51 protein-coding genes and 1 pseudogene (1 of these 52 running past the window's edge) are annotated in these 57671 nt (G+C 70.3%); 34 read left to right on the plus strand and 18 right to left on the minus strand.

Translation table 11 applies throughout. The features are described 5' to 3' along the window. Nucleotides 1-158: 158 nt before the first annotated feature. Nucleotides 159-1235, minus strand: coding sequence for a FecCD family ABC transporter permease (locus ABT130_RS22765; RefSeq protein WP_350958181.1), 1077 nt, complete (start codon nt 1233-1235; stop codon nt 159-161). Nucleotides 1236-1353: 118 nt separating this feature from the next. Between ABT130_RS22765 and ABT130_RS22770 the strand changes: the two genes are divergently transcribed. Continuing rightward, entirely contained in the window at nt 1354-2334 is a 981-nt protein-coding gene (locus ABT130_RS22770) for an ABC transporter substrate-binding protein (RefSeq protein ID WP_350958183.1), read from the plus strand. Between the two features lie 168 nt (nt 2335-2502). Here the strand turns inward: ABT130_RS22770 and ABT130_RS22775 are convergent, their stop codons facing one another. After that, the gene (locus ABT130_RS22775) at nt 2503-4899 is read right to left on the minus strand and encodes a helicase-associated domain-containing protein (RefSeq protein ID WP_350915021.1); all 2397 of its coding nucleotides are present in this window, start codon (nt 4897-4899) and stop codon (nt 2503-2505) included. A 282-nt stretch (nt 4900-5181) separates the two neighbouring features. Then, the gene (locus tag ABT130_RS22780; protein ID WP_350915019.1) at nt 5182-5613 is read right to left on the minus strand and encodes an ATP-binding protein; all 432 of its coding nucleotides are present in this window, start codon (nt 5611-5613) and stop codon (nt 5182-5184) included. Between the two features lie 316 nt (nt 5614-5929). Between ABT130_RS22780 and ABT130_RS22785 the strand changes: the two genes are divergently transcribed. From ABT130_RS22785 to ABT130_RS22800, 4 genes are all read left to right on the plus strand, one after another. Continuing rightward, entirely contained in the window at nt 5930-6790 is an 861-nt protein-coding gene (locus tag ABT130_RS22785; protein WP_433381878.1) for a Sco1979 family transcriptional regulator, read from the plus strand. After that, entirely contained in the window at nt 6791-7027 is a 237-nt protein-coding gene (locus ABT130_RS22790; protein ID WP_030921376.1) for a DUF397 domain-containing protein, read from the plus strand. A gap of 123 nt (nt 7028-7150) precedes the next feature. Further along, nucleotides 7151-7408 carry a hypothetical protein gene (locus ABT130_RS22795; RefSeq protein WP_245651823.1) on the plus strand — a complete coding sequence of 86 codons (258 nt, stop codon included), beginning with the start codon at nt 7151-7153 and terminating at the stop codon, nt 7406-7408. An 82-nt stretch (nt 7409-7490) separates the two neighbouring features. After that, nucleotides 7491-8264, plus strand: a complete 774-nt coding sequence (locus ABT130_RS22800) for a hypothetical protein (RefSeq protein WP_350958185.1) — start codon at nt 7491-7493, stop codon at nt 8262-8264. 63 nt (nt 8265-8327) lie between these two features. On the opposite strand, the gene ABT130_RS22805 is transcribed toward ABT130_RS22800, so the two are convergent. Together ABT130_RS22805 and ABT130_RS22810 are read right to left on the minus strand one after the other, a co-directional pair. Then, the gene (locus ABT130_RS22805) at nt 8328-8909 is read right to left on the minus strand and encodes a histidine phosphatase family protein (RefSeq protein WP_350915013.1); all 582 of its coding nucleotides are present in this window, start codon (nt 8907-8909) and stop codon (nt 8328-8330) included. 70 nt (nt 8910-8979) lie between these two features. Continuing rightward, nucleotides 8980-9894 (minus strand): TIGR03621 family F420-dependent LLM class oxidoreductase, encoded by a 915-nt coding sequence (locus ABT130_RS22810; RefSeq protein WP_350958188.1) that lies wholly within the window; start codon nt 9892-9894, stop codon nt 8980-8982. 119 nt (nt 9895-10013) lie between these two features. Between ABT130_RS22810 and ABT130_RS22815 the strand changes: the two genes are divergently transcribed. The 10 genes from ABT130_RS22815 to ABT130_RS22860 all read left to right on the plus strand — a co-directional run bounded on the left by ABT130_RS22815 (nt 10014) and on the right by ABT130_RS22860 (nt 19672). Then, entirely contained in the window at nt 10014-10793 is a 780-nt protein-coding gene (locus ABT130_RS22815) for a phytanoyl-CoA dioxygenase family protein (protein WP_350958191.1), read from the plus strand. Between the two features lie 35 nt (nt 10794-10828). Next, complete coding sequence (locus tag ABT130_RS22820; RefSeq protein ID WP_350915008.1) at nt 10829-11845, plus strand: phosphotriesterase family protein; 1017 nt, start codon at nt 10829-10831, stop codon at nt 11843-11845. Then, entirely contained in the window at nt 11832-13034 is a 1203-nt protein-coding gene (locus ABT130_RS22825) for a cytochrome P450 (RefSeq protein WP_350915006.1), read from the plus strand. Before ABT130_RS22820 ends, ABT130_RS22825 begins: the two co-directional genes overlap by 14 nt. Next, nucleotides 13028-13840 carry an SDR family NAD(P)-dependent oxidoreductase gene (locus ABT130_RS22830; protein WP_350958194.1) on the plus strand — a complete coding sequence of 271 codons (813 nt, stop codon included), beginning with the start codon at nt 13028-13030 and terminating at the stop codon, nt 13838-13840. The genes ABT130_RS22825 and ABT130_RS22830 overlap by 7 nt, the downstream gene beginning before the upstream one ends. Next, a complete protein-coding gene (locus ABT130_RS22835) occupies nt 13837-14691 on the plus strand; it encodes a Gfo/Idh/MocA family protein (protein ID WP_350915002.1) in 855 nt (284 codons plus the stop codon). Before ABT130_RS22830 ends, ABT130_RS22835 begins: the two co-directional genes overlap by 4 nt. 401 nt (nt 14692-15092) lie before the next feature. Next, nucleotides 15093-16046: an ABC transporter substrate-binding protein gene (locus ABT130_RS22840; protein ID WP_350915000.1), complete on the plus strand. Its 954-nt coding sequence runs from the start codon at nt 15093-15095 to the stop codon at nt 16044-16046. Nucleotides 16047-16229: 183 nt separating this feature from the next. Further along, a complete protein-coding gene (locus ABT130_RS22845; RefSeq protein ID WP_451935089.1) occupies nt 16230-17399 on the plus strand; it encodes a FecCD family ABC transporter permease in 1170 nt (389 codons plus the stop codon). A 100-nt stretch (nt 17400-17499) separates the two neighbouring features. After that, a complete protein-coding gene (locus ABT130_RS22850; protein WP_350958197.1) occupies nt 17500-18273 on the plus strand; it encodes an ABC transporter ATP-binding protein in 774 nt (257 codons plus the stop codon). Between the two features lie 98 nt (nt 18274-18371). Beyond that, nucleotides 18372-19019 (plus strand): adenosylcobinamide amidohydrolase, encoded by a 648-nt coding sequence (locus ABT130_RS22855; RefSeq protein WP_350958270.1) that lies wholly within the window; start codon nt 18372-18374, stop codon nt 19017-19019. A gap of 68 nt (nt 19020-19087) precedes the next feature. Further along, nucleotides 19088-19672 carry a Uma2 family endonuclease gene (locus ABT130_RS22860; protein ID WP_350958199.1) on the plus strand — a complete coding sequence of 195 codons (585 nt, stop codon included), beginning with the start codon at nt 19088-19090 and terminating at the stop codon, nt 19670-19672. 69 nt (nt 19673-19741) lie between these two features. Here the strand turns inward: ABT130_RS22860 and ABT130_RS22865 are convergent, their stop codons facing one another. Further along, on the minus strand, nt 19742-21442 hold the full coding sequence (locus tag ABT130_RS22865; RefSeq protein ID WP_350958202.1) for a hydantoinase B/oxoprolinase family protein: 1701 nt from the start codon (nt 21440-21442) through the stop codon (nt 19742-19744). A 77-nt stretch (nt 21443-21519) separates the two neighbouring features. Beyond that, nucleotides 21520-23598, minus strand: a complete 2079-nt coding sequence (locus ABT130_RS22870) for a hydantoinase/oxoprolinase family protein (RefSeq protein WP_350958205.1) — start codon at nt 23596-23598, stop codon at nt 21520-21522. A gap of 639 nt (nt 23599-24237) precedes the next feature. Here ABT130_RS22870 and ABT130_RS22875 point away from each other — a divergent pair. The 4 genes from ABT130_RS22875 to ABT130_RS22890 all read left to right on the plus strand — a co-directional run bounded on the left by ABT130_RS22875 (nt 24238) and on the right by ABT130_RS22890 (nt 29360). Further along, complete coding sequence (locus ABT130_RS22875) at nt 24238-25812, plus strand: hypothetical protein (protein ID WP_350958207.1); 1575 nt, start codon at nt 24238-24240, stop codon at nt 25810-25812. Beyond that, the gene (locus ABT130_RS22880) at nt 25812-27359 is read left to right on the plus strand and encodes a serine/threonine-protein kinase (RefSeq protein ID WP_350958210.1); all 1548 of its coding nucleotides are present in this window, start codon (nt 25812-25814) and stop codon (nt 27357-27359) included. Before ABT130_RS22875 ends, ABT130_RS22880 begins: the two co-directional genes overlap by 1 nt. Nucleotides 27360-27446: 87 nt before the next feature. Continuing rightward, nucleotides 27447-28619 (plus strand): sensor histidine kinase, encoded by a 1173-nt coding sequence (locus ABT130_RS22885; protein WP_350958213.1) that lies wholly within the window; start codon nt 27447-27449, stop codon nt 28617-28619. A 78-nt stretch (nt 28620-28697) separates the two neighbouring features. Continuing rightward, a complete protein-coding gene (locus ABT130_RS22890) occupies nt 28698-29360 on the plus strand; it encodes a response regulator (RefSeq protein WP_350914985.1) in 663 nt (220 codons plus the stop codon). Here the strand turns inward: ABT130_RS22890 and ABT130_RS22895 are convergent. After that, complete coding sequence (locus tag ABT130_RS22895; RefSeq protein WP_350958216.1) at nt 29300-30004, minus strand: hypothetical protein; 705 nt, start codon at nt 30002-30004, stop codon at nt 29300-29302. The genes ABT130_RS22890 and ABT130_RS22895 overlap by 61 nt on opposite strands. A gap of 206 nt (nt 30005-30210) precedes the next feature. Here ABT130_RS22895 and gdhA point away from each other — a divergent pair, with 206 nt between their 5' ends. Further along, nucleotides 30211-31554, plus strand: coding sequence for an NADP-specific glutamate dehydrogenase (gene gdhA, locus ABT130_RS22900; protein WP_350958218.1), 1344 nt, complete (start codon nt 30211-30213; stop codon nt 31552-31554). A gap of 194 nt (nt 31555-31748) precedes the next feature. Here gdhA and ABT130_RS22905 read toward each other — a convergent pair whose 3' ends face one another. Next, a complete protein-coding gene (locus ABT130_RS22905) occupies nt 31749-32642 on the minus strand; it encodes a phosphotransferase family protein (RefSeq protein WP_350958221.1) in 894 nt (297 codons plus the stop codon). Between the two features lie 110 nt (nt 32643-32752). Beyond that, nucleotides 32753-33373, minus strand: coding sequence for a hypothetical protein (locus ABT130_RS22910; protein ID WP_350958224.1), 621 nt, complete (start codon nt 33371-33373; stop codon nt 32753-32755). A gap of 430 nt (nt 33374-33803) precedes the next feature. On the opposite strand from ABT130_RS22910, the gene ABT130_RS22915 reads away from it, so the two are divergent. Further along, on the plus strand, nt 33804-33998 hold the full coding sequence (locus ABT130_RS22915; protein WP_350958227.1) for a DUF5999 family protein: 195 nt from the start codon (nt 33804-33806) through the stop codon (nt 33996-33998). A gap of 133 nt (nt 33999-34131) precedes the next feature. Next, nucleotides 34132-34314: a hypothetical protein gene (locus tag ABT130_RS22920; RefSeq protein ID WP_350958230.1), complete on the plus strand. Its 183-nt coding sequence runs from the start codon at nt 34132-34134 to the stop codon at nt 34312-34314. A gap of 206 nt (nt 34315-34520) precedes the next feature. On the opposite strand, the gene ABT130_RS22925 is transcribed toward ABT130_RS22920, so the two are convergent. Continuing rightward, nucleotides 34521-35201: a hemerythrin domain-containing protein gene (locus tag ABT130_RS22925; RefSeq protein ID WP_350914972.1), complete on the minus strand. Its 681-nt coding sequence runs from the start codon at nt 35199-35201 to the stop codon at nt 34521-34523. A gap of 111 nt (nt 35202-35312) precedes the next feature. Here ABT130_RS22925 and ABT130_RS22930 point away from each other — a divergent pair, with 111 nt between their 5' ends. The 8 genes and pseudogenes from ABT130_RS22930 to trpS all read left to right on the plus strand — a co-directional run bounded on the left by ABT130_RS22930 (nt 35313) and on the right by trpS (nt 42246). Continuing rightward, on the plus strand, nt 35313-35648 hold the full coding sequence (locus ABT130_RS22930; RefSeq protein ID WP_350958233.1) for a hypothetical protein: 336 nt from the start codon (nt 35313-35315) through the stop codon (nt 35646-35648). A 15-nt stretch (nt 35649-35663) separates the two neighbouring features. Beyond that, nucleotides 35664-35804 (plus strand): annotated as a pseudogene (locus ABT130_RS22935) (DUF397 domain-containing protein); the annotation flags it as partial. Between the two features lie 135 nt (nt 35805-35939). Continuing rightward, the gene (locus tag ABT130_RS22940; protein WP_350958236.1) at nt 35940-36125 is read left to right on the plus strand and encodes a hypothetical protein; all 186 of its coding nucleotides are present in this window, start codon (nt 35940-35942) and stop codon (nt 36123-36125) included. Nucleotides 36126-36175: 50 nt separating this feature from the next. Continuing rightward, nucleotides 36176-37102 (plus strand): hypothetical protein, encoded by a 927-nt coding sequence (locus tag ABT130_RS22945; protein ID WP_350958238.1) that lies wholly within the window; start codon nt 36176-36178, stop codon nt 37100-37102. 144 nt (nt 37103-37246) lie between these two features. Continuing rightward, a complete protein-coding gene (locus tag ABT130_RS22950) occupies nt 37247-39319 on the plus strand; it encodes a DUF6421 family protein (RefSeq protein ID WP_350958241.1) in 2073 nt (690 codons plus the stop codon). Continuing rightward, nucleotides 39316-39957, plus strand: a complete 642-nt coding sequence (locus ABT130_RS22955) for an SDR family NAD(P)-dependent oxidoreductase (protein ID WP_350958244.1) — start codon at nt 39316-39318, stop codon at nt 39955-39957. The genes ABT130_RS22950 and ABT130_RS22955 overlap by 4 nt, the downstream gene beginning before the upstream one ends. Before the next feature lie 62 nt (nt 39958-40019). Next, nucleotides 40020-41081 carry a threonine aldolase family protein gene (locus tag ABT130_RS22960; protein WP_350958273.1) on the plus strand — a complete coding sequence of 354 codons (1062 nt, stop codon included), beginning with the start codon at nt 40020-40022 and terminating at the stop codon, nt 41079-41081. Between the two features lie 199 nt (nt 41082-41280). Continuing rightward, nucleotides 41281-42246, plus strand: coding sequence for a tryptophan--tRNA ligase (gene trpS / locus ABT130_RS22965; RefSeq protein ID WP_350958246.1), 966 nt, complete (start codon nt 41281-41283; stop codon nt 42244-42246). Between the two features lie 117 nt (nt 42247-42363). Here the strand turns inward: trpS and ABT130_RS22970 are convergent, their stop codons facing one another. Continuing rightward, complete coding sequence (locus ABT130_RS22970; protein WP_030921269.1) at nt 42364-42663, minus strand: DUF3467 domain-containing protein; 300 nt, start codon at nt 42661-42663, stop codon at nt 42364-42366. 74 nt (nt 42664-42737) lie between these two features. Further along, nucleotides 42738-43376, minus strand: a complete 639-nt coding sequence (locus ABT130_RS22975; protein WP_350914957.1) for a DUF305 domain-containing protein — start codon at nt 43374-43376, stop codon at nt 42738-42740. Nucleotides 43377-43509: 133 nt separating this feature from the next. Between ABT130_RS22975 and ABT130_RS22980 the strand changes: the two genes are divergently transcribed. Then, nucleotides 43510-44226: a thioredoxin-like domain-containing protein gene (locus tag ABT130_RS22980; RefSeq protein WP_350914955.1), complete on the plus strand. Its 717-nt coding sequence runs from the start codon at nt 43510-43512 to the stop codon at nt 44224-44226. Between the two features lie 12 nt (nt 44227-44238). Here ABT130_RS22980 and ald read toward each other — a convergent pair whose 3' ends face one another. Next, nucleotides 44239-45357: an alanine dehydrogenase gene (ald, locus tag ABT130_RS22985; protein ID WP_350958249.1), complete on the minus strand. Its 1119-nt coding sequence runs from the start codon at nt 45355-45357 to the stop codon at nt 44239-44241. Between the two features lie 632 nt (nt 45358-45989). Here ald and ABT130_RS22990 point away from each other — a divergent pair. Continuing rightward, complete coding sequence (locus ABT130_RS22990; protein ID WP_350958252.1) at nt 45990-47078, plus strand: excalibur calcium-binding domain-containing protein; 1089 nt, start codon at nt 45990-45992, stop codon at nt 47076-47078. 27 nt (nt 47079-47105) lie between these two features. Here the strand turns inward: ABT130_RS22990 and ABT130_RS22995 are convergent, their stop codons facing one another. From ABT130_RS22995 to ABT130_RS23010, 4 genes are all read right to left on the minus strand, one after another. Beyond that, nucleotides 47106-48482, minus strand: a complete 1377-nt coding sequence (locus tag ABT130_RS22995; protein ID WP_350958255.1) for an NCS2 family permease — start codon at nt 48480-48482, stop codon at nt 47106-47108. A 36-nt stretch (nt 48483-48518) separates the two neighbouring features. Further along, nucleotides 48519-50750 carry a xanthine dehydrogenase family protein molybdopterin-binding subunit gene (locus ABT130_RS23000; protein ID WP_350958258.1) on the minus strand — a complete coding sequence of 744 codons (2232 nt, stop codon included), beginning with the start codon at nt 50748-50750 and terminating at the stop codon, nt 48519-48521. Nucleotides 50751-50879: 129 nt separating this feature from the next. After that, the gene (locus tag ABT130_RS23005; protein WP_350958262.1) at nt 50880-53843 is read right to left on the minus strand and encodes an AfsR/SARP family transcriptional regulator; all 2964 of its coding nucleotides are present in this window, start codon (nt 53841-53843) and stop codon (nt 50880-50882) included. 94 nt (nt 53844-53937) lie between these two features. Further along, entirely contained in the window at nt 53938-54372 is a 435-nt protein-coding gene (locus ABT130_RS23010) for a helix-turn-helix transcriptional regulator (RefSeq protein WP_350914943.1), read from the minus strand. Nucleotides 54373-55880: 1508 nt separating this feature from the next. On the opposite strand from ABT130_RS23010, the gene ABT130_RS23015 reads away from it, so the two are divergent. Both ABT130_RS23015 and ABT130_RS23020 read left to right on the plus strand, forming a co-directional pair. Beyond that, nucleotides 55881-57173 (plus strand): helix-turn-helix domain-containing protein, encoded by a 1293-nt coding sequence (locus tag ABT130_RS23015; RefSeq protein ID WP_350914941.1) that lies wholly within the window; start codon nt 55881-55883, stop codon nt 57171-57173. An 83-nt stretch (nt 57174-57256) separates the two neighbouring features. After that, on the plus strand, nt 57257-57671 hold the 5' portion of the coding sequence (locus ABT130_RS23020) for a copper resistance CopC family protein (protein ID WP_350958265.1). Its footprint extends 233 nt past the window's final position; the window shows 415 of its 648 coding nt (coding positions 1-415); its start codon is at nt 57257-57259; the stop codon falls past the right edge of the window.

A 57671-nucleotide genomic window follows, 5' to 3' on the forward strand; every position in this document is an offset into this window, starting at 1 on the left:
GTTCGTGCGGCGGGTCTCTGAGGCTCGTGCCGGGAGGGTGGTTTTCTTCATGCAGGGGTTCGTGCGGCGGGTCTCTGAGGCTCGTGCCGGGAGGGGGGTCTTCTTCATGCAGGGGTTCGTGCGGCGGGCTTCTGAGGCCGGTGCCGGGAGGGTGGTCTTCATAGGGCGGCGAGCCTCCGGCGGCGGGCGAGCAGGATGAACACCGGGGCGCCGATGAACGCGCACATGATGCCCACCTGCACCTCGGCGGGGGCGGCGACCACCCGGCCGAGGATGTCGGAGCCGAGCAGCACCACGGGGGCGAGCACGACGGTGTACGGCAGGACCCAGCGCTGGTCGGGTCCGGTGAAGGCGCGTACCGCGTGCGGCACGGCCAGGCCCACGAACCACAACGGCCCGGCGGCGGCGGTGGCGGCCCCGCACAGCAGGGTGACCGTGAGCGCGGTCAGTCCGCGGGTGCGGGCCATGTTCACGCCCAGCGCGCGTCCCGCCTCGTCGCCCAGTGCCATGGCGTTGAGCGGCCTGGCCAGCAGCAGCCCGAGCACCAGGCCGGCCGCGAGGAACGGAGCGAGCCGGATCGCCACGTCGGCGCTGATCCCGGCCAGCGACCCGGTGAGCCAGAACCGCATCCGGTCGAAGGTCACCGTGTCGGCCCGCAGGATCGCCGAGGCCGCGGCGTTGAACACCATGCCCAGCGCGACACCGGCGAGCGTGAGCCGTACCGGACCGCCACCCGAGCGTCCGGCGGAGCCGAGCGCGTAGGCCAGCGTCGCGGCGGCGGCCGCACCGGCGAACGCGAACCAGACGTAGGCGGTGGGGTCGCTCAGGCCCAGCAGCCCGATGGCGACCGTCACGCCGAGCGCCGCGCCCTGGTTGACGCCCAGTAGCCCGGGATCGGCGAGCGGGTTGCGGGTGAGGCTCTGCATCAGCGCGCCGGCCAGGCCGAGTGCCGCGCCCACGCCGATACCGATCAGCGTCCGCGGCACGCGCAGGTCCCTGATGACCGTGTGGTCGGTGGACCCGTCGGGTGCGAGCAGCGCGTCCAGCACCGTGGAGAGCGGGACCGAGCGCGATCCCACCGCGATACTGACCAGCGCCAGCAGCACCAGTATCGCCAGCGCGGCCAGCAGTCCGGCCGCCAGCGCGGCCGCGCGCCGTTTCGGCGACGGCGGTGGCGTGCCGTCCGGTTCCCCGGCCGTCTCGGACGCGGCCGTGGCCACACCGGCCCTGCTCACCGAGCCCCCTCCCTATCGGTATAGCTAAGGTAAGGCTAATCTAATGAAATAGCCATTTAGGTAAGCCTATCCTTCGGAGAGTGAAATGTCGCTACCTGTCCTTCCGCGGCGGGGATTCATGGCTGTCGGCCTCGTGTTCGCCCTGGCCGCGTGCGGGAGCGGCACCGAGACGGCACCCGCGGCCGGTGGCTCTCCGGCCGCCTCCTCGTCGGCGGCGGGTCCGTGGGCCTTCACCGACGACCGCGGAAAGAGGATCGAGCGGCCCGAGCGCCCTGCCCGCGTCGTCGCCCAGGTCGGCGCCGCCGCCGCGCTCTGGGACTTCGGGGTCCGCCCGGTCGCGGTCTTCGGTCCGCACAAGCTCAAGGACGGGACCAGGGACCCCCAGGTCGGCAACGTCGACATCACCAAGGTCGAGTCCATCGGCAACGTGTGGGACGAGTTCAATGTCGAGAAGTACATCTCGCTCCAGCCCGACCTGCTGGTCAGCGGCATGTACACCGGAGACACCCTCTGGTACGTGCCGGAGAAGTCCACCTCCACCATCGAGCAGGTGGCGCCCACCCTCGGCGTCCGCCTGGTCGGCAGGTCGCTGCCCGAGATCATCGGGAAGTACGGCGAGGTGGCCGCCGCCCTCGGCGCAGACCTCAACGCCTCCGAGGTGACCGCGGCCAAGGCGAGGTTCGACGCCGCGGCCAAGGCGCTCGTCACCCCCGAGACCAGGAACCTGAAGATCCTGATCATGTCGGGCGGTCCGGAGGCGATGTGGGTGGTCAATCCCGATGACCACGCGGACGTGCGCTACTTCAAGGAACTGGGCCTGGACGTCGTGGTGCCGGGCAAGGTCGACGAGGCGGGCTTCTGGGAGACGCTGAGCTGGGAGAACGCCGACACCTACGAGGCGGACGTGATCCTGGTGGACGCCCGCACCCAGTCGATGCGGGTCGACGAGATGAAGGGGAAGCCGACCTTCGCCAGGCTGCCCGCGGTCAAGGCCGGGCAGGTCTACGCCTGGCACGCCGAGGAGCGCTACAGCTACCAGGGCTACGCCGACGTGCTGGAGAAGCTCCTGGCCGACCTGGTCAAGGCCAAGAAGCTCTAGTCCGGTGACCGGGCACGTCCGCCGGGTTCGGTGGCTTCGACGGTGGCTTCGGCAAGACGACGACCGGAAACCCGGCCACACTTCATGTCCACCGCATCAGCCGGACCGCGGTCGCGGATCTGGGAGGCACCGGTCCACGCGCTCGGCTCCGCGGGGCGGCCGGCGGGGTCAGGCGTAGGCGCCGCGGACCTCGATGATGTCGGCCAGCGGGAACTCCAGATAGTCGCCCGCCTCCTCGCACCACGCGTCGAGCACGCCGCTGCGCAGCTCGCCGTGGCTGATGGTGGCGGTCAGGCCGTCGGCCAGTGTGATCGCCGCCCGCACACCCCGATCGACGACGAAGCCGAGCAGCGACTGCTGGGCGGTCGGCAGGCGGGAGGCCATGCGGCCGATGACCGCCCACGTCCTGCCACCGGACTGGGTGGCCTGGCCCTCGGCGACGAGCAGGCGCTGGGCGTGCTCGCGGGGGTCCGGCGGTGGCTCCACCAGCGGGTACGGGGGCTGTTCGAACTCGGCCACCCTGCCCCCGGGCAGCAGGATCAGCCGCCCGTTCCGCGGTTCCTCGACACGGGCCCTGCGGATGGTGATCTCCCCGGTGTCCTCGATGGGCACCGGCGCGTAGCCGTTCTCCCGCAGTGCCGCCAGGGTCCTGTCGGCGGGCATCGCGCTGGCCAGCACGGTCGGGGCGAGCAGCCGCAGGCCCAGCCTGCCCAGCCGCCGGTGCCCGGCGATCTCGGCCAGCAGCACCGGGTCGGAGGCCTGCACGATGCAGGCGACGGTGGTCACCGTGACCTCGCCGTGCCGCCTGGCCACGTCGTGAATCAGGTACTCGAGGGGCTGCGGCACCCTGCCCACCTCGGCGAGGTCCGTCAGCAGACCCTCGGCGGTGTAGCCGGCGTCCATGGCCCGGCGCACGCTGGCCGGGGTGAACCGCCAGACCGAGGCCGCGCCGCGCGACTCGCGCTCGGCGGCCCGGTCGAGCAGCTCGGCGAGCTCGCCGGCGGGCGGGCCGGTCACCACCGCGGTGAGGTCGGCGCCGAAGAGCGCGCTCCGCCGCACGCTGGCCAGCGCCCTGGTGGAGCACTCGACCAGCACGGGGTCGTTCTCCACCAGGGGCGCGGAGTCGTCGATCTCGTCGCCGGGGAAGGCGTCCAGCCCGGCCATCGCGCGGCCGAGGTCGGTGATCGTGTCGAGGGCGACCAGCCCGAGCATCCGGGCCTCCTCCAGCACGGCGGGAGCGCACTCGGCCAGCAGCGACCGGTCCAGCAGCGGGGCGTGCCAGTACGCGGACTCGACCAGCCCGGCCAGGTCGACGCACGCGGTGCTGGCGGGCAGGCGGGCCAGCACGCCGAGCACCGCCCGCCGGGCGCGGGCGACCATGGCCCCGGCGGGATCGTCGCCGAGCACCGTGCCGTACTTGCCGTCGACCTTCCGGAGCGACGAGCGCTCCATCCGCCACCACGCCGACAGCAGCACCCTGAGCCTGGCGGCCGCGTCGTCCAGCCGCCAGCGGTCGAACTTCTCGGTGGGCACCAGCCCGCCGGCGGAGTCGTCCCAGGCCAGCAGCCGGGCCACCGCGCAGACCTCCAGCAGCAGCCGGGTCTCGTCCTCGTCGCAGCCGGTGTCCTTGGCCACCCGCCGGACCTCGCGCACACCCACCCCACCCGCCTTGAGCAGCGGCAGCGGGAACTTCGCGGTGTTCTCCAGCATGGCGGCGCAGCGCTCCACCACGTGTGGCGCGGCCAGGGTCATCAGGTGGTCGACGGCCTCGGGGTCGACGGGGAGCGTGGCGAGGTCGGGCGGGACGGGGGTGAAGGGCGGGTGGTAGTCGGGGCCGCGCAGCGCGAGCGCCACCTCACGGGGCATCTCGGCCACATTCCAGCTGGGGCGGAAGAGCAGCCCGTGATCGGCGGCCCACTTCTCGGGAGACCCCGGCACCACGAACTCGCCGCCGTCCACGTCGCGGACAGGACCGTCCCAGGCGAACTCCTCAAGCAGCCGCCCCGTGCCCTCGGGAGCCTTCTCCAGCAGCGCGGTCACCCGGTGGGGGTCGGAGAGGATCTCGGTGACCCTGGCGACCGTACGCCGCTTCGGGCCGTGCGGCAGGCCCAGGGTCCTGGCCAGCGCGCGCAGCGCGTCGGCGCTGACCGTCCAGGAGTTCAGGTAGTTGGGGAGCGGTTCACCGAGCCCGCAGGGGGCGGTCCACCACCGGGCGAGCCCCTCGGCCACCCGGATGCGGCCCTCGCTGTCCGGCCACGCCAGGGCGTGGTCGAACAGCAGGTCGAGCCAGGGCGCCACCTCGGCCTCGGGCACGCCCATGAACCGGGCCACCGTCTCCGGCCCGGCCTGCTCGCCGAGGGTCAGTGCGGCCTGCGCCACCTCCAGGGAGGGCAGCGGCAGGCCGCGCATGACCTCCATCACCGCGAACCCGTTGCCCAGTCGCTGCGCCAGGGTGTCCAGGCGGCGCGGCCACGGTGGGGCGATGGCGTCCGGCCGGTTGGCCAGAACTCGGGCGAGCCGTTCTTCGTCGAGGGTTTTCAACCAGCCGAGCAGGTGATCGTCCATCTCGCAGCTCTCTCAGGAATCTCGCGCGGGGACTCTCCGTGAGCCATAAACATCCACGGTAATGCAGAGGGCATCTCTGACGGCATCTACCGCGCAGAATGCGACGCGTTATATGAGGTCTCCATCCGGTTCTAACCGGTCCCGGGGCCACCGGGAGGGAGGAGCGGCGGCCCCGGGACCGATTGGCGCCCTTAAGGGGAAGAGGCGGCGCCGTCCGGAAGAGGTCGGTGGAGGCGGTGAAGGAGCGGGGCGGGGAACGGCACGCGGCGGGCGTTCGTGGGTCTACGGGCGGTCGAGGGGGGCGGGATCCTCACGAAGGCCGGTCCGCAGGACGGCCCAGACAATCTTGCCGTACGGGGCCAGCGGTGCCCAGCCCCAGCGAAGACTCAGTGACTCGACGATGTGCAGTCCGAGGCCGCCGATGTCGAGTGGCGAAGGATCGCGGAGCGCGGGGAAGCCGGCTCCCGGGTCGTTGAGCGTGCAGGTGACCAGATTGCCCCGCCGGATCAGGGAGAGCCGGATCGGCTCCCTGGCGCGCGACTCGGCGAGCCGGAGGCCGTGTCTGAGGGCGTTGGTCGCCAGTTCCGAGACGACCAGCTCCATGTTCTCGCCCAGCTCGCCGAGGTTCCAGCCGGTGAGGGTGCCCGTCGCGAAGCTGCGGGCGGAGTGGACGGACTCGGCGTGTGGCGGGAGCACGAAGGTGGCGCTGGCCATGACTGCCGGGGATCCAGGGAGAAGATCGCGCGCGGAGTCGGGCCACCAGCCTGCGGGGGGCCACCAGTCGAGCGCCGTCCATGACGTTGACGCTCGGGGGGGCGCGGTTTGGGCGGACTGCACAGCCGCAATCATGGTGCAAACTCCCGTGCAGGTGCAAGAGCGAATGCACGTGCATAAGGTGTGTGCAACCGCTACCGTTACCGGTGATTGGGTAATTTCGTACGAAAGGGGATCTTGATCGTGGCCAGGGATTCTTCGGCCGCGAAGTGACAGACTGTCGATCAGGAAAGCGAGCGAGGAGCATCACGTGTCCATGGATCCGCCCGGTACCGGTTCCACTGTCCGGCGCATCATGCTCGGCGCGAGTCTGCGCCGGCTGCGTGAGGAGAAGGGGCTCGCCCGTGAGGTAGCGGGATTCCACATCCGTGCCTCAGAGTCCAAGATCAGCCGTATGGAACTCGGCCGCGTCGGCTTCAAGACGCGTGACGTGGAAGACCTGCTCACCCTGTACGGCGTGCTCGACGACGCAGAACGGCGCGGCCTGCTGGAGATGGTCCGCGAGGCGAACACCCCCGGCTGGTGGCACAAGTACGGCGACCTGTTGCCGAACTGGTTCACCACCTACGTGGGGCTGGAGGAGGCGACGAACATGATCCGCACCTACGAGGTGCAGTTCATTCCCGGCCTGCTGCAGACATCCGCCTACGCGCGCACCGTGATCCGGTTGGGCTACCCGGACGTGCCGGAGGCGGAGATCGAGCGTCGTGTGCATATGCGCATGCAGCGGCAGGATCGCTTAACGAAGAAGGACGGCCCCCGATTGTGGGCGGTCATCGACGAGGCGGCCCTGAGGCGTCCCATCGGAGGTAAGGAGACGATGCGTGAGCAGATCCAGCACCTGCTGGAAGTGGCCACGCTTCCCAACATCACCCTCCAGGTGATGCCCTTCCGATTCGGCATGCACGCGGCCGAGGGTGGTGCGTTCAGCATCTTGCGGTTTCCCGAGTCCGACCTGTCGGACGTCGTCTATGTCGAGCAGCTCTGGGGTGCCCTCTACTTGGACAAACGTGAGGACATCGATCCATACCTCACGGCCATGGAGCAGTTGTGCGTGGAAAGCACCACGCCCGGGGGCACCGCCGAGATCCTCGGCGACCTTCTCAGAGAGATGTAAATGGAGCAGACCTACAACGGCATGCCGGCCACTGACCTTGCCGGGGCCAGCTGGCGCAAGAGCCGCTACAGCAACTCGACGGGTAACTGCGTCGAGCTTGCCGAACTTTCGGATGGCAGCATCGCGGTCCGGAACTCGCGTTTTCCAGAGGGGCCTGCCCTGATCTACACCAGGGATGAGATCCGTGCCCTGGTGCTCGGGGTGAAGGATGGGGAGTTCGACGGTTTAACGGTGTAACACCGTTTTTACCTCAGGGCCGCCGGGTTAACCAGGCCGCGTCGGCCGTGTAACCGGGGGAGTGGAACGGCGCGGAAGAGTTTGAGATCACAGTGATTGGGGGCTCAAGCCGTGCTCGACCAGATGACCTTGTACCCGGTGGCCGACGACGTGCTGTTCGCACCAGGCGGGCGCGTCGTGATCCGCACTTACGGCGTCGCCTCGGCGGCGACGGGGGAGGGTGCGCCCACTCCGGTGTCCTACCGCACATGGGTCACCGGAGTGCGCGACCAGCCACGTTACTGGCGCTGGGGCCACTTCGAGGACGCCTGCCACGGTCACCGCCGGGTCCTCGAATGGCTGACGGGGCGAGGTCCGCAGCCCGCCGCGGCGGCCGCCTGAACGAGATCTCCACGCTGTACGGCGTGATCCTTCTCAACTAGTGTTCAACCAAGCATTCGCTTGGGTTGAGGAGGCGCTTACCGTGCGGCGAGGCATCTACCTGATCGAAGAGGTCGACTTCCGGCCGATGAACTCCCGCAGGCCGCTGGAGTACCTCACCTGGCTCACCCGCTACAAGAAGGAGGACGAGGCCCTCGACACCCCGGAACTGACCCGGGGACTGTCGATCAGATCCAGGGACATCGACCTGGTGGGCGCCTTCTACGCCGTCGGCATCACCGGCCACCCCCAGTTCAAGGCGGTCACGCTCTGGGACTGCCACGGCGGCTGGGACGGCGGCTGGCGGCAGATGATGAACATCTACGACGGCGTCGACGGCAGGCTCTTCCTCTCCGACATCGACGACCTGCGTTTCTCCGCCTTCTCCCGGCCACTGGGCGCCGTGCGCGGCAGCCCGGCACTCGCCGACATCACCGCGGAGGGCTACGCGGCCCCGTTCTACCTGTTCGAGAGCGCCCAGGTGCGGCCCGGGGCCGCGCTGGACTACCTCGACGCCGTCCGCGAGGAGCGCGCGCCCGTCCTCGCCGACCACGGCCACCGCCCGATCGGTCTGTACGAGGTCCTGTTCTGCGACACCGAGGTCGTCACCGTCTGGGGCATGACGCTGGACGACCACCTGGCGCTCCAGCGGTCCAGGGACGCGGCGCTCGGCCTGGACGACGAGGTGGAGCCGGACGGCCGGCTGCTCGACTGGAGTAGCCGGGCCAGGGAGTTCCTGGCGGGCCCGTGGCGGGAGACCCTGCTGGCGCCCTTCCCCGGCTCCCGCCTTGCCCCGATCCAGGCCGATCTCCGGTGAGGAGGAGGGCCTGTCGCGGCGGAAAGGGGGAGCCGGGGGAGGGCTCCGATCGCGGGTCAGGGGTCAGACGGGCGCGTTCCAGGTGAGGACGACCGGCTCGTCGCGCTCGAAGCCGAGCCGGGAGTAGGTGCCGGTGTCCAGGCGGAACAGGCGGCCGTCGGTCGGTGGCAGGCCGAGCCAGCGGGCGCACAGCACCCGCAGGTAGTGTCCGTGGGCGACCAGGACCACGTCGCCGTCCGCGGCCAGGGCTCGGGCGATCACCCGGTCGGCGCGGGCGCCGACCTGCTCCGCGCTCTCGCCGGGGTGCTCGGCGTCGCCGGGGACGACGCCGTCGCGCCACAGGTACCAGCCGGGGCGCCTCTCGCGGATCTCCAGGGTGGTGATGCCCTCGTAGCCGCCGTAGTCCCATTCCCACAGGTCGGGATCTGTCTCGTAGTCCTTGATTCCGGCGAGTTCGGCGGTGTCCCTCGCGCGCCGGGCCGGACTGACCAGGACGAGGCCGAACGTCCGGTCCGAGATCAGCGGGGCCAGTGCCCGTGCCTGATCCTCGCCTCCGGCGGTCAGCCGTAGATCGGTGCGCCCGGTGTGCCGGCCGTCCCGGCTCCATTCGGTCTCGCCGTGCCGAAGCAGAATCATCTGGTCCATGATGCCCAATCATGCCGCCGGCGGTCCGGCGCGCACGCCCCGGGGCCCCGGGACCCCGAAGCGTCGCGGGTCAGCGCCCCGCGAGCTCCTCGGCGACCGGGATGAAGGCGTCCAGGTCGCGCTCGTGGTGGAGTACGAAATAGGACAGGTCGTGGGTGTCGCGCCAGTGGCGGAGCTTGTCGACGATGTCCTGGCGGGTGCCGAGCAGCACCTGCGGAGTCTCGTCCTGCCGGGAGGAGTCGGCGGCGCTCCACGGCTCGTCCCGCTTGCGGACGCCGAGCTGCTGCACGCTGGTGCCGAGCTCGATCCGGTGGTAGCGGCCGGCCGCGGCCCGCCGTACCAGGTCGATCTTGGCGAGGAAGGCGTCCAGACCGCCGTCCGCGCCGTCGGGGCCGGTGCCGTCGGCGCGTACCCGCATGCCGAGGTTGATCACGTCGGCCTCGCGGGCGGCCAGCCCGAGCATGCGCGGGCCGCCGCCGCCGAGCAGCAGCCGAGGGTGGGGGCGGCTCAGGGGCTTGGGGGTCTGGTCCAGGGCGGTGATCCGGTAGTGCCTGCCGTGGAAGGTGAAGGGGCCGTCCGCCCACAGGCCCTTGAGCACGGTGATCGCCTCGGCCAGCCGGTCCACCCTGACCCCTGGCGGCTCGAACGCCAGCCCGGCGCCGGCGTAGTCGGCGGCCATCCAGCCGGTGCCGAGGCCCAGTTCCAGGCGGCCCTCGGAGAGCAGGTCGACGGTGGCGGCCTCCTTGGCGAGCACCGCGGGGTGGCGGAAGTCGTTGGCGAACACCAGCGTGCCGACCCGCAGGCGGCTGGTGGCGCACGCCGCCGCGGTCATCGCCGCGACCGGCGCGAAGCGGGGACCGACCAGATGGTCGGGGACGAGCAGCACGTCGAAGCCCGAGCCCTCCAGGCGGCGTGCCGCCTCGGCCCAGGCCCTGGCCGAGCCGGCCTCGCGGATCACGGCGGCGAACCGGAACGGGCGATCCATCGGCATCCCCTCTGTTCTACCAAGCGCTTGCTAAGCATAGACGCGCCGTCCGGGCACGGAAAGGCGACTGTTATTACCAAGCGCTTGCTTTAGCGGGTGCGAGGTTCGACACTGAGCCAATGGCTGACGACAACCTGGTCCGCGAGGTGACCGACGACGAGGTCGCCTTCTTTGCGGACAACGGCTGGGTAAGGCTGCCACGCCTGGTCGAAGGCGGCTACGTGGCCCTGCTCCGCGACCGTGCCCGGGAACACCTCGCCGAGCGCTCGCGGGCGGTCACCTCCAAGGTCGACCAGGCGTTCGGCCAGTCCAGGGACATCGCCGAGACCGACGAGCACTTCCGGGACCTGGCCTTCGCCCCGGCTCTCGGCCGCGGCGCCACCCGGCTGCTGCACGGGGTGGCCGGGGTACGGATCCAGGTGACCAACCTGCTGATCAAGGAGCCGGACGGCGGGCACGGCGCCACCGAGTTCCATCAGGACTTCCCGTGGATGCCGATGGACCGCTCGGCCATGCTCACCGTCTGGCTGGCCCTGGTGGACGTGCCCGCGGACATGGGCTCGCTCCGGTTCCTGTGCGGTTCCCACCGCTACGGCCTGCTGGGCCGCTCCTTCGCCAGGGACGGTGACGACCAGCTCAGCCAGCACCCGTGGCTGAAGGAGCTGGAGATCTCACCGCCGCTGGACCTCGCGGCCGGGGACGCGACGGTGCACCACGCGCTGACCGTCCACGGGGCGGCAGCCAACCGCAGGGACAGCGCCAGGCTGTCGTTCACGGTCACCTATTTCGACGCGGACGCGCTCTACACCGGGACGCCGTACGGGCAGACGGACGATCTGGGACTGACGGTCAACCAGCCGTTCGAACACCCGAGGTTCCCCGTCGTCGCGCACACGTGACCGGGCCGGCGACGAGCGAGGAGTGGTGACCGGACATGAGTGACAACCCCGCCCCGAGCATCGAGACGATCACCGGCCCCATCGGGGACCCGGGCGCGACGCTCATGCACGAGCACATCTTCGGGCTCAGCCCGGAGATCCTGTGGAACTGGCCGGACATCCCCGAGGGGTGGGACCTCGAAACCCGCGCCCGCGAGGCGGCGGCCAAGCTGAACGACCTGAAACGGCACGGCATCGACACGGTGGTCGACCTGACCGTGGTCGGCCTGGGCCGCTACGTGCCCGCGGTGCAACGGGTGGCCGAGCTGACCGAGGTCAACATCGTGGTCGCCACCGGCCTCTACACCTACGACGCGCTCCCGCCCTACTTCGGCAACCGCGGGCCGGGCTCGCTGTTCGGCGGCGCCGACCGGCTGGCCGAGTTCTTCGTCAGGGACATCACCGAGGGGATCGGCCGTACCGGTGTGAAGGCCGGCATCCTCAAGTGCGCCACCGACCACCTCGGCATGACCGCCAACTGTGAGCGGGTCTTCCGCGCGGTCGCCGAGGCGCACCTGGAGACCGGGGTGCCGATCTCCACCCACTCGCACAGCGCCTCGGGCGGCGGCCTGGAGCAGCAGAAGCTGCTGGCACGGCTGGGCGTGGACCTCTCCAGGGTCGTCATCGGGCATGCCGGAGACGCAACAGACGTCACCTACCTGGAAGAACTCATCGCGAACGGCTCCTACCTGGGCATGGACAGATTCGGTATCGAGACGATCAGCTCGTTCGAGAACCGGGTGGCGATCGTCGCCGAACTCGCCGCGCGCGGCCACGCGGACCGGATGGTCCTGTCCCACGACTCCTACTGTTTCAACGACCGCTTCGACGCCGACGTCGTACGGCAACGACACCCCAACTACCACCTGCTCCACATCTCCAGGGACGTACTGCCCGAGCTCCGCAGGCGAGGCGTCACCTCCGAGCAGATCGACCTGATGCTCATCGCCAACCCCCGCCAGATCCTCGCCCGGCGCGAGCCGTACCGAGAGGCAGGTCATGATTACCGCTGAGGACTTCGACGTCAGCGCGGCCTGGCACGTCGCCGCGCCCTACGACTTCCTGCGCAGGCTCCGCGACGAGCGTCCGGTGTTCTACAGCGAGCACCTGGGCGCCTACGTCATCAGCCGGCACGAGGACGTGCGCGCCGCCTACGGCGACCCCAGGCGTTTCTCCTCCGAGGGCTCGCTGACGATCTCCCGCAGCCTCGCCGACGAGACCAGGCGGGTGCTGGGCGAGCACGGCTCGTTCCTGTCCAGCTTCGTGGCCAACGTCGACCCGCCCACCCACACCCGGCTGCGCCGCTCGGTCTCGCGCGCCTTCACCCCGCGCGCCGTCGCCGCGATGGAACAGCGCTTCCGCGACCTGAACGAGGAGGTGCTCGACCGGGTGATCCCGAGTGGCGGGGGAGACCTGGTCGCGGAGATCGCGCACGTGCCCTCGGTCAAGCTCACCGCCCGCTTCATCGGCGTCCCCGAGGAGGACGAGGCCTTCGTCAAGGAGCATGTGAAGGACTGGTTTCAGCTCTTCCTGTCGCCGCAGCCGCCCGAGCGCCAGCTGGTGCTGGCCGAGAGCTTCCTGACCTACCTCGACTACGTCGACAAGCTGGTCGCCTCCCGCGCCGCCGAGCCGCGCGACGACTTCGTCTCGCTGATGACCTCGCTGATCGGCACCGAGCTGTCGCACCGCGAGGTCGTCGAGCTGATCTCCACGATCCTGCTCGGCGGCAATGACACCGTGCCCAACCAGCTTGGCAACAGCGTGTTCAGGCTGCTGCGCGAGGAGATCTGGCCGGTGCCGCCCGAGCTGGTGCAGAACGCGGTGGAGGAGTGCATGCGCATCGACGGCGCCAGCCTCGGCTCCTTCCGGTACGCCGCCGTCGATGTGCAGATGCACGGCGTGACCATCCCGAAGGGCTCGCTCTGCCTGCTCTCCACCGACTCCGCGGCCCACGACGAGCGCGTCTTCGACGAGCCGGACGAGTTCCGGATCGACCGCGGCAACGCCGACGCGCACATGACGCTCGGCTACGGCATCCATTTCTGCGTGGGGGCCGCGCTTGGCCGCCTGCAGCTCCGTACCGCGCTGAAGGTGCTGGGCCGCCGCCTCCCGGGGCTCCGCCTGGCATCCGGCGGACCGCCCGTCACCTACCGCACGTCGCTGGTCGGGCGGGGCCTGACCGCGCTGAACGTGGAATGGTGACGCGCTTCGACGGCCGGGTGGCGCTGGTCACCGGCGCCGCCTCGGGAATCGGCGCGGCGACCGCGCGCCGGCTGGCCGCCGAGGGAGCCTGCGTCGGGGTCGCCGACCTGTGGGCCGCGGGCGCGCGCTCGGTGGCCTCGGGAATCAGGGCCCGCGGCGGTACGGCGTGCGCGCTCCACTGCGACGTGTCGGACGAGGAGGAGGTGAAGGCGGCCGTGGCGCAGCTGATCGGCTCGTTCGGCGGGCTGGACGTGCTGCACTCCAACGCCGCCTGTCTGGACCGCGACGTCTACGGCCGCGACCAGGACCTGCTCGACCTGGACGTCGAGGTCTGGGACCGCACCATGGCCGTCAACCTGCGGGGGGCGATGCTCATGGTCAAGCACGCGGTCCCCGCGATGCGTGACGGCGGCGCGATCGTGCTGACCTCGTCGGTGTCCGGGCTGGTGGGCGACGCCGACCACGCGGCCTACGGGGCGTCCAAGGCGGCCCTGACCGGATTCACCCGCTACGTCGCCACCATGTACGGCTCGCGCGGCATCCGCTGCAACGCGGTCGCCCCCGGCCTCGTCATGACCGACGCGGCGCGCGGGGCGATGTCCCCGCGGCGGCTGGCGGAGAAGGCGGCCGAACGCCTGCTGCCCTGGGCGGCGGAGCCGGACGACGTGGCGGCGCTGGTCGCGTTCCTCGCCTCGGACGAGGCGCGGTGCGTGACCGGCCAGACGATCGTGGTCGACAGCGGGACGACGGCGCACCGTCCGGAGCACGCGATCAGGGCCTGGGAGCGTGCGAAACTGGATCCGTGACGTTATCTGTGGGTCTGGTAGGTGCCGGACCGTGGGCCGAGATGGTGCACGCGCCGATGCTGGCGGCTGGTCCGAACACACGTCTGGCGGGGGTGTGGGCCCGTCGCCCCGAGGCCGCGGCCAGGTTCGGTGCTCCGGTCTTCGAACGGATCGAGGAGCTCTTCGACAACTGCGAGGCGGTCGCGTTCTCGGTGCCGCCCGCCGTCCAGGCGGAGCTCGGCGTGCTCGCCGCCAAGGCGGGCAAGGCACTGCTGCTGGAGAAACCGCTCGCCGCCGATCTGGACGGCGCACGGCGGCTGGCCGAGGCGGTCGCCGAGGCGGGCGTGGCCTCGCAGATGGTCCTCACCTGGCGTTACTCGCCCGCCACCCGGGCCTTCCTGGCCAGGGTCTCGGCCATCGAGCCGTTCGGCGGCCGGGCGGCCAACATCTCGGGGGCGATGCTCGGCGGGGCCTTCGCCACCTCCTGGCGACTGGAGCGCGGCGCGATCCTCGACGTCGGCCCGCACATGATCGACATGCTGGACGCCGCGCTCGGCAGGATCGTCGGGGTCCGCGCCCACGGCAACCCGCTGGGCTGGGTCGGCCTGCTGCTGGAGCACGAGACCGGCGCGGTCAGCGAGGCGTCGCTGTGCATGAGCGTGCCGGGTGAGAGCCCGCCCTCCGACGTCGAGATCTACGGCCGCCTCGGCCGGGAGACCATGGACGACACCCGGCTGGGCTCCGACGTCTTCTCCCTCATGCTCATGGAGTTCGAGCGGACCGTGCGGCGCGGTGGTGGCCACCCCCTGGACGCCGCGCACGGCCTGCGCCTGCAGGAGATCATCGCCGCCGCCGAGGAGCAACTCGGCTGAGAGGCGCCTCTGCTGAACGACGGCCCGCCGGACGAGCGACTGGAGGCTTGGCGGACGGTCCCTCCGGAGCCGCGGCGGGCCGGCTCGTCGGTGGCGATGTGCCTGGAGGCCGGATCCGGAGGTTCGGTGGGCGGTCCCTCCGGGGCGCGGCCTACCCGGAGAGCCACAGAGCGGTCCGTCCAGGGTCTCGGCATAGAGGCTGTTCGGGGGAGTTGATAGCGTTCGTCCAACGCGTGGTGTGAGCGAAGTCCGGTGTGAGTCCGGCGCTGTCCCGCAACTGTCATGGCCCCTCGTGGGTCGAGCCAGGTCGCCTCCGCCACGTCGTCGACGCCGACCCTCGTGGAAAAGGGTGACCCGTCCTTGTCTGGGTCCCTCGGTTCCGGTAACTGAAAGGACCTCCCTTGAGGCCCGTACGCAGCGCCCTCGCCGGCGCCCTGCTCGCCGCACTGACCCTCGCCGGATGCGGCCAGACCTCCCCCGCGACCTCGCCTTCCACCGCCTCCGCAAGTGCCGCCGCGACTCCCTCGGCGGCGGGCTTCCCGGTCACCGTCGAGGCGGGCAACGGCTCCGTCACCATCGAGAGCAGGCCCGAGCGGATCGTCTCGCTCTCGCCCGCCGCCACCGAGAGCCTGTTCGCGATCGGCGCGGGATCACAGGTCGTCGCGGTGGACGACCAGTCCAACCACCCCGCGGAAGCGCCGAAGAGCGAGCTGTCCGGTTTCAAGCCGAACGTTGAGGCGATCATCGCCCAGAAGCCGGACCTGGTCGTGCTCTCCGATGACATCGACGGCATCGTGGCCGCGCTGGGCAAGGTCGGCGTACCGGTGCTGCTGGAGCCCGCCGCCACCAAACTCGACGAGACCTACGACCAGATCACCGACCTCGGTGCCGCCACCGGCAACGGCGAGCGGGCCACCGAACTCGCCGCGCAGATGAAGAAGCAGATCGACGAGCTCGCCGCCGCCGCACCGAAGGACACGAAGCTCACCTACTACCACGAGCTGGACGTCACCCCCTACGCGGCGACCTCCACCACCTTCATCGGCCAGATCTACGGGCTGTTCGGCCTGACCAACATCGCCGACAAGGCCCCCGACGCAGCGGGTGGCTACCCCAAGCTCTCCGCCGAGTTCGTCGCGCAGGCCGACCCCGACCTCGTCTTCCTGGCCGACACCAAGTGCTGCGGCCAGTCGAAGGACACCCTCGCCAAGCGACCGGGCTGGTCCAAGCTGTCGGCCATCAAGAACGACCAGGTCATCCTCCTCGACGACGACATCGCCTCCCGCTGGGGGCCGCGCGTCGTGGACCTCGCCAAGCAGGTCGGCGAGGCCGTGCAGAAGGCCGCGGCCAGCTAGTTGACAGATCTCCCCCGCTCCTTGGGCGTCCCCGGCGGCACGGACGGGCCGCCCCGCGACTCCGGCACCCCGAAGGCGGGCAACGCCACCTCGGCACCGTCCCGTACCCGGCCGGAACCGTCTCCTCCTGACCCGACCGCTCCCGCCGCCGGTACGTCGGGGCTGCCCCGTCCGGGCACCGACATGCCGGAACCGTCTCCTGCCGGTGCCGTGCGGGAGCCGTTCCCCTCCGGTACCGGCACCTCGGAGCCGTTCCGCCCGGGTGCCGGGAAGGAGCCGTTCCCGCCCGGCGCCGGTGCGGCTCGGAAGGCCGGTGTCGCGGGCGGGCAGGCGGCCCGGCTCAGCCCGGCGGTGACGGTCGCGGCCGTGGCCCTGCTCCTGGCGAGCATGCTCGCCGGGCTGCTGGTCGGTGCCGCGGACATCGCGCCGCGCAGTGTGCTGATCCAACTGCTCGACTGGCTGCCGTTCGTCTCGGCCGACTCCGGGCTGGCCCCGGTCGAACTGAGCCTGCTGGCCGAGATACGGCTGCCCAGGGTCCTGCTCGCCGCGATCGTCGGTGGCCTGCTGGCCGTCGCGGGAGCCGGCTACCAGGGAGTCTTCCGCAACCCGCTGGCCGACCCCTACCTGCTGGGAGCCGCGGCGGGCGCCGGTCTGGCGACCACGGCGGCGATCGTCCTCACCAAGGGCGACGGCGAGGCGATCGGCATCCCCGCCGCGGCCTTCGCCGGCGCCGTCGGCGGGGTCCTGCTCGCCTACGCGCTGGGCAACGCGGCGGGCCGGGGCGGCGGCACCGCCACGCTGGTCCTCGCGGGCGTGGCGGTCACCTCCTTTCTCACCGCCATCCAGACGTTCCTGCAGCAGCTCAGGGTGGAGGAGCTCCAGCGCATCTACGCCTGGATCCTCGGCAACGTCGGCGGCGGCTGGAGTCAGGTCACGCTGGTGGCCCCGTACGCGGTCGTCTCGGTGACGGTCATGCTGCTGCACGGCAGGCTGCTCGACGTGCTCTCGGTCGGTGACGACGAGGCGGTCACCCTCGGCCTGAACGCCGCCAGGGTCCGCCTCGTCGTGCTGTTCGCCGCCTCCCTGGCCACCGCGGCGGCCGTCGCGGTCAGCGGGCTGATCGGCTTCGTCGGCATCGTCGTGCCGCACGTGGTCCGCCGCCTGACCGGTTCCTCGTACCGGGTCGTGCTACCGATCTCGCTGATCGGCGGGGCCGCCTTCCTGGTCCTCGCCGACCTCATCGCCAGGACCGTGCTCGCCCCCGCCGAGCTGCCCATCGGGGTGGTGACCGCCTTCTTCGGCGCGCCGTTCTTCGTCGCCGTACTGCGCATGACCCGCCGGGTGGAGACATGAGCGTCCGGGCCCGTCCGTACGAGGAGCACACGACCGTTCCGGCAGGTGTGCACGGGGAGCGGGTGACCGTGGCCCGTGCGCCGCGTGGAGGGGAGATCCGGTGAGCCGCCTCGCGGTGAGTGACCTGTCGGTGGTGCTGGACCGGCGGACCGTGCTGTCCGGCGTCGGGCTCGATGTCAGGGACGGCGGCTGGCTGGCCGTCATCGGCGCCAACGGCGCGGGCAAGTCCACGCTGCTGCGCGCCCTGGCCGGGGTGCTGCCCTGCGAGGGCGAGGTGCTCGTCGACGACGTGCCGATCAGACGGCTGCGGCCCAGGGACCGGGCCAGGCTGCTGGCCTACGCCCCGCAGTCCCCGGCGCTGCCGGTCGACATGACGGTGTTCGACTACGCCCTGCTCGGGCGTACCCCGTACATCCCCTACCTGGGCCGCGAGGGCCGCCGCGACCGCGAGGTGACCGCGTCGGTGCTGGAGCGGCTGGACCTGTCGCCCCTCGCCGACCGGCGGCTCGGCCATCTGTCCGGAGGCGAGCGCCAGCGCGTGGTGCTCGCCAGGGCGCTGACCCAGCAGGCCCCGGTGCTCCTGCTCGACGAGCCCACCACCGCCCTCGACCTGGGACATCAGCAGCAGGTGCTGGAGCTCGTGGACCGGCTCCGGCTGGCCGACGGACTAACCGTCGTCACGACATTGCATGATTTGAGCCTGGCCGGCCAGTACGCTGACTCGATGATGTTGCTCTCGGGCGGCCGGGTGGCCGCCTCCGGCACCCCGGCCGAGGTGCTGACCGGAGAGCTGATCGGCGAGCACTTCGAGGCCCGCGTCCGCGTCGCCACCGGCCCCGGTGGCAGGCCCGAGGTCCACCTGGAGCGTCCTTGACCGGGTCCGAGATTCCCCCGAGCCTTCCCGAGCGGGTGCGAGGTTCGTCCGGAGGCCTACCGAGCGGGTCCGAGATCCAGCCGGCGCGCGAGGTCTCTTTGCGGCTGAGCCATCGTGAGGAGGACGGGGCCCGGCTGGCCTCGCTGCTCTGGGAGTTCGGCCCCGGGTGGCGGGCGATCTCCTCGGCCATGGTCGGCGGCGGCATCGGCCCGGCCGCCTGGGCGCTCAACGCGCAGGTGGTCGGTGGATACTCGCGGATGGACCCGGTGGAGCACCTGCTGGAACTCGCCCCGCCCGGCTCCGGTGTCGGCATGCTCACCGCCGCCTCCGTCGACCACTTCACCCGGGCCGCCGACGGGGGAGTGGAGGTCATGGCGACCGTCGGCCTGCGCGTCCCCACCTGGGCCGCCGCCCCCGAGGGTGTCCCGGACCCCGAACTGGCCCCCGCGTACCTGCCGGGAACGATCAACATCGTCGTCGCCGTACCGGTCGCGATGAGCGACGCCGCCCTGGTCAACACGGTCATGACGGTGACCGAGGCCAAGACCCAGGCCCTGCTGGAGGTCGGTTTCCCCGGCACCGGGACCGCCTCCGACGCCGTCTGCGTGGCAGTCCCCGAGCACGGCCCGGAGGAACTCTTCGGCGGCCCCCGCTCCACCTGGGGCGCCCGCATCGCCCGTGCCGTCCACACCGCCGTCCGCCAGGGCGCCCAGCAGTGGGTAAACCGTGATGTGTTGACTACTTAAAGTAAGAGAATTGCGGGAAGTAGCATGTGAGCGAGGGCGAGACTCCCGATACTGAGCAGGTGACCGCGATGGCAACGACGGAGCCGACGACCAGGCGGACGGTTCTCCAAGGAGAGCCGCCGTTCACTGTCGACGACCTGCTCAAGTTTCCCGATGACGGGAACCGCTATGAGCTCTTCAACGGGAGCCTGTTGGTGAGTCCCTCTCCTATCCCCCTGCATCAGCGTGCGATCTTCCGTCTCGGGCGGATTCTCGAAGACGCCGCGCCCTTGGAGTTCGAGCCACTGCCGGAGGTCAACCTCCGGGCGAGCGACCGCGACTTCTTCATCCCCGACCTCGTCGTGGTGCCGACGAAGGCCGTCGACGAGACGCAGTTGATGTTCGCGCCACGCGACATCCTCCTGGCCGTCGAGGTGGTCAGCCCGAGTACCCAGGCGCGGGACCGTCATCTCAAAAGGGCCGCCTACGCCGCGGCGGGCATTCCCGCCTACTGGCGGATCGAGCTGTCCGACGGTCCGTCCGTCCACGTCCACGAACTCGCCGGTGACGAGTACAAAGCCGCAGAAAAGTACGAGGCGGGAGAGGTCGCGACCCTCTTCGCCCCCTTCGAGGTCTCCTTCGATCCCGCCGTGCTGCTGCGGCCTCGGGGCTGAGCGAGGCAAGCCCTCCGCGGGGCCGGGTGGCCTCCTGCACCGGGGGTCGCCCGTCCGGACCCGCGCGTGTCAGTCCTCCGCACGCAGGGCCGTGCCGTCGTCCCTGACGGTGACGCCGTAGTCGGCGAGGGCGCCGTGCGGGGTGACGCGGCCGGTGTCGAGGTCGGCGAGGACCTCCTCGACGGGACGATCGCAGGGGGAGCCGATGCCGCCGCCGCCGGTCGTCTCGATCACGAACGCCTCGCCCGCGCTGAACCGGACGTTGTTCACCTTGGAGTCGAGGCGCTCCAGCGAGCCGTCCGCGCGTCGCAGGTAGAAGCCGCCGAGCCGTCCCGGCAGGCCGCCGGAGCGTCCGGGCGGGGCGTTGCGCAGCCGGTCGCCCCGGGTGGTGACGTGGGCGTCGGCCAGGAAGCGGATCACCGTGCGGGAGCCGAGGCCGCCCCGGTGCCTGCCGGGGCCGCCGGAGTCGGGGACGGTCTCCACCGACTCCACGACGAGCGGGCAGCGGGTCTCGACCGGCTCGACCTGGGGTACCGAGTTGCGGCCGATGCCGAAGTGCACGCCGGTCGCGTCCGGGCCGTCCTTGCCCTGCCGGGCGCCGACCCCGCCGAAGTCGTACGACAGGTGGATCCAGTACGGCGCCCCGACGGCCGCGATGGAGAAGGGCTGCAGGATGCCGCTCGCCGCGATGGCGCGTTCGGGCATCGCGTCCGACAGTGCCTGGAAGACGGCCTCCATCGCCGCGTAGATGGGCACGAACCGGCCACCGCACGGATAGGGCGAGCGGGCGTTGAGCAGCGAGCCGGGTGGCAGCCGCACCTCGATCGCCCGCAGGCAGCCGTCGTTCATCGCGATGGACGGGTCCAGGAAGCAGCGCATCGCGAACACGGCGGCGGCCAGCGACTGTGACGAGGAGGAGTTGATCGCCGCAGGGACCTGGGGATCGGTGCCGTCGAAGTCGAGTACGGCTCCCGCACCGGGGGCCAGGGTGACCGCGACCCTGACGGTGTGCGAGGTGGTGAGGTCGATGCCGTCGTCGTCGATCGGGTAGGACGCCTCGTAGCGCCCGGCGGGCAGGGCGAGGAGGGCCGCGCGGGTCAGCGTCTCGGTGTGGTCGAGATAGTCGTCGATCCCCCGGGCGAGCCCGGCCGGGCCGTACTCGCCGACCAGCGCCTCGATCCGGGCCGCGGCGACCGCGGTGCCCGCGACGAGCGCGCGCACATCGCCCATGACCTTGTCAGGGGTGCGGCTGTTGGCCCGCAGGATCGCCTCGATCGCCGGTTCCACGCCGCGCGCGGTGGCCAGCAGGACCGGGGGGAGTTGCAGGCCCTCAAGGAAGATGTCGGTGGCGAGCGGGGCCATGCCGCCCGCGGACAGGCCGCCGAGGTCCGAGACGTGGATCATCGTCGCGGTGAAGTAGGCGGGCTCGCCGGCGACGAAGACCGGCCGGTAGACGAGCAGGTCGTTGGTGTGCACCCCGCCCCGGTAGGCGTCGTTGAGCACGAACACGTCACCGGGCCGCATGGTGGGGGCCGGGATGTCCTTCAGTAGTTCGGGCAGCGCGACCTTCAGCGCCATGCTGTTCATGAGCGTGGTCGCCATCGACTGCGCGACCAGGCGCCCATTCGCGTCGAGGATCGCCGCCGAGGCGTCGGACCCCTCGACGATGAACGTCGAGTAGGCCGAGCGCACCACCACGATGCTCGCCTCCTCGGCCGCCACCACCAGCGCGTTCCGCAGCACCTCCGCGGTCAGCGTCTCCGCCGTCAACCGGCTCGCCCTCTCGTGAGGACCCTTCGTGAGGCCTCCTCGCGCGGACCGCTCGTGCGCCGTCGAGGGTTCCGGTGTCATGGTGTTCCGCCCTCGGTGAGGATTACCGCCATGTCGTCCGCGAGCCTGGCCGTCCAGCCCGGTGGCACCACGATCGTCGCCTCGGTGTCCTCGACGATCGCCGGTCCCTCCGTCTCGCGCAGGGTCGCCCTGGTGAGCACCGGCACCTGTACGTACCCGCCCAGCTCGGGGAAGTACGCGGCCCGCCGTACCTCGGAGACGTCGGAAGCACCGTGAGCCTCCGGGCGCGGCCCGCCCGGCTCCCGGGCTCCGGGCGAGGCGCGGGGAGGGGCAGGCGCGGGCGCGGCGTCGGTAAGGGGGTGCCGGGCGGTCTGGGTGACGCGGACGCGGTAGCTGACGACCTCGGTGGGGCCCCGCTGTTCGATGCCGTACACCTGCCGGTATCTCGCGAAGAAGCGGTCGGCCAGCTCGGCGGGGGAGTCGCTCCACCGCACGGTCAGGTCGTGGGCCTGTCCGGTGAAGCGGACGTCGGCCGAGCGGGTGACCGAGACACCGGGGGAGCCGAGGGTCACGTTCAGGTCGGCGGCGGCGGCCTCGGCCAGGATGGCGAAGACCCGCACCGGATCGGCACCCGGAGCGGACAGGACGCGGTCGGTGGACAGGTCGCCGGCCAGCAGGCCGGCCGCGGAGCCGACCCCGCAGTGCGCGGGGACGACCACCGTGGAGATGCCGAAGCGGGAGGCGACCCTGGCCGCGTGCATCGGGCCCGCGCCGCCGAAGGCGACCATGACGAACCCTCGGGGATCGATGCCCCGCTGCACCGTCACCACGTGGACCGCCGACCCCATCGAGGCGTTGGCGATCTCGTGGACGGCGTGCGCCGCCTCGGCGCGGGAGACCCCGAGCGGGCCGGCCAGACGGCGGTCGACCGCCTTCTCCGCGAGGTCGAGGGAGAGCGACATCGTCCCGGCGGCGAACGAGGCGGCGTCGAGGTAACCGAGTACCAGGTTGGCGTCCGTCACCGTCGGCTCGTCGCCGCCCAGGCCGTAGCAGGCCGGGCCGGGTTCCGAACCGGCCGAGCGCGGGCCTGCCCGCAGGGTGCCGGCCGGGTCCACCCACGCGATGCTGCCCCCTCCGGCCCCCACCTCCGCCAGGTCGATGGCCGGGGTTTTGACCGGCACCCCGGTCCCGGCCCTGCGCCCGCCGAAGCTGCCCTTGCCGCCCACGTGGAACTCGTGGGTGATCTCCGGCTCGCCGTTCCTGATCACGCAGGTCTTGGCGGTGGTCCCGCCCATGTCGAAGGAGATGACGTCCGGATGGCCGGACGCGGCGGCGGCCAGCACCCCGGCCGCGGGGCCGGACTCGATGGTGGCCACGGCCCGCCGGGCTGCCAGCTCGGCGGACATCACGCCGCCGCCCGAGTCCATGACGTGCACCGGCGCGGTGATTCCGATGCCGGCCAGCCGAGCGGTCAGCCGCCGCAGGTATCCCGCCATGACGGGCCCGACGTACGCGGACATGATCGTGGTGGTCGCCCGCTCGTACTCGCGCAGTTCCGGCCAGACCTCCGAGGAGATCACCACGGTCGGCACGACGCGCCGGAGGATCTCGGCGACCCGCCGTTCGTGCGAGGGGTTCGCGTACGAGTGCAGCAGGCAGACGGCGGCCGCGGTGACACCCCGCCGCGCGATCTCCTCGCCGACGCGGGCCACGGCCGCCTCGTCGAGCGGTTCGAGCACCTCGCCCCGGTCGTTCACCCGCTCGGGCACCTCGAAGCAGTCACCGGCGGCGACCGGCGGCGCTGGCGGGTCGAAGCGGAGGTCGTAGCGGTCCTCCTCGACCCGCGCGTAGCGGCCCAGGGGGATCGCCGAGCGGAAACCCCTGGTCGTGACATAGGCGACGCGGACGCCTCTGCGTTCGAGCACGGCGTTGGTGGCCAGCGTGGTCGCGTGCACGACCCTGGTCACCAGGGAGGGGTCCCGGTGGCCAAGCGCGGTGGTGATGCCCGTGACGATGCCGTCGGCCGGGTCGTCGTGGGTGCTCAGGCACTTGGCGACGCTGATCTCACCATCCGGCCCGCGGAGCACCACGTCCGTGAACGTCCCTCCGACGTCGACCCCGATCGAGTGGCTCAACGGCTCTCCCCGTCTGATCGTCCGGTGCTTCGGGCGGGTGGCCCGTCGCGGCGCGGGAGCAGGCCCCGCGCCCGCTCGCCCGCCCACGAAGGGCAGGCTATTTCCCTAGCAAGCGCTTGTCCATGGGGTCTGCCGGGGGTCCGCCTCCGGGTGATCGGCTCGCCCGTGGCCCGGTGGCCCTCGTCTTCCGTGCGGCGCCCGCTCTTCTCGGGTTTTCGAATTCGCGGGCCGTCGGCCCACGTACGGGAGGAGCCTCCTCGGGCGCATGAGAAGCAATGAGAGCTTTATCCGCTTTATCGCGTATTAGATGGAAATATCGAAATGTGGGGCTTCCGTCCCATTGGATTCGGGGCGACCGCGGGCCATTGGGCGAGATGAGGGAACCGGTCCTCGCGCGGTATACATTGTCGCACCGGGGCCCGGTCAGGATTAGACTTTGCGTAACTGTCCGCAACGGGGGGTGGGCATGGTGAAAGGCATGGTCGGTGCCTAAGTGGTGATGGTGAAGGCGGGGTGGAGATATCCGTCTCGTGGCCGGGTGCAGGTAACGGCGGAAAGAAAGTCAAGCCCTCGGGCCTGAGCGGTTCACTTATTCACTCTGGTTTGCGACCCTTGTCCTATCCCCTGTAGGGAGTGGCGATGCGGCGGTTCGGTTCGGCGGTGGCGGTGTTCGGGGGCCTCCTGTTGGCGGTCGCCGGGGTGGCGCCTGCTCTGGCTCACGAGCATCCCAGCGGGATCACCGATCTGGTGACCCCCGCGGTGGTCAGGATCGAGGCCACGGCACGCGTGGACATCACGCTCCTTGACCACATCGGCGAGCTGGTCCACGTGGAGCGTTCCTACGAGGTGCCGATCGGCAGCGGCACCGGCACAGTGATCAACCCCGACGGGGGCATGGTCACCCTCACCCGGGTGGTCAAGAACGACAGGGACGTCCGGATCTACGCCGCCAACAAGATCTTCGCCGAGCACCACAAGGTCAAGATCCCCGCGGACTTCGAGCGGCACAAGCTCAAGGACGACCTGCTCAACCACCACCTGCAGGAGTGCTACCCACCCAAGCAGCCCACCGCCACCTGCATCATCGACGTCACCACAGAGATCAAGGTCTTCCCCAACATCTCCCCCGCCGACACGGAGGGGTTCAGGGCCGAGATCGTCCGCCCCGGTGACAAGCCCGACAGCCCGGCGGTGCTGAAGCCCGTCGGCCGCGCCGACGGGAGCGCTGGCCTGCCCACCGCCCCGCTCGCCGCCGAGGTGCCCGCCAAGGAGGGCTCGCCGGTGGCGGTCGCCGGGTTCACCGGGCGGCCCGCCGCGAACCTGCCGGAGACCGTCGACATCGCCCACCTTCGGGCGGGCGGCGCCGGTGAGGGCGGCCGGCAGTTCAAGGACCCGGAGAACAAGGTCAACGAGCCGGAGAAGCTGGGCGCGCTCGTCGACAAGGGGTTGCTCGGCGGCCCGGTGATCGAGGACAAGAAGGGCGAGGTCGTCGGCCTGCTGCTCGGCGGTGGCAAGGACGCCCGGATGATCGGCATCCGCGAGGTCACCAAGGCCCTGGCCGAGGCGGACGTCGCGCCCGCCCGCGGCCCGATCGACGCCGCCTTCGAGCAGGCGCTGACCCGCTTCCACACCCACTACTACGGTGACGCCGTCCCCGCCTTCCAGCGGGTGCTGGACCTCTACCCGGGCCACACCGTGGCCGCCGCGCACCTGAAGACGTCCCAGGCCAAGCGCGGCACCCCAGAGGACGAGGGCACCAAGAGGGCGGCCGCCTCCACCGACGCGCCCGGCGGCACGCCCCTGTGGCCGTTCCTGGTCGGAGGCGGCCTGCTGGTGCTGGTGGTGCTGGTCGCCGCGATCCTGCTCTGGCGCCGCAGACGCTCCGAACCGGAACCGGAGCCGAGCCTGCCCGCCGACCCCCTGCCCCCCACCCTGTCTCCTCCCCTGAACCCGCCGCCCGTGCAGGCGAGATCGGCCTTCGACGAGCAGGTCGACCCCACGATCGTGGTCGGCCGCTCCTTCCCCGCACTGCCCAAGATCTCCTCGACCTCGCCCGGCCAGCCGGTGCTGGTGGCGCGCGATCCGGGTTCCAGCACCGCTCCGGACCCCAGACCCGCCGAGACGACAGTGCAGAAGTACTGCACGGGCTGCGGGATGCGGCTGGGCCCCGCGCACAGCTTCTGCGGCTACTGCGGCCAGCCGGCCAAGACGTGATGTCCGTGAACGACAGGGCGCTGATCGGCCGGGAAGTGGCCGGCTACCAGATCGAGGACATCATCGGCAAGGGCGGCATGGCCGTGGTCTACCTCGCGGTCGACCCCAGGCTCAACCGCCGGGTGGCACTGAAGATCCTCAACCCGCTCCTCGGCGAGGACGAGCGGTTCCGCCAGCGCTTCGTGCTGGAGTCGCGCACCGTCGCGAGCATCGACCACCCCAACATCATCCCGATCTACGAGGCCGACAGCGCCGACGACGGCACCCTCTACATCGCGATGCGCTACGTCAACGGCCCCGACCTGCGCAAGCTCTTCTACGACCGGGGCCCGATGCCGGTCAGCCAGGTCAACCGGACCTTCGCCCAGGTGGCCGCCGCGCTCGACACCGCGCACGCCCACGACCTGGTTCACCGCGATGTCAAGCCGGCCAACATCCTGATCGCCGCCCACACCGAGGGCGACCACGCCTACCTCACCGACTTCGGCATCACCAAGCACCGCACCTCGATCTCCGGGCTGACCCAGACCAACCAGTTCATCGGCACCCCCCGCTACATGTCGCCCGAGCAGATCAACAAGGAGCACATCGACGGCCGCTGCGACCAGTACGGCCTGGCCTGCGTGGTCTACGAGGCGCTGGCCGGGAGGCTGCCCTTCCAGCGCGACAACGAGATCGCCCTGCTCTGGGCACACCTCGCCGAGACCCCCACCCCGCTCACCACGCTCCGCCCCGAACTGCCGCTCGAGGTCGACGGCGTCATGATGCGGGCCCTGGCCAAGTCGCCCGAGCAGCGCTACGAGACCTGCGGCCAGTTCGTCGCCGAGCTGCGTGACGCGATCAGCGGTGCCGGCCAGTCGTACCAGCTCACCCAGGCTGCCCCCGCCGCACCGACGGTGCCCACGAGCCGACAGGAGCCGAGCAGGCCCAGATCCGGTGGGAAGGGCATCCTCATCGGCGCCGCAGTGGCGATCACGGCGATCGTCGCGCTGGTGGCGATGCTCGCGACGTTCCTGCGCGGTGGCGACACCTGGGTGGCGTACGAAGGCTCGGCCGCGGTGCCGGTCGCCTTCCAGCATCCCGGCACCTGGACCCTCCAACCGCACGCCGATGTGTTCGTGGTGGCCTCGCCGAGGGTGGAGCAGTTCCGGGCGCTGTTCGCCACGCCCGTCACCGCCGACTGGGCGACCGTGAACGAGATCATCAAGGACGACCCCCAGGACGCCGGCGGCCTTTACGTGCAGACGCTCGACACCCTCGACCCGCGCAGTGGCGCCAAGCAGCTGCAGGAGACGATGCAGTCCTCGCTTCCCGGCACGGTCAACGTCTTCTCCCAGGTCGTCCAGGTGAGCGTGGGCGGGCAGCCGGCCATCCGGTTGCAGGGGACGATCGCCGACCCGCAGCGCGGTGGCCAGCTCGAATTCACCGGCTGGGTCGTCGAGCGGCCGGACGAACCGGCCCTCATCATTTACTTCTGCGCGTCCGGCAGGTGCGACAACGCGACCGCCAATCGATTCGTGCGGAGCGTTTCATTCCCGGTGTTCTGATCCGTTGACTTGTGTTCCACTTGTGAGCGACTTGTCCGGGTGTTTTGTCCTATGGGCAAGACGGTCACCAAGCTTTAGTCTCCCCGCATGGCGGTTCTCCTCTCCCCTCTTCGGCACCTGCGTGCGGTGCCGAAGTTCGACTTGCTGATCGGCGCCGTGATCGTCGCCCTCGGCACGCTGGAGGCGTTCACCGTCGCCACCGAGTACGGCGCGACCGAGACGCCCGAGCTGTGGTGGGTCGGCCAGGCGCTCGTCACCGGCGCGCTCGTGTGGTTCCGGCGCCGGTCGCCGGTCGCCGTGTTCATCCTGATGATCCTTGCCCAGTACGCCTGGCACCGGCAGGGGTACGAACACTGTCAGATCTGGCAGCTCGCCTCCCTGCTGATCGTCTTCCACACCGTCGGTGCCGAGCTCCCCTTCAGGCCCGGGCTCGCCTGGGCCGTCACCGGCACCCTGGCGTTCGGCTCCGGTGCCGTCGACCATCGCCGGCTCCCCTTGGAGGAGGTCATCTTCCTGACCGCCCTCTTCGGCGCCGCCTACCTCACCGGCCTCGCCCTGCACGCCTATGTCGCCCGGGTACGCCGCCTGGCCGAGCAGGCCGTCCACCTGGAACGTGACAGGGAACGCGAGGCCGTCGCGCGGGAGAAAGCCCGCATCGCTCGCGAGCTGCACGACGTGGTCGCCCACAGCGTCAGCATGATGGTCATGCAGGCCGGGGTGCTCCGCCGCTCGCGAGGCGGGGACGACGAGGCACTGCTGGGCATCGAACGGATGGGGCGCGAGGCGGTCGAGGAACTGCGCGTCATGCTCGGCGCGCTGCGTATGCCCCTGGACGAGAGCATCCCGCAACCCGGCCTGGACCTGCTGTCCGGCACCGTGGACTCGCTCGTCTCCTCCGGGCTGCGGGTCATCCTCGACGTACGGGGGGAGGCGGTGCGGCTGGCACCCGGGCTGGACCTGTCGGTCTATCGCATCGCCCAGGAGGCCCTCACCAACGCGGTCAAGCACGCCGGAGAGTCCGAGATCCGGATCACGGTCTCCTATCACCGGGACTCCGTGGAGGTGGAGGTCACGAACGGGAGTGGGAACGGCGGGACGTCCTCCGCGCTGTCGACGGGCAACGGCCTCATCGGCATGCGTGAGCGCGCCGAGCTCTTCGGCGGCACCTTCGAGGCCGGCCCGCGCCCAGAAGGTGGCTTCCGGGTCCACGCGTCCCTGCCGGCCTCGCTGGAGGTGCCGGCCGGTGAGCCGATCGTATGAGTGGAGCCGGCCGGATGAGCCGGCTGACGGACGGAACCATGAACGAGGCGCCGAGCCGCCTGGCAAGAAGGAGGAGAAGTGAGCATCCGTATCGTGATCGTCGACGACCAGGCGATGGTCCGCGCCGGACTGAAGCTCGTCGTGGAGAGTGAACCCGGCATGGAGGTGGTCGGCGAGGCCCCCGACGGGGTCGAGGCCATCGCCGTGGTCCGCCGCACCAAGCCCGACATCGTGCTGATGGACATCTCGATGCCCCGTATGGACGGCCTCACCGCCGCCAGGCAGCTGCTGGGGCAGCCGGAACCGCCGAAGATCGTCATGTTGACCACCTTCGACACCGACGAGAACCTCTACGCCGCGCTCCGCGCGGGGACCAGCGGGTTCCTGCTCAAGGTCTCGCCGCCTGAGCAACTGGTGGACGCCATTCGTGTCGTCGTCGCCGGGGACGCCCTGCTCGACCCGGCCGTCACCACTCGCGTCATCGCCTCCTTCGCGGGCCGTCATGATCCCGCGCCCCCGCCGCAGCTGGCCGACCTCACCCCGCGCGAGCTGGAGGTGTTGCGCTCCCTGGCCCGTGGCCTGACCAACTCCGAGATCGCGGGGAAGCTCTTTGTCGGTGAGGCCACGGTCAAGACCCATGTGGCACGGGTACTGATGAAACTCCATCTGCGGGACCGGGCTCAGGCGGTGGTGTTCGCGTACGAGTCGGGCGTGGTGCGGCCGGGGGTGACAGTCGGGTAGTAGGAGATCCACTCCTCGCGGCTCATCCGGATCATCTTGACGCCGAGCCAGCCCAGCGCGACCGCGGGGGCGACCCACAGCGGGACGGTCACCGGGCCGTACGGGACCAGCATCGAGCCGCCGTAGCCGATGCCGACGACGAGCGGCACCCACCAGTGCGCGAATCCCGCCCGCCAGACGCCGATCACCAGGACGGGCAGGCCGAAGATGGCGAAGAACAGCCAGGGCATCTGGAACCCGAAGACGACGCCGGGCAGGTCCAGCATCTCGTTGAGGATCTGCTGCGCCTGCTCAGGAGTGTTCCGCTGCCCGAGCCACCACTCCACCGGGTCGGTCATGAGCAGGCCCGACACGCTGATGTAGCCGAGGACGGTGAGCGAGCCCGCGATGTGGCCGAAGACCACCGCGCGGCGGCGCATCACATGCAGCAGGCCGAGGGCCGCGACGGCCATCAGCAGGTAGGCCCAGTGGTACATCACCGACTGGACCTGGGCGAGGGCGGGATTTTCCGCGAAACTGACCGCTTCGCGCTCGTCGCCCCAGGTGCCGGGGTCGAGGATGACAGCAATGGCCTGGAGCAGTGGGGCGACGATCAGCAGCAGGCCTGATGTGATGCGCCGGAAGTCGGCTGAATCCTTGAACATGGCTTTTTCTTCCCGTGTGAGGCCGGGGCGGCCTTTTAACCAGGAAGGTAGGCGGCGGGTCCCCGCCGGGTCGTCCGTCGCCGGGCTGATCCGGGGTCCCTCTCGCGGGGTAAGAAGTTCTCACCGTGGGCCGGTGAAAGGTGTGAGAAGTGCGTCTCATAAGGTCTAGACCACAGTGTGTGGGCTGGCGATCAGAAAGATAAGTGATGTTGCACGAAAAACTGGACTCGATCTACGACAGTGTCCTGCGCCGCAACCCGGGTGAGATCGAGTTCCACCAGGCCGTTCGCGAGGTGTTGGAGAGCATCGGACCGGTCCTCGGCAAGCATCCCGAGTATGCCGAATCCAAGATCATTGAGCGGATCTGCGAGCCGGAGCGGCAGATCATCTTCCGGGTGCCGTGGGAGGACGACCAGGGTGAGGTCCACATCAACCGTGGCTTCCGGGTCGAGTTCAACAGCGCGCTCGGGCCCTACAAGGGGGGACTGCGTTTCCACCCCTCGGTGTACCTGGGCATCGTCAAGTTCCTCGGCTTCGAGCAGATCTTCAAGAACGGACTGACCGGCCTGCCGATCGGCGGGGGCAAGGGTGGCTCGGACTTCGACCCGAAGGGCCGCTCCCAGCGCGAGATCATGCGCTTCTGCCAGAGCTTCATGACCGAGCTCTACCGGCACATCGGTGAGTACACCGACGTCCCCGCCGGGGACATCGGCGTCGGCCAGCGCGAGGTCGGCTACCTGTTCGGCCAGTACAAGCGCATCACCAACCGGTACGAGTCCGCGGTGATCACCGGCAAGGGGCTCAGCTACGGCGGCGCCCAGGTCCGCACCGAGGCGACCGGTTACGGCTGCGCGTTCTTCGTCGACGAGATGCTGAAGGCACGCGGCACCTCCTTCGAGGGTAAGCGCGTCATCGTGTCCGGCTCGGGCAACGTCGCCGTCTACACGATCGAGAAGGTGCAGCAGCTCGGCGGCACGGTGATCGCCTGCTCCGACTCCTCGGGGTACGTCGTCGACGAGAAGGGCATCGACCTGGACCTGCTCAAGCAGGTCAAGCAGGTCGAGCACCTCCGGATGGACGCCTACGCCAAGCGTCACGGCGGCAACGTGTCCTTCGTGGCGGGGCGGAGCATCTGGGAGCTGCCGTGCGAGGTGGCGATGCCGTCGGCCACCCAGAACGAGATCACCGGCAAGGACGCCGAGTCGCTGGTGCGCGGCGGGTGCATCGCGGTCGGCGAGGGCGCCAACATGCCCACCACGCCGGAGGGCATCCGGGTGTTCCAGGAGGCGGGTGTCGCCTTCGGGCCCGGCAAGGCCGCCAACGCGGGCGGCGTGGCCACCAGCGCGCTGGAGATGCAGCAGAACGCCAGCCGTGACTCGTGGACCTTCGAGTTCTCCGAGCGCCGCCTCCGGGAGATCATGCAGGACATCCACGGCCGCTGCCTGGAGACCGCCAGGGAGTACGGCATGCCGGGCAACTACGTGGCCGGCGCCAACATCGACGGCTTCAAGCGCGTCGCCGACGCGATGCTCTCCCTCGGCCTGATCTGATCTGAAGTGTTCGCCGTGACCGCCAAAGGCGTCGGTCACCGGCACACCTTCCATAACCGGGCGCCGCTCCCATCGCGGTCCCGGACGCCGAGCCCGCTCCCCGTGCACCGGGATGCCGGCGGTGTCCTGAGTGGCCGTTCACCGGCGAAACCGCGAATACGCCGTTCTGATCATCGGAGCCCCGGTGGGGCGTTCTACGAGTGGAAGAGCCACTCCATCGCGGTGCGGGATTTGCCGACGTAGGCGTCCTGGCCGGTTTCGAGGCCGTAGGCCAGGTCCTCGAAGAGACTGCATCTGCCGTAGAAGACGGCGCGCTCGCGCAGGGCGGTGACGTCGCCGGGCCGGTAGCCGTCGAGGGCGGCGTCCAGGGCGGTGGGGCCGAGGTCGCGATACAGCAGGCCGAAGTCGTAGGCCGGGTCGACGATCGCGGCGTCGCTCCAGTCGATGACGCCGGTCACCGCACCCGTGGCCGGGTCGACGAGAACGTGCTCGATTCCCAGATCGTTGTGCGAGAAGACCGGGGTGTATCCCCCGTCCGGGGGTGGGGTGTCCAGGAATGCCTGCACCGCCTGCCGGTGGGCCGCCGGGATCTCCCCGGAGATCGTCGGGTAGCTCTCCACCGCCTCGTCCAGCCATTCGGACGGCGGCGGGTCGTCCACCTCCACCAGGCCGGCCAGCCGATCCATCGGAACGGCGTGCGCGGCGGCGAGCAGGCCGCCGAGCGTGGCGGCGACCGACGGGCCGTGGGCCAGCCGCTCCGACATGGGCAGGCCGAGCAGCGGCCGGCCCGGGAGCTTGAAGTAGGCCAGGCAGCCGTGCTCCGCGACCGTGAACCGCGGTTCGGGGACGGGCACCGGGGAGAATCGCGCGACGGCGGCCAGGAGACGGGCCTCGCGCTCCACGAGCGCGGCCCGCCGCGCCGGATCCGGCTCCTTGCTGAAGCGCACGATCAACTCGCCGTTGACCTCGTAGGCGATGTTGTCCTGGCCCTCACCGAGCGGTGTGACGGTCTCGACCCGGTAGCCGGGCAGGTGCTCGGCCACCGCGTCGCGGGCGTCCTCGGCATGGTCGCGGCTCTGGCTCTCCATGCCGCGACCCTACCAATCACGGCGTGTCAGGTGTGGGGCCGTGTTCCGCGAGCCTCCCTGGGTTGATCCTGCCGCTCCGCTGTCTTGCGGTCTCTGGGGCCGTGGTGCTCTCAGCTCGCGCCGGGGACGGTGACGTTCTTCTCCTTGAAGCCGTAGCCGTTCTGTGTCGCCTTCTGCTGCAGGCCGGTGAAGGAGTCCTTGGTGGCGGCGAGGTCGGCCTCGGTGGCGGTGCCGTTCTTCAGCTTGGAGGTCAGCCTGTCGAAGCTGGCGGTGACCGCCGTGACACCCTTGCACAACGTCGGGTTGGCCAGGGCGAAGCGCTTGGCGACCTTCAGCTCGTGAACGGTGAAGAGACCGGCCACGGCCGCCTTCGCGAAGGTCCGCTTCCGCTTCTCCGCCCCCGCCTTGAAGCCCCCGCTCCGCAGTGGCCGGTAGATGTAGCGGTAGAAGGCTCCCAGCGCGAGGCCCGCGTGCAACGCGAAGCGGGTCTTGGCGAACTTCTTGGCGTTGCCGGCGGCCGGGCACTCCTCGGAGGGGTACTCCTGGCCGCTATCCGCCGCCTGTGGGGCGGTCGTGGCGGCCGGTGGGGCGGCGGCGGGTGCCGAGGTCGTGGCCACCATGGCACCGGGCCTCAGGTCGGCCGGCGTGTTGTCGCCGCAGCCACCCACCAAGGCCACGGCCAGCAGCACCGCCGCCGGGATGGCAAGGGATCGGGTCCCCCGTGCAAGCATTTTCCCCCCTGGAGAACTTCACGGTGCCGTGGTTCGCACCCTCCTCCGAACTCTACTCTCTGTAGTTGCTTCATTACTTTAAGTGAAGAGTGTGGCTCTCCGGGGTGTCCCGAGCCGACGGCGCCGAATCGCCCTGTTGACGTGGCGGACATCATCACCAAGTACGAGGCGATTCGCGCCGGGGCACTTCCGCAGCGGGCGTCGCTGAAGCTGATCGAGGCTGTTGGCGCATTGCGGTTAGCGGGTATGCCGGGACTGCCGTTGGCACGGGGCCCGAATGGGTGCTGCCAGCGCAGACGACGGGCGGCGGACACGGCATCGTAGGAAGTGAAAGCAGCCCACCGGACCGGAACGCCGACGATGATCGTCCAGTCGGAACCGGAGGCTCTCGAAGTCTCTCCTGCGATCGTCAGGGATCGAGGTAACGGTCATGTGTCAGCACAAGCCTCCGTGTCCATCCGCGAACGCTCCGGACCACGACGCGGCCCGCCTGGTGGCGTTTCATCCGGAACAGGGATGGGGGCTGCTCTGCAACGGCGTGGTGCTGTTCGACGACACCGGCGAGCTTCTGCCCGACGGGCGCAGCATCCCCGCTCACCGGGACTGCTATGTGCGGGCGGCCTGAACCCGTGTGCCGCAGGGGTCTCGCGGCGGGGTACGCGGTGCCCGGCCGGTCCGCCTTCCCGGCCCGGCCGGGAAACGACTGTCCGGGGGGATGGCGCCGGCTATGGCGGCTTCTTCACGGACTCGGCGGGCCCGTGGTCCGAGCCGTTCGCGCGGCGCGCATCCGGCGGGTCTCGTGGACGCTGTCGCCCGATGTCTCCTCCACGCCCCTGGCGCGGCATCTGGTCCGTACCCAGCTCACCGACTGGGGATACGACGGGAGAGCGACACCGCCGAACTGCTCGTTGCCCGCCTACCCGGCGCGTCAGGCCTCTTGACCGGCCATCCGCGATGAGACGACCATCTTCCTCCCCCGCGGAAACCGGCAGCCCGAACTGTACCGATCGTCGGAAAAGGAGTTCACGTGACGAGACGGATCCTTGTCTCCAAGCCCAGAAGGCCCCCTGCCAGGATCGAACTCGACCTGCGGACACCGGGCGGGCGGCGGCTGCCGTATTAGTGCTCCGTTCCTCGGAATAAGCGGTCACGCATGGAGATCACCGCTCGCCGGGGCCGTGGAGACGAGGGCGTGGAGTGCGGCCGAGTCGGCGGCGCCGAGCACGCGGTCGCCGATCGCGAGCACGCCCTTCACCACCTCCGGCGGAGCCGTGGCGGCCATCCGCCGGACGAGCCCGGTTCGGGTCGGTCGGTCGAGGGACGGCAACATCAGTTCCAGGCTGATCGTCTGGATCTCCGGCGTCGTCTCGGCCATGAACGCCGCCCGTGCCGCCGCGATCTCCTCGTCGGTGCAGCGGGCCCAGATGCGTGGCATCACCACGGTCTCCTCCTCGTGCAGGTGCGGGAGGTAGGCCGCGGTGAATCTGGCCAGGTCGCGGTAGAAGGCGAGGCCGGCCACCGGATCGGGCTTGACGACGAGCGCGTCGAAGCTCTCGGCCAGGTGCTGCTCCAGCTCCTCCAGGTCCGTGTGCTGCTCGGCGATCGCGTCGGTGGTCTGGTGCTCGTACGGGTCCAGGACGCGCAGGATGTGCCGGTCCTCGTGTTCGGTGTGCGAACGCAGCAGCGCCAGCAGGGGCTGCCAGCGCGCCGCCAACTGTTCGATGTCGTCGTCATCGGCCCAGTCGGTGGCGCCCGCCAGCATCGTGACCTCGAACAGGCCCCGGCGCAGTGCCTTGTGAATGTGGGTGAACAGGTCGTCCCGTTCCATGTTCGGCTCCTTCAGGTCGAATGCTGAAAAAGCTAGTAAGGGGCCGCCGGGGAGCGGTATCCCATGAACATGGGGGTGGTGAGGGGGCCACGTACGGGCGATCCTTTGAACATGGACCTGCGCGAAGGGCTGCGCCGGATCGCGGTGCGGGGTGGTGACTTCACCGAGGTGCGCACGGAACTCGACCGGCTGTTGCGCCGGGTCATCGGGTACGACATCGCGGCGATCTCCACGGTCGATCCGGCCACCCTGTTGTGGACGAGCTGCTTCGTCACCGGGATCGGGCACGAAGGCGGCGCGGTCCGCGCGTGGTGGCGGGGGCGGCTCCGAGCCCGTACGGCTGGTACCTCGATGACGAATGTTCCGTCTAGGTGTACTGATCGCAGAGATGAGGGACCGGTGGGTCAGGAACTGAGTGAGGCCACGTGGGTGAAGTCGCCGTTCTAGGGTGACAACGGCGGCGAGTGCGTGGCGGTCGCGAAGCTGTCCGGTGGCCGGGTCGGTGTCCGTGACAGTAAGGACCGGTCGGGTCCGGCGTTGGTGTTCACCCCGGCCGAGTGGGCGGCGTTCACCCGCTGGGTCCGCACCGACGACACCGTCTAGTTTTACAACGATCCGCAGCACGCCAGGCCCTCGCATCCAGCTGCGGGGGCCTGGCTGTCACGTGTCTCTACCAGGGCCTGTGCGGAGTACGGATCTTCACGCGAGTCGCCACGAACGCTGATCCGCTGCAAGACCGTGACCATCGACAAAATCGACGCCGGGGTCACCTGTCCCGACCCCACCTGTGTCCAGTCGCCGAGCCTCGGGCTGGAGGTGACGCTGCCCCTGGATCGCCTGCCGCACCTCGCCCGCCACGGCACTGATCACGGCGATCGCCGGCCCCAACCCGGCTCCCAGTGGCTCGCAAGGGCGGATTCCTAGCGTCCGCCCCGTAAGAGTGATCGAGCCTTGCGGGAGTGGGACGCGTGGACATGAGGTTGTTGCTGGGGCTCGACGGGCCGGACCTGTCCGCGTTGGCACGGGCCGTCGTGGGCGTGTTCGGGCCGGGTTGGCCGCCCGACGCGAAGTTCTCCGTGGACTTCGCGGACGAGGTGCCCGGTGCGGACTGGTTGGAGCGCTTCGCCGCCCGCCAGGAGAAAGGGGCGGAGAGCGCCGTCGGGTGGAACGGTGCCGGGGAGCCCTTCGCGTTCAACATCGGTAACGCCATCGTGAAGGCGGGCCGCGACGGCGACTGGACCGCCGAGTCGCTGCTGGAGGTTCTGGAGGACCTGCCCTTCGCCGTCGCCTCCACCGGAGGCGTCCATCACTGGACCGGCAACGGGGGCTTCGCCGATCTCCACTACAGCCACGGGTGGGCGTGCGCGTTCAGGGGAGCGGGCCACGACCGCCTGCTGTCGCGGCGGTGGCTGGAGCACGGCCCGTGGCGGCTCCTCACCCGTGGGGACATCACGCTGGTGCAGTTCCACGATCTGGCCGCCGACTCCGAGACCGCGCGGCGGCAGGCCTGGCCGGGACACGAACTCCTCACGGCGGGGGTCGGCTACGTATCGCCCCTGCCCGGCGGAGCGCGGGACCACCCGTGGCCGAAACGCCGGAGCGGGTTGCGCGGCCTGTACGACGCCGACACGCGGACCCTGCGGATCGTCGTGCACGGCCGCGCCGTGCACGACGCCGAGATGCGCGACGCCCGCCTGGCCGTACTCGAAGACTCCGGTGACCCGCCGATCGCCGGAGTCGCGTACGTGTTCACGGAGGAGGTGGTGGCCCGCGCGCACCTGCACAGGCTCTGGCTGCACGAGTTGGAGTGCTGGACGGTCAGCCACGGCCGTGAGGTCCGCCTTGACGAGGACTACCGGCCCGCGCGCACCCCACCGCGATGGGCGGTGGCACCGACCTGACCCCGCCCCGCGCCGGGACGCCGGTTCTGCCCGCCCCGCGAGGCGCCGATCTTCCAGAAAGCCCTCTGCGTAAGAGATGTGTCAAAAATGGGATGGATTGTGTATATTTTCCGTTGCTAGCTCTTGGTTGAAGGAGGATTTATCGTGACAGCTCTGCCGCGGGTACTGTTCGATGAGGCTCACAGCGAGTCGTGGACCATCCGGCGGGACGTGGCCGAGACGATGAATCCCGGCCATCCCGACGACAGCAGCTACGCGCGCGCCGCGCAGCTGCTGCGCCGGCTGGGGCACACCGTGGACGCGCACACCGAGGGGCCGCTCACCCCGGCCCTGCTGAGCGCGCGGGACGTGCTGGTGATCGCGCACCCTGCCGACGGGCGCTGGGAGCGGACCACCGGGCTGGGCAGCCCCGTCCTGCCCGTCGAGGAGCTGGACGCGATCGAGGAGTACGTCGCGGGCGGCGGCGGGCTGGTCGTGCTGGCCGAGTACGAGCAGGAGAAGTACGGCAGCAACCTCACCGAGCTGCTCGCGCGCTTCGGCGTCGGGGTCGAGCACACCCTCGTCCACGATCCGCAGAGCGCCCACAACGGCGTGGCCGCCTGGGTCATGGGTGCCCCGCGAAAGATCGACGTCGCGGGCCAGGACCTGCTGGCCGGAGTGCGGAGCGCCTGCTTCTACCGGGCCGGGGTGCTCACCGCACCCGAGGACGCAGCGGTGCTGTTCGAGACCTCGCCCACCGCGACCCCCGCGGGCCGCCCGCTGGCGGTGGCCGTACGGCACGGCGAGGGCCGCGTGGTGGTCGTCGCCGACTCCGACCTGTTCGGCGACGACTCGATCGGCGACCACGACCACGCCGCGCTCTGGGGCAACCTCGTCACCTGGGTCGCCCGCGTCCCCGCCCCGGTCGAGGCCAGGCGGTCCGAGGCCCGCGCCGCCTTCGAGGACCTGAAGCGGGCGATCGAGAAGCTGCGGCCGATGCAGGCCAAGGACGGCTCGGTCGAAGGGGACCGCGCCAGGGCCGTCGAACTGGTCGCCGAGATCGTCGAGTGCGTCGAGCGGCTCGCGCCGCGCTTCCCGCACGACGCCGGCTACCTGGCCGCCGTGGTCGCCGACCTGCGCAAGTGGGCGGACCAGGGCCTGGGCGTGCCCGACTTCCTCGACTCGCTCGACGCCTTCCACCCCGACACCCAGCGGGTGGACGGCCTGGAGCACCTCGTGCTCTTCCCGATGTACACCCAGAACGGCACCACCTCCCGGCACATCGAGGCCGTGTGGATCCGGACGATCTGGCCGGAGTGGCTGGCCGAGCTGGAGCGGACCCGCTACGACAACCCGATGTTCGTGCCGATCGCCTTCGAGGACTTCACCTCCGGCTACGACACCAACTCCGCGGTGCTCTTCCCCGAGACCGTCGCGGTCCGCCAGACCCCGGCCCGCTTCACCTGGGGCGGCATCTTCGCCGACCGCGAGGCCGCCAGGTTCCGCGCGGTGAGCGGGGCGGCGGCGGACACGCTCAAGCTGGCGCTGCCGCCGGACGCGGCCAGGCTGATCGCCTCGCAGGAGCTGGCCCAGGACACCTTCGTGCTCTGGGACCTGATCCACGACCGCACGCACAGCCACGGCGACCTGCCGTTCGACCCGTTCATGATCAAGCAGCGGATGCCGTACTGGCTGTACTCCCTGGAGGAGCTCCGCTGCGACCTGACCGCGTTCGGCGAGGCGGTGAAGCTGGAGAAGGAGGGTGTGCCGCACGCCCGCTACGTCCAGCTCGCGGTGCTCTTCGACCGGCTGTTCCGCTTCCCGATCACCGGTGACCGCGTCCGCAACTACGACGGCCTGGGCGGGCAGCTGCTCTTCGCGTACCTGCACCGCAACGACATCGTCAGGTGGACCGACAACCGGCTGAGCGTCGACTGGGACCGGCTCGCCGGGGGCGTGGCCGACCTGCGGGGCGAGGTCGAGAAGCTCTACCGGGACGGCATCGACCGCTCCAAGCTGGCCCACTGGCTGGCCGCCCACCAGCTGGTCGCCACCTACGTCGAGCCGCACCCCGCCTCGGTCTGGGCCCGGGGGGTGGAGGCCCTCCCCGTTGAGGGGTTCCCCAAGGCCGTGGTCGACGCGGTGTTGCCCGACGAGTTCCCGCTGAGCATGTTCTACGAGGCCCTGCGTCGTAAGCTCACCGATGTCATCGACTCCACGAAGGGCATCCGAGCATGATCATCCTTGTCACCGGCGCGGCCGGTCCCGCCGGTCAGGCCGTCGTCCGCAGGTTCACCGGCCAGGGGCACACGGTGATCGGCGTCGACAGGAGCGGTGCCGACGGAACCCTGGCGGTCGACCTGCTCGATTTTGACGCGGTGCGGGGTCTCGCGCGGGATGTGGCGGCCGAGCACGGCCACCTGGACGGGATCGTGCACCTGGTCGGCGGCTGGCGCGGGTCCAAGACCTTCGCCGAGACGTCGCTGGATGACTGGGCGCTCCTGCACGACCTGCTGATCCGCACCCTGCAGCACGTCACGCTGGCCTTCGAACCGCTGCTCAAGGCCGGCGAGCGCGGCCGGTTCGCCATCGTCTCGGCCAAGACGGCCGAGCACCCGAGGCAGGGCGACGCGGTGTACGGCACGGCCAAGGCCGCCGCCGAGGCGTGGACCCTGGCCTTCGCCGACGCGCTGAAGGACACCGCCTCCACCGCGAACATCCTGGTGGTCAAGGCGCTCGTGCACGACGGCATGCGCGCGGCCGCCCCGGAGCGGAGGTTCCCCGGCTTCACGGACGTCGACGACCTCGCCGAGGCGATCGACAGGCTCTGGGAGACCGACGCCAACGGCACCCGGATCGACCTCACCGAGGGGTGACCCGTACGGCGGCCACGAAGAAGTACGACGGCGCCCAGGCGCCGAGCAAGGGGAAACAGCACGTGACGGACGCCATCCGCAGGCATGACCCGCTGGTGAAGGGCTTCGCCAGCGACAACTACGCCGGGGTACACCCGGAGATCCTCCAGGCGATCGTGCTCGCCAACGGGGGACACCAGACCGCGTACGGCGACGACGTCTACACCGAGGCGCTGCAGGAGATCTTCAAGAGGCACTTCGGCCCCGCGGCCGAGGCCTGGCCGATGTTCAACGGCACCGGTGCCAACGTGGTCGCGCTCCGCTCGATGACCGCCCACTGGGAGGCGGTGGTCTGCGCGGAGTCGGCGCACATCCACACCGACGAGGGCGGCGCCCCCGAGCGGTCGGCGGGGCTCAAGCTGCTGCCGGTCGCCACCCCCGACGGCAAGCTCACGCCCGAGCTGATCGACAGGCAGGCGTGGGGCTTCGGCGACGAGCACCGGGCCCAGCCCAGGGTCGTGTCGATCACGCAGACCACCGAGCTGGGCACGCTCTACACGCCGGAGGAGATCAGGGCGATCTGCGACCACGCCCATGATCTCGGCATGGTCGTCCACCTCGACGGCGCCCGCGCCACCAACGCCGCCGCCGCGCTGGACGTGCCGCTGCGCGCGTTCACCACCGACGCGGGCGTGGACGTGCTCTCCTTCGGCGGTACCAAGGCCGGCCTGATGTTCGGCGAGGCGGTCGTGGTGCTCAACCCCGACGCCGTCCGCGGCCTGCGCTACCTGCGCAAGAGCGCCATGCAGCTCACCTCCAAGATGCGGTTCGTCTCGGTGCAGTTCGAGGCGCTGCTCGCGGGCGATCTGTGGCTGCGCAACGCCCGCAACGCCAACGCCATGGCCCGTCGGCTCGCCGAGGCGGTGCGGGAGGTGCCCGGCGTGGAGATCCCGCGTCCGGTGCAGGCCAACGCGGTCTTCGCGATCCTGCCCAGGGACGTGACCGAGCGTCTGCAGAAGCGGTTCCGGTTCTACACCTGGAACGAGGCCACCGGCGAGGTCCGCTGGATGACCGCGTTCGACACCACCGAGGCCGACGTGGACGCGTTCGCCGCCGCGGTGGCGCAGGAGATGGGCACCGCCTGATCATGATGGGCAAGGAGTAAGGGGAGCGCTTATACTCGCGGGTATGAGCAAGCACAGTCTGGGTCTGTGGCGGGCCGCTGAGAGGCGGATCCGCTAGCCAGTCCCGACTGCGCACAGAAACGGCCGCCGTTCACCGGCGGTCGTTCTTGTTTTCCCGTACGGCCGGTGCGCGACGGTCCCCCTTCCACGAGGAGTGACCATGACAAAGCGCGTCTTCACCGCTTTCAAACCGACCGGCCACCTCACGCTGGGCAACCTGCTTGGCGCGATCATGCCCGCGGTACGGCTCCAGGACGAGGCCGACTGCGTCTACGCCGTCGCGGACCTGCACGCTCTGACGATCAAGCACGACCCGGAGCAGCTCCGCGCCCGCACCCGCGAGGCGGCGACCCTGCTGCTCGCCTGTGGCCTTGACCGCTCTCTCGTCTACATCCAGTCCCAGGTGCCCGCGCACACCGAACTGGCCTACCTGCTGGAGAGCACCGCCCACTTCGGCGAGATGCGGCGGATGATCCAGTTCAGGGAGAAGTCGGCCGGGCAGGAGGAGGTCCGGCTCTCGCTGCTCACCTACCCCGCGCTGATGGCCGCCGACATCCTGCTGCACCGGGTGGACGTCGTGCCCGTGGGAGAGGACCAGCGCCAGCACGTGGAGCTGACCAGGGACCTGGCCCTGCGGTTCAACCGCCTGTACGGCGAGGTCTTCACGGTGCCCGAGGCGGTGCAGCCGCGGGTCGCCGCCAGGGTCATGGACCTGAGCGATCCCACCTCGAAAATGGGCAAGTCGGATGGCTCGGCCGCGGGAACCGTCTATCTGCTCGACCAGCCCGACGACATCCGGCGCAAGGTCATGCGGGCGGTGACCGACTCCGGCACCGAGGTCCGCCACGATCCGGTGGGCAAGCCCGGCATCTCCAACCTGCTCGCCCTGCTCGCCGCCTGCTCGGACCGGCCGATCGAGTCGTTGTCGTACGGGTCGTACGGCGCGCTCAAGCGGGATGTGGCCGAGGCGGTGGTGGAGAGGCTGCGGCCCGTCCAGGAGCGCTACACCGAGCTTTCGGCGGACCAGGCCGAGCTGTCGCGGCTCCTGTCGGGCGGGGCGGCGCTGGCCACCCGGCGCACCGCCGGCCTGCTGGCCGCGGCCCGGCAGGCCATCGGCCTGCCATGAAGGCGGCCTGAAGCCGGGTCTCGCCCGCCGGGTTCGGCCGCGTCCCGGGTCCCGGCGGGTGGGACTCCCCGGGCACGGGGCGCGGTGGACCGGATCCGCCACCCCGGCGGGCCGGGCTCAGTTCTTCTGGCCCGTCTCGTGCTCGTACGCGGTCAGCTGCTGTTCGAGGGCCTTCATCAGCTCGAAGACCTGGCTCGGGGGGATGCGGATCCGGCTGACGATCCGGGTCGGCACGCTCACGAAGTGATGCCCCGAGGAGGGGTCGTTGGCCAGTTGGGGTGGCCTGGTGATCACCGCGAAGTCCAGGACGAACCCATCCTGGGTGTGCCACACGGAGGCGAAATTGGCGTACTGCCCCATTTCTACCTCGGCGGAGATGCTCACCTCCAGGCGGTTCTCCGGCTCGTCGTTCACCATTCTCTTTCCTCCGGCCAGGTTGACTCCATGCTGCCCTGGCCGGAGACCGGCCACACAGGGACGCGCCGACGCTATTAAAGGATGGAAGGCAGCCGCTGGGCGCCGCGCTGCCGCAACATGTCGGTCATCAACTCGATCTCGCCTGTCTGGCCGTCGACGATGTGCTGCGCCATGGTGGCCACCTCGTCGCGGTCGGACAGTTTCAGCAGCCCCCGGCCCATCTGCACGCCGCCCTCGTGATGGCGGATCATGAGCTGCAGGAAGAGGATCTCCTGGTCCTTGCCTGTGGCCTCACGGAGCTTTTTGAGCTCGTCGTCGGTGGCCATACCGGGCATCGCGGCGGAGGCGCCCGGCGTTACAGAGTGGCCGCCGTGACCGGCCATCCACGCCATGACCGGTCGCTCCGTCGACTGGTTCAACCCCCACTGCTGCAGCCAGCCCGTGAAGATGCCGCGCTGGGCCGTCTGGGTGACGATGATGTCGTAGGCCAGCCGCCGGAGCGCCTCGTCCTCGCTCCCGTCTCTGGCGATGAAGGACATCTCGACGGCCTGGGCATGGTGGACGGCCATGTCGCGGGCGAATCCCGCCTCTGCCGAGGCGTCGGTCGGGGATGCCGTCCTGCCTATGACGAACAGCAGCGTGACCGCCACGGCCAGGACACCGAGCAGGCCGCCGAGCAGGACGCCGCGCCTGGACTTTGCACTGTTTTTCACCGGAGTTTCCATTGCCTGCCCAGCGTACCCACTGCCGCGAATCATCGCTGTATCACGTGTTATGAGCCCTTTATTCTCCACATACGCCGGTAGGGCATAGGGTGACCGGAGTTGTTTGCTGGCTGGAGGGTTGATGACCAAGGAAAAGGCGCAGGCGAGGCGAGAGCACCTTGCCCGGATGCGTGCGGAGCAGCAGCGCAAGGAGCGCAGAACGGCCTTCCTGATGTGGGGGGCCGGAGGCCTCGTCGTCGTTCTGCTCGTCGGGCTCGTCGCCTTCTACATGGTCAACGAGCGGGCCGCGACCTCGCTGGACAACGTCATCAGCGCGAAGTACGTCGGCAGCCAGCACACCCAGACCAAGGTGACGTACAAGGAGAGCCCTCCGCTCGGCGGTGAGCACAACCCGGCCTGGCAGAACTGCGGTATCTACGACCAGCCGATCAACAACGAGAACGCCGTCCACTCCATTGAGCACGGCGCCGTGTGGATCACCTACCGGCCCGACCTGCCCAAGGCCGAGCTGGACACGCTGAAGGAGCTGGCGTCCAAGGACTACATGCTGCTGAGCCCGTACCCGGGGCTGCCCGCCAAGGTCGTGGCCAGCTCCTGGAACAAGCAGCTCAAGCTGGACAGCGCGGATGACCCGCGGCTGCCCAAGTTCATCACCAAGTACAAGAACGGCCCGGACACCCCCGAACTCGGTGCCGCCTGCAGTGGCGGCGTGGGCAGCACCACCGCCGAGGCGCCCATCCCGGCGAGCGCGCCGTCCACGGATCCCAGCCAGAGCGCTCCGGCCAGCGACGCTCCGGCCACCGACGCCCCGGTTCCCAGCGCCACCCCGGCGCCCTGACCAGGTCCTGATCTAGGCCCGCAACGCCCACTCCAGGGGCACCGCCTCCAGCCCGTGAGCCTCGGCCACGGGCCGGTTGGTCAGGTGCCCCTCGTGCGTGTTCAGGCCCCGTGCCAGCGCGGGGTCGCCCAGCAGGGCCTCCCGCCAGCCCAGGTCGGCGATCGCGAGGGCGTAGGGGACCGTCACGTTGGTCAGGGCGTACGTCGAGGTGTGCGGGACCGCGCCCGGCATGTTGGCCACGCAGTAGAACACCGAGTCGTGCACCCGGTACGTCGGATCGTCGTGGGTGGTGGGCCGTGAGTCCTCGAAGCAGCCGCCCTGGTCGATGGAGATGTCCACCAGGACCGAACCGGGCCTCATCCGCGAGACCAGGTCGTTGTCGACCAGCTTGGGGGTTCTCGCGCCGGCGACCAGCACCGCGCCGATGACCAGGTCCGCGTCCAGCACCGCCCGTTCGATCTCGTAGGCGGTGGAGGCGACGGTCCTGCAGTGGCCCCTGTAGATCATGTCCGCCTGGCGGAGCCTGTCGATGTCACGGTCCAGCAGCAGCACCTCCGCCTGCATGCCCAGCGCGATCACCGCGGCGTTCATACCGGAGACCCCGGCACCGATCACGACCACGCTGGCCGCGTGCACGCCGGACACCCCACCCATCAGCACGCCTCGCCCGCCGCCCTGGCGCATCAGGTGATAGGCGCCCACCTGCGGGGCGAGCCGTCCGGCCACCTCCGACATGGGGGCCAGCAGGGGCAGCGAGCCGTCCGCGTTCTGCACCGTCTCGTAGGCGATGCCGGTGATCCCCGATTCGAGCATGGCCCGGGTGCAGGCCGGCGACGCGGCCAGGTGCAGGTAGGTGAAGAGCACCTGACCCTTGCGCATCCGGTGGTACTCCTCGGCGACGGGCTCCTTGACCTTCAGGACCAGGTCGCCCTCGGCCCACACGTCGTCCGCGGAGTCCAGGATGGTCGCGCCCACGCGTCGGAAGTCGGCGTCGGGAATGGCGGACCCCACCCCGGCGTCCTTCTCGACGAGGACCTCGTGGCCGTGCCGGATGAGCTCATGGGCTCCGGCGGGAGTCAGGGCCACACGGTACTCGCGATTCTTGACTTCGCTGGGAACAGAGACCTTCACGGCTCCTCCAGGGTGGGCACGTGTCCTCTTTCTTCACGTTGCGTTCCCCGAAAGTGAGTAATCACGCGCAAGGTGACAGGAAAGGGGCGGCGCCGGTGGCGTACCGTCAGCGGTTCGTCGACGCCCGGCCTGTCGGCGTCCATCCTGACTTGCGGGGTTACCGGCTTCCCGCGCTGATCGATAGGCTCGCCGCGAACAGATGCGAGGAATACGGGGATATGACGATGGGGATGCACGCGGGGCAGGGTGGGCCGCCCGTACCGCAGGGACCTCCAGCAGGGTCTGACGAGCCCGCCGGCGCGTCATGGGGACCCTCATCCTCCTACGACGCCTTCACGCCGCCGGAGCGCCGTGACGCTTTCACCCCGCCCGAGCGCCGTGATGCCTTCACGCCGCCCGAGCGTCCCGGTGCCCCAACCGGACGCCACGCCCGTGGCCCCTGGGAACCGGGCGCTGAGCCCCCCGGCGAACCGGGGCCCGGCGGTCCTGATTCCGGTGGTTCCGGCCCCGCTGGTCCGAGGCCCGGCGATCCCGGCTCCGAAGGTCCGGGTCCCGGTGGTTCGGACCCCGGTGACCCGAGGTTCGCCGGCCCGGGTTTCGGCGACCGCGGACCGGATGGCCCAGGTCAGGGCGTGCCAGGTCAGGGTGTGCCGGGGCCGGGTGGTCAGGGGCTGGGTGGCCCCGGAGCGGGCGGTCCTGGAGTGGGCGGTCCGGAGGCCGGTGGCAGGCAGGCCGGAGGTCCGCCGAACGGGGCGCCGGGGATGCCCAGGGCGAGCCGGATCACGACCGCGATCCTGTTGACCACCCTGGTCGTCGTCGTGCTGATCACTGGCGTGCTCGGCACCATCGCGGTGCTCATGACCCGCAACCCCGACATGCCGCTCGGCGCCAAGCCGCCCAGCCGGCTGGCGGTTCCCATCCACTTCGCCCCGGTGACCGAGGCGAAGGCCGGAGCCTGCACGCTTCCGGAGACCTACCCCGACGACCTCGGGCAGAACTGCTACTCGGTCGCCGCCGGGGTCACCGTGAACGCCGTGCGGAAGATCGAGGCGATCAAGGAGAAGAACGGCACCTACTCGGTCAGGATCGCGTTCGCGCCCACCTTCCGCGAGCAGATCACCGACCTGACCGAGGAGGTGGTCAAGGAGGACGACCCGGTCAGGCAGCAGATCGCGATCGTCGTGGGGGAGAAGGTGGTGGCGGCCCCCCGGGTCGCCCAGGCGATCACCGCCGACAGCCTGAGCATCGCCGGCTCCTTCACCAAGGAGCAGGCGGACGCGATGGTCGTCCGGCTGCTTGGCTCAAGCGGCAGCGGCACGGGGGCGACCGCCGACCCCCGGCCGGACGACACGTCGGTCTTCACCCCGCCGGCCGATCCGGCCACGGACCCGCAGCCCAACCAGCCGGTGAGCCCGTCGAACAACGGCGTCCCGGACACGACCAACCCGGCGGGGACGGACCCGGCCGCGACCAATCCGCCAGGGACGGACCCGGCCGCGACGACCCCGCCGGGAACGGACGCTGCCGCCACCAACCCCGTCACCCGGAACACCGCTCCGGCCACGTCGGGCGACGGAGACCTCGACCCCAAATACCGCACCTGCAAGGAGGCGAACGACAACGGCTACGGCCCGTATCACAAGGGGATTCACAAGGAGTACGACTGGTACATCGACGGGAACAAGAACGGGATCGCCTGCGAGCTGAACGACAGGTCCTGAGAGCGGCCCCGTGCGATCCGGGCCGGCTCAGAAGAACAGCGTTCCGATGCCGTCGACGCCGAAGTAGATCGCGAAGATCAGGCTGACCGCCCAGAGCAGCCACGGGATCCTCCGGGCCCGGCCGAGGGCCGCCTGGATGACGGTGTAGGAGATCACGCCCGCGCCCACCCCGTTGGTGATGCTGTAGGTGAACGGCATCAGCACGATCGTCAGGAACGCCGGGATCGCGATGCCCAGGTCCTCCCAGGGCACCTTCCTGATCTGGGTCATCATCAGCGCGCCCACCAGGACCAGCGCGGGCGCCGCCGCGGCGGCGGGGACGACGGTGGCGACCGGGGTGAAGAGCAGGGTCAGCGAGAACAGGGCACCGGTGACGACGGACGCCAGGCCGGTCCTGGCCCCCTCACCGACCCCGGCCGCCGACTCCACGAACACCGTGTTCGCCGAGGAACTCGCGAGCCCCCCGATCGCCGCGGACACGCCGTCCACGGTGAGGATCGCTCCCAGCCGGGGCACCCGGCCCTGCTCGTCCACCAGGCCCGCCTCGTCGCTCACCCCGATGATGGTGCCCATCGCGTCGAAGAACCCCGACAGTACGAGCGTGAACAGCACGATGGTGGCGGTCAGCGCACCGGCGCGGGCGAATCCGCCGAACAGGTCCACCTGGCCGACCAGCCCGAAGTCGGGCGCCCCGACCACCGCTTCCGGCATCCGGGGGATCACCACACCCCAGAGCTCCGGCGGGACCGTGGTGAACGTGTCGACCACGACGGCGAGCACGGCGGTGATCACGATGCCGATCAGGATGGCGCCCCGGGTCTTGCGCACGAAAAGGGCGATCATCACCAGCAGCCCCAGGCAGAACAGCGCCACCGGCCAGCCCGTCAGGCGCCCGGTGGTGCCGAGCTGGACCGGCGACCCCGTACCCCTGCCGACGAAACCCGCGTCCACCAGACCGATCAGCGCGATGAACATGCCGATACCCACGCTGATCGCGTGTTTCAGCGCCAGCGGGATGGAGTTCATGATGAGCTGCCGCAGCCCGGACACGGCCAGCAGCACGATCACCAGCCCCTGCAGCACGACCAGCCCCATCGCCTGAGCCCACGTCATGTGCGGCGCGGCCTGGTAGGCGACCACCGCGTTCAGCCCGAGCCCGGTCGCGACCCCGAGCGGTGCGTTGCCGATCACTCCCATGAGCAGCGTGCTCACCGCCGCCGCGAGGATCGTCGACGTGGTCAGCTGCTGGGTCGACAGCCTGGCCCCCGTGACGTCCGTCGCCCCGCTCAGGATGATCGGGTTCAGCAGGATGATGTACGCCATCGCCATGAAGGTGGTTATCCCGCCCCGGAGCTCGCGGCCGACCGTCGTCCCCCTGGCCGAAAGCTCGAAGAAGCGATCCATGGTCTCCCCTCCGGACGTGGAGGGGATGGGCGGTTCCTACCCGTTCAAGGCGATGTCATGGGGGCGAATGGGCACCCGGGGCAGCGGCAGGCCGGTCGCGGCCCGTACGGCGGCGGCCACCGCGGGGGTGGACGAGAGGGTGGGCGGCTCGCCCGCGCCGCGCAGGCCGTAGGGGGCGTGCGGGTCCGGGTTCTCCAGGATCGACACCCGCATCGGCGGCATGTCGAGGATGGTGGGGATCAGGTAGTCGGTGAACGAGGGGTTTCGCACCACCCCGTCCTGGACCTGGATCTCCTCCATGAGCGCCAACCCCAGCCCCTGGGCCGAACCGCCGTGGATCTGGCCCTCCAGCGCGAGCGGGTTCATGATCCGGCCCACGTCCTGGACCGCGGCCAGCTCCACCACCTTGACCAGGCCGAGCTCCACGTCCACGTCCACGACCGCGCGGTGCACGCACAGCGCGAGCTGGGTGTGGGAGTCGCCCTGCCCGGTGAGGGGGTCCAGCGGGAAGGTGGGCCGGTGCCGGTACTCCCTGGTCTCCTCCACGGCCCCGGCCAGTTCCAGAGCCTGCACCAGCGACGATCCGTCGGCCCGCAGCTTGTCCAGCCGCTCCCGCACGGCCTGGCAGGCCGCCCTGACCGCGCCGCCGGTGACGTAGGACTGGCGGGACGCCGACGAGGACCCGGCCGACCCGACGGAGGTGTCCGCCCGCGCGACCGTCACCGTGTCGATCCCCAGCTCGGTCCTGGCGATCTGCTCCTGGACCATCAGCAGACCCTGTCCCACCTCGGCCGCCGCCGTGTGCACCAGGACGTGCGGCTCCCCGCCGATCAGCTCCACCCGCACCCGGGCGGTCGAGTGGTCGTCGAAGCCCTCGGAGAAGCAGATGTTCTTGATGCCCACGCCGTAGCCGACCCCGCGCCGCACGCCCTCGCCGTGGGTGGTCTGTGAGATGCCGCCCGGCATGTTCAGCAGGTCCGTCCCGCCCGCGTCGTCCGAGGGGGTGGGGGCGGTGGGCAGCGGCATCGCGGCGAGTTCCGCGAGCATCTCGGCCAGCGGCGCGGGCGAGTCGATCACCTGCCCGGTGGCCAGCCTCGACCCCTGGGAGACCGCGTTGCGGATTCTGACCTCGACGGGGGAGATCCCGCACGCCTCGGCCAGCCTGTCCATCTGCGACTCGTAGGCGTAGCAGGCCTGCACCGCGCCGAAACCGCGCATCGCCCCGCAGGGCGGGTTGTTGGTGTAGACGCCGTAGGCGTCGATCCACACGTTGTCCACCTCGTAGGGGCCGACCCCCAGCGAGGCCGCGTTGCCGACCACGGCCGGGGAGGTGGAGCAGTAGGCGCCGCCGTCCAGCAGGATCTCCGCCCTGACGTACAGCAGCCTGCCCTCGCGGGTGGCGCCGTGCTCGTAGCGCATCCGGGCCGGGTGCCGGTGGACGTGGCCGTAGAAGGACTCCTCGCGGTTGTAGACGATCTTCACGGGGCGGCCCGTGCGCAGGGCCAGCATGCACGCGTGGACCTGCATGGACAGATCCTCACGGGCGCCGAACGCGCCGCCCACCCCGGCCAGCGAGAGCCGCACCTTCTCCTCGGGCAGTCCCAGGCACGGCGCGATCTGGCCCCGGTCGGCGTGCAGCCACTGCGTGGCGACGTACAGGTCCACCCCGCCGTCCTCGGCGGGTACGGCCAGCCCGGACTCCGGGCCGAGGAAGGCCTGGTCCTGCATGCCGACCTCGTACTCGCCGGTGACCACCACCGGGGCCTCGAACGTGGAGCCGACCCGGATCGGCTGGTGGCGCAGCACGTTGCCGCGCTCGTGGACCGCGGGACAGGAGGTGTCGAAGGCGGCCCGGCGCGGGTCGGTGACGGCCTCGCGGACCTCGTACTCCACGATGACGGCCTCGGCCGCCCTCCTGGCGCGCTCGGGGTGGTCGGCGGCGATCAGCGCGACCGGCTCACCCTGGTAGCGGACCTGGTCGATGGCGAGCACCGGCTGGTCCCGGTGGTCCAGCCCGTAGAACCTCTCGCCGGGCACGTCCTCGTGGGTGAGCACCGCGTAGACGCCGGGCATGGCCAGCGCGGGGCCGACGTCGATCGAGCGGATCCACGCCGACGGGTGCGGGCTGCGCAGGGTGACCCCCCAGATCATGTCCGCCAGATACAGGTCGGAGGAGTAGGCGAACTCGCCCGTGACCTTCAGCGTCCCGTCGGGACGCAGGACACTCTCGCCGATGCCCAGGCTCTGCCGCGTTTTGATGCCGCTCACTCTGGTAGTACATCAGCCGGGCACGGGGCCGGACATGGCAGACCCGGGGGAACGCGGGAGGCGGTCGTTAGCGACTCTTACGTTGCGCCCGGCCGGGTGCGCGTGATCGGCCCGTTGGGCTCGCGGCCCTTAGAGAGCCATCATCCGGCCCGGGGCGGTGGACGGTTTCTCGCGGGTGGCCCCGATGGCCGCCCGCTCCGCCGACGCCTCCTTCTCCACCTCGTCGTTCCCCGTCGCCCTGGCGGACGCGACGGAACGGCCCAGGTAGGTCACGGCCTGCTCCACCTCGCCGAGGAGCCGCAGGGAGCGGGCCAGGCCGAGCAGCAGGTACGGTTCGGCGACGACCACCTGCGCGGCGCGCGCGCAGTCGAGGCCGGCCTCGAAGGAGGCCCTGGCCGCCGCGGCGTCCCCCAGGTCGAGGTGAACGCCGCCGAGCCTCTCGTGCACGGCCGTCTCCTGATACAGGTTGCCGTCCCTGCGGCACTTGAACAGGGCCTCGTCCAGCATGGCCAGTGCCTGCTCGAACCGGCGCAGGCCGTGGTACCCCGAACCGATCATGGTGAGCGCGTAGTGCTCGCCCGACCTGTACCCGATCGCGTCCGCGACCTCCCGCTGCTTCTCGGCGCAGTCGATGCACTTCTCGTAGCAGCCGAGTGCGAGGTAGTTCATGGCGAGGTTGCCCAGCGCCTTCTGCTCACCATGTCGCTCGGAGAGCCGACGGCACAGGATCAGGTGCTGCCGGAAGTGGCGCAGGGCCTCTTCGAGACGGCCGACCATGTTCAGTGCGAGGCCCACGAGGCTGTGCGCCCCCGCCTCAAGCCGGCGATCCTCCAGCCGCTGCCCGGCCGCGAGGGTCCGCCGGCTGATGGTGAGGAGACGAGCGGGAAGGCCGGCGTGGTGGAGGTGCCAGAAGAGCGCGAAGACCAGGGCGACGCCGAGACGCGAGGTCCGCTCCCGGGGAGCGGACATCGCCTGGAAGGCGGCGGACAGGAGATTGGCCTGTTCCCGGTTCAGCCACTCGTGGGCCTCCTGGTACGAGCCGAGCGGGAGAGGATCGGCGCCGAGATCGACGTCCGCCGACTCCGCGCGAGGGTAGCGGGCCAGCTGCACGGCCAGCCGGGTGGTCCCGACATAGAAGCTCAGCGCCCGGTCCAGCATGGCGTCGCGATCCGTCTCCGTCTCCTCGCGTGCCACCTGCTCGCCGGCGAACAGCCGGATCAGGTCGTGCGGCCGGTACCTTCCGGGCTCGTCCTCCTCCAGCAGGTGCGCGTCGACCAGCCGTTCCATCGCGCGCTCCGCGGTGTCCGCGGGGACATCCAGCAGGGCGCCGACGACAGGTGCCGTCACGTCGGCCGTCTGCAGCACGCCGAGCGCGCGCAGCGCGCGGGCGGCCGTCCGGTCAAGGCGATGGTCGCTGCCGGCGAGCATGTCGTGACTGACCGCGAGGCTGGATCGGACCGCGAGATCGCCCGCCGCCAGCTCCCGCAGCCGCCCCCGCTCGTCCTCCAGCCGGCTCACCAGATCGACAACGCCCCAGCGCGGCCGGTTCGCCAGCCGGGCTCCCGCGATGCCGACGGCCAGTGGCAGGCCTCCGCAGAGGTCGATCAGGCGCGCCGTCGCCTGAACGTCCTCGGCGACCCGCTCCTTCCCGATCAGTCTGGCGAGCATCGTGGAGGACTCGGCGCGCCGCATCCTGGAGATCGGTATACGGGCACAGTCGTCGAGCAGGGTGAAGCTCTCCCGGCTGGTCGTCAGGATCGTGTTGCCCATCGGCACCGACAGCAGCGGGCGGATCTGGGCCTCATCGGCGGCGTCGTCCAGCACGACGAGGGTCTCGCGGCCGTCGAGTTCGCCGCGCCACAGGGCGGCGGCCTCATCGAGGTCGGCGGGAATGTCACGCTGGGGCACGCCAAGATCGCGCAGGAACCTGCTGATCACCTCGATCGGTTCCAGCCGCCTCATGCCCGGCGTCGCCCCGCGCAGGTTCACGTACAGCTGCCCGTCGGGGAAACGGTCGCGGACCAGGTGCGCGGCCCGGAGCGCCAGGGTCGACTTGCCGGATCCGGGTGCCCCGGTGATCGCGACGACGTGCCGGGGCGGGCGGCCGTCCCAGGGAGAGAGCAGCGTTCTCAGCCGCACGAGCTCCTCCGCGCGCCCGACGAAGTCGGTGGGGTCGCGCGGCAACTGGTGAGCCACCTTTCCCCGGGCGGCGGCGCGGTGCCGCGAATGCGAGGGCTCCCGGAGCGGGGGAACCCGCTCCGGGAGCGTGGGGAGCGTCGCCGAGGGCAGATCGAGCAGGGGGTCGGCGCGTAAGATCAGCTCATGGCACCTGCGGAGACTCTCGTGCGGCTGGATGCCGAACTCCTCGGCCAGCAGGTGCCGGATCTCCTGATAGACCTTCAGCGCCTCCACCTGCCGGCCGCAGCGGTAAAGCGCGACCATGTGCAGCTCGCGGAGCCTTTCGCGCAGCGGGTGCTCGCGGATCAGGGGGGCCAGCCGGGCCGCGGCCTCCTGGGGGCGCCGGAGCAGGAGCAGCAGGTCCGCGTGCAGCTCCAGCGAGGTCAGGCGTAGCTCGTTCAACCTGTGCCGCTCGAACTCGGCGAACGGACCGGGAATCCCACCCAGGCACGTGCCCCGCCACAGTTCCGAGGCCCTGTTCAGGGAGTGCAGGGCGGTCTCGTACGAGTCCTTCGCGTGCGACCTCCTGGCCAGGTCAAGGCAGCGCTCGAAGACCAGGGCGTCCACCTGCTCCGGCGCGAGCCGCAGCGAGTATCCGCCGGGGACGGAGACCAGCGGCCTCGAAGGTCTCTGCGGATCCCGGTCCGGGTCCAGTGCCCGTCTCAGCCTGGACACGTACGTGTAGACGCTCTGTTCCGCCGTCTTCGGCGGCCTCTCTCCCCATACTCCGTCGATCAGCCGGTCCCTGGTGACCGGCTGTCCCGCGTTGATCGCCAGGATGCAGAGGACGGCCTGCTGCCTGGGCTCTCCCAGGTCGAGCTCGAGTGAACCTCTCCGGCCGGTCACCGGTCCCAGAACGTCGACGCCGAGTCCCTCCGCGGCGCCGGTGGTGGTAATGGCTTCCGTTTCGTCCACCAGGCCTCCACACGCGGTTGGGCATGACACAGCGAAGTCGAGGAGAACGACCTTATCTGACAAGTTCGCGGCGCGGAGTCCCCCGCTGATCGCCTTAGACGATCCCCGCCTTGGCGATACGGACTCCCGCCTGGAATCTGCTCTGCGCTCCGACCCGCTCCATCGCGGTGGCCATGTGGCGGCGTACGGTGCGGGAGGTCAGGCCGAGATGGCGGGCGATCACCTCGTCCGTCAGGCCCTCCGCGGACATCCTTAGAACGGTCCTTTCCTGGTCCGTCAGCGAGGACAGCGGCTCCCGCTCGCGGCGGCGTGGTGCGGCCTGTGACCAGACGCGCTCGAACAGCTCTCCCAGCAACGTGACCAGTGCGGGGGTGCGCACCACCGCCATCCGGGAGGTGTGGCCGGTCATGGCGACGAGGCCGTCGATCATCAGGAATCTCTCGGAGATCAGCGGATCGACCCTCAGCTCCACCGACTCGGGGAAACCGGCCGCTCCGGACGATGAGCCGACGACGACCCTCGTCCGCACGCCGGGTGGAATGACAGCCGAATTGAAGATGCGGGAAAACGCGACGCCGCTTCTGGGATTGGGCAGGAGAACGGCCACGCTACGCCTCGCGGACGAGCAGAGAGTGTTGATATCGGACCGGATCTGGTCTCTCCCTCCGGCCGAGGGAGAGGTCAGGAAAGAATGGGTCATGTGCCCCTCGCGAACTGCGCTTGACCGAACACCCGCGTGTTCCTCACGGCAGGTGACGCCGCTCTCGGATCGGACTCCGATGAATTTCCGAGGTGATTCGCGATGCGGAAGGGGAGGCACGTGGCACGTGTGCTGGATCCACCGTCGTACGCGCGTGAGGGAGAGTCGTCCATCGATCTCCCTCCGTCCTGTCGTTCCGGTCCGCGATGACGAGAGAGCCGCCAGGAAAGGGATTCTCGGCCCGGAGGCCCGGAGCAACAGAATCCCGGCCGGTGGTCCTCGCCGGATCTTTCTGGAATTCCCGCCATCCGACTGTCGCAGGTGGTCCTAGAGATCATCTAGAGACGCCCGGGGACGGGCCGCGTGGGGCCGAGCAGGAGGCCGGGATCCGAGGGGGGACGAGGCGAGGACGGGCACGGGGGCGGACCGTCCCGCGACCTCTCCCCGGGAAGGCCGCGCTCGCGGCTTCATCCGGTGGTGCTTTTCCCTGCCTGAAGTGGACAGGCCGCTCCGCCATCGGGGAAGTCGGCTGACCGGTTTAGGACATTGACTTGATAGCGGATTAGTTCAATGTATTTCTAGAGTAATGGCTGGTTTAAAAGCGGGGTGTCGAGAGACGCGGCCGGTGACACGGGGGGCGGCGACATGGGTTCCGTGAGTCGACAAGCCCGCGGACCGGTCGGCGGCACGGGGAGGCGGCTCGAATTCCGCGAGCCGACCGGCCCGCGGGCCGGTCGGCGATGAAAGGCGGGCGGAAAGGCATGGCCGATGAGAGGGGGCGGGTGGGCGCCGCTGCCCCCCTCGGTCCGAGCCGTGACCTGCAATAAAATCTATACGGATGTAATGGGATCTATATGTAGGTGTTGCCTGCGGCCGGGATCCTCCGTGAAGGGTGATGGTCTTCCACGGAAGGGGTCCGTACCCCGGCTCCGCCGCTACCCGCGGGTCCCGTCTCATGGCGCGCGCACGCCGGAGGCCTGCACGCTCACACCGGTGCGGGCCGCACCGGTTCCGCCAGGTGGAGTGGCTCGCCGGTGGGAGGCTCTCCACGAGGGCGGGAGGGGTTCTTTCCGTTCCCTGTCTTCACGGCGGGCTGAGCCGTCGCTCAGTCCGGGTAGCCCCAGCCCAGGTAGGCCTGGGCGGCGCTCGTCTGCAAAGAATACTTACCGGTGTCCTTCGGGGGGGCAGACGAATCAGCACTCGCGGTCGTAGCATTGCCAGTGACGGCAAAAGCAGCCGTAAATAGCATGGCGAGGGCAGACAAGGCAAGACGTCGGCGCACGGGGAGACTCCTGTCGTAGGTTCTGCTGCTCAAATGATATCTTTCAAGGGGTAACGTGACTGGTCAAGACTTGGTGGGGCAGCGCATCAAAACCGTCCGCCGGCAACGTGGTTTTTCCCAGGCGCAGCTCGCCCATCCAGAACTGTCGGACAGTTACGTATCTCTCATCGAGAGTGGCAAGCGTACTCCGACCCCCGCGGTGCTGGAGCTGCTGGCCGAAAAACTCGACTGTTCCCTTACGTATCTGATCAATGGTGTCACGGCCGAGCAGATGCAGGAGATCGAGCTCGCGCTCAGCTACGCGCAGCTGGCCATGGACAACGGCGAGGTCGTCGAGGCTCGCACCCGTTACGCCGAACTCCTCGCCGACAGCGGGCTGGCGGGCCTGCCCCAGATGCGGCAGGACGCCGAGTACGGCCTGGCCCTCTCGACCGAGGCCTGCGGCGACCTGGAGCAGGCGATCGTCCTGCTCAACGGGCTGCGCGAGAGTGACGAGGCGACTCTGAGCCCCGAGCGTCACGTCGCGGTCGCGGTCGCGCTCTCGCGTTGTTACCGGGAGAGCGGGGACCTGGCCCGGGCGGTGCACGTCCCCGAGGAGATCCTCACCGGCGCGGTCCGGCCGGCCTGGACGGACGGCCTGATGCGGTTGGGCGGCCAGCTGCTCGCGGCCTACATCGAGCGCGGTGACCTGCTCCGGGCACGTCACTTCTCCGCCGAGATGATCGCCGCCGCCGAGCTCCTCGCCAGCCCGCAGGCGCTCACCCTGGCGCACTGGGGCGCCGCGATCGTCGCCGTCGAGAGCGGCCACGCCGACGAGGCGGTCACGCAGGCCGAGCGTGCCCTGGCCATCCAGTCCGAGTACGGCGACGCCCGAAGGCTGGCCCGGCTGCGCGGCGACTACGCCCAGGTACTGCTGATCGTGCGGCCCATGGAGGCCGAGGCCTGGCGTGATGTGCTGTTGAAGGTGGAGAAGGAACTGGCGGAGAGCTCTGCCAGCTCGATAGACAAGATGCGCTGCGCGATGAACCTGGTCCGGGCGGAGCTGCTGCTCGCCCAGCCCGAACGGGCCGAGGAGCGGATGCGCTTCGTCTGCGATCTGCTCGACGGCATGCCGAAGGTCATGCAGGCGGAGGCCCGCCTGCTGCACGGTGAGACCCTCGCGGAGCTGGGCCTGCAGGAGCAGGCCTCGCAGGAGCTGCTCGCCGGGACGGAGTGCCTGGAGCAGGCGCCGGAGACCCGCTTCACCGCCCATGCCTGGCTGACCGCGGCCCGGGTCCTGGAACGTATCGACGAGCCGGACCGGAGCGTCGACGCCTACCGGCGGGCGCTGGCCGGCGTCGGGCTGTAGGGCGGGGCAGAGAACCCGCGCCGAAGCTAGATCGGACAGGGGGGTCGAGACCGCGCGGTCACCTGGGTAGCCTTGTGGTTGCCATGAAGACTTCCCCTGTCGCGGTCGCCCTCGCGCTTCTCGTCGCCCTCGTGCTCGGCACGGCCTTCGCCTCGCCGGCCCTCGCCCATGACCGGCTCAAGAGCAGCGACCCCGCCAAGGGCGCCAAGGTCGAGAGCCTGGAGGAGGTGAAGCTGACGTTCACCGCCTCGGTGCGCTTCCCGAACGTCGTCGTACGTTCCGGGGACGAGAACCACCAGGACGGCAAACCCGTCGTCGACGGCACGGTGGTGACCCAGAAGGTCAAGGAAGATCTCCCTCCGGGTGACTATGTCATCGCCTATCGCGTCGTCTCCTCCGACGGCCATCCGATTGAGGGTGAGATTCCCTTCACCCTGCTCGGCTCCGCCTCCCCGTCGGAATCGGCGTCGGAATCGGCGTCGGAATCGGCGTCGGAAT

The organism is Streptosporangium sp. NPDC001681 (assembly GCF_040298085.1).
Lineage (GTDB): Bacteria > Actinomycetota > Actinomycetes > Streptosporangiales > Streptosporangiaceae > Streptosporangium.

Excerpts from the sequence above, each read along its gene's own strand:
- ABT130_RS22795 (WP_245651823.1), top strand. The coding sequence starts at position 7,151 with ATGACCTTGTACCCGGTGGCCGACGACGTGCTGTTCGCACCAGGCGGG.
- ABT130_RS22805 (WP_350915013.1), bottom strand. The coding sequence starts at position 8,909 with ATGGACCAGATGATTCTGCTTCGGCACGGCGAGACCGAATGGAGCCGG.
- ABT130_RS22945 (WP_350958238.1), top strand. The coding sequence starts at position 36,176 with ATGAGGTTGTTGCTGGGGCTCGACGGGCCGGACCTGTCCGCGTTGGCA.
- ABT130_RS22885 (WP_350958213.1), top strand. The coding sequence starts at position 27,447 with ATGGCGGTTCTCCTCTCCCCTCTTCGGCACCTGCGTGCGGTGCCGAAG.
- ABT130_RS22830 (WP_350958194.1), top strand. The coding sequence starts at position 13,028 with ATGGTGACGCGCTTCGACGGCCGGGTGGCGCTGGTCACCGGCGCCGCC.
- ABT130_RS22775 (WP_350915021.1), bottom strand. The coding sequence starts at position 4,899 with ATGGACGATCACCTGCTCGGCTGGTTGAAAACCCTCGACGAAGAACGG.
- ABT130_RS22810 (WP_350958188.1), bottom strand. The coding sequence starts at position 9,894 with ATGGATCGCCCGTTCCGGTTCGCCGCCGTGATCCGCGAGGCCGGCTCG.
- trpS (WP_350958246.1), top strand. The coding sequence starts at position 41,281 with ATGACAAAGCGCGTCTTCACCGCTTTCAAACCGACCGGCCACCTCACG.
- ABT130_RS22880 (WP_350958210.1), top strand. The coding sequence starts at position 25,812 with ATGTCCGTGAACGACAGGGCGCTGATCGGCCGGGAAGTGGCCGGCTAC.
- ABT130_RS22820 (WP_350915008.1), top strand. The coding sequence starts at position 10,829 with ATGAGTGACAACCCCGCCCCGAGCATCGAGACGATCACCGGCCCCATC.
- ABT130_RS22875 (WP_350958207.1), top strand. The coding sequence starts at position 24,238 with ATGCGGCGGTTCGGTTCGGCGGTGGCGGTGTTCGGGGGCCTCCTGTTG.
- ABT130_RS22995 (WP_350958255.1), bottom strand. The coding sequence starts at position 48,482 with ATGGATCGCTTCTTCGAGCTTTCGGCCAGGGGGACGACGGTCGGCCGC.
- gdhA (WP_350958218.1), top strand. The coding sequence starts at position 30,211 with ATGTTGCACGAAAAACTGGACTCGATCTACGACAGTGTCCTGCGCCGC.
- ABT130_RS22780 (WP_350915019.1), bottom strand. The coding sequence starts at position 5,613 with ATGGCCAGCGCCACCTTCGTGCTCCCGCCACACGCCGAGTCCGTCCAC.
- ABT130_RS22955 (WP_350958244.1), top strand. The coding sequence starts at position 39,316 with ATGATCATCCTTGTCACCGGCGCGGCCGGTCCCGCCGGTCAGGCCGTC.
- ABT130_RS22970 (WP_030921269.1), bottom strand. The coding sequence starts at position 42,663 with ATGGTGAACGACGAGCCGGAGAACCGCCTGGAGGTGAGCATCTCCGCC.
- ABT130_RS22770 (WP_350958183.1), top strand. The coding sequence starts at position 1,354 with ATGGCTGTCGGCCTCGTGTTCGCCCTGGCCGCGTGCGGGAGCGGCACC.
- ABT130_RS22860 (WP_350958199.1), top strand. The coding sequence starts at position 19,088 with ATGGCAACGACGGAGCCGACGACCAGGCGGACGGTTCTCCAAGGAGAG.
- ABT130_RS22915 (WP_350958227.1), top strand. The coding sequence starts at position 33,804 with ATGTGTCAGCACAAGCCTCCGTGTCCATCCGCGAACGCTCCGGACCAC.
- ABT130_RS22930 (WP_350958233.1), top strand. The coding sequence starts at position 35,313 with ATGGACCTGCGCGAAGGGCTGCGCCGGATCGCGGTGCGGGGTGGTGAC.
- ABT130_RS22910 (WP_350958224.1), bottom strand. The coding sequence starts at position 33,373 with ATGCTTGCACGGGGGACCCGATCCCTTGCCATCCCGGCGGCGGTGCTG.
- ABT130_RS22790 (WP_030921376.1), top strand. The coding sequence starts at position 6,791 with ATGGAGCAGACCTACAACGGCATGCCGGCCACTGACCTTGCCGGGGCC.
- ABT130_RS22825 (WP_350915006.1), top strand. The coding sequence starts at position 11,832 with ATGATTACCGCTGAGGACTTCGACGTCAGCGCGGCCTGGCACGTCGCC.
- ABT130_RS22925 (WP_350914972.1), bottom strand. The coding sequence starts at position 35,201 with ATGGAACGGGACGACCTGTTCACCCACATTCACAAGGCACTGCGCCGG.
- ABT130_RS22815 (WP_350958191.1), top strand. The coding sequence starts at position 10,014 with ATGGCTGACGACAACCTGGTCCGCGAGGTGACCGACGACGAGGTCGCC.
- ABT130_RS22980 (WP_350914955.1), top strand. The coding sequence starts at position 43,510 with ATGACCAAGGAAAAGGCGCAGGCGAGGCGAGAGCACCTTGCCCGGATG.
- ABT130_RS22785 (WP_433381878.1), top strand. The coding sequence starts at position 5,930 with ATGGATCCGCCCGGTACCGGTTCCACTGTCCGGCGCATCATGCTCGGC.
- ABT130_RS22845 (WP_451935089.1), top strand. The coding sequence starts at position 16,230 with ATGCCGGAACCGTCTCCTGCCGGTGCCGTGCGGGAGCCGTTCCCCTCC.
- ABT130_RS22895 (WP_350958216.1), bottom strand. The coding sequence starts at position 30,004 with ATGTTCAAGGATTCAGCCGACTTCCGGCGCATCACATCAGGCCTGCTG.
- ABT130_RS22905 (WP_350958221.1), bottom strand. The coding sequence starts at position 32,642 with ATGGAGAGCCAGAGCCGCGACCATGCCGAGGACGCCCGCGACGCGGTG.